The organism is Leifsonia sp. PARNA 1/14, from assembly GCF_055720965.1.
Genome location: NZ_JBVQSP010000001.1, coordinates 401,913 through 457,057 on the forward strand (window position 1 = coordinate 401,913; position 55,145 = coordinate 457,057).

General features: G+C 70.9%; 52 protein-coding genes, 1 tRNA gene and 1 riboswitch (1 of these 54 only partly in view). Of the genes, 28 read left to right on the plus strand and 25 right to left on the minus strand.

Going from position 1 to position 55,145, the window contains the following annotated elements:
- Window positions 1–673, minus strand: a 673-nt coding sequence (locus tag AC0HS0_RS02020; RefSeq protein ID WP_472961306.1) for a response regulator, incomplete at its 3' end; no start/stop codon positions are given.
- Between the two features lie 122 nt (window positions 674–795).
- Between AC0HS0_RS02020 and AC0HS0_RS02025 the strand changes: the two genes are divergently transcribed.
- Window positions 796–1,572: an SGNH/GDSL hydrolase family protein gene (locus AC0HS0_RS02025; protein ID WP_472961308.1), complete on the plus strand. Its 777-nt coding sequence runs from the start codon at window positions 796–798 to the stop codon at window positions 1,570–1,572.
- Between the two features lie 31 nt (window positions 1,573–1,603).
- Here AC0HS0_RS02025 and AC0HS0_RS02030 read toward each other — a convergent pair whose 3' ends face one another.
- On the minus strand, window positions 1,604–2,494 hold the full coding sequence (locus AC0HS0_RS02030; RefSeq protein WP_472961310.1) for an aminodeoxychorismate lyase: 891 nt from the start codon (window positions 2,492–2,494) through the stop codon (window positions 1,604–1,606).
- Window positions 2,495–2,564: 70 nt separating this feature from the next.
- The gene (locus AC0HS0_RS02035) at window positions 2,565–2,858 is read right to left on the minus strand and encodes an acylphosphatase (RefSeq protein ID WP_472961312.1); all 294 of its coding nucleotides are present in this window, start codon (window positions 2,856–2,858) and stop codon (window positions 2,565–2,567) included.
- A 32-nt stretch (window positions 2,859–2,890) separates the two neighbouring features.
- Between AC0HS0_RS02035 and AC0HS0_RS02040 the strand changes: the two genes are divergently transcribed.
- The gene (locus AC0HS0_RS02040) at window positions 2,891–4,402 is read left to right on the plus strand and encodes a DUF7059 domain-containing protein (protein ID WP_472961314.1); all 1,512 of its coding nucleotides are present in this window, start codon (window positions 2,891–2,893) and stop codon (window positions 4,400–4,402) included.
- An 11-nt stretch (window positions 4,403–4,413) separates the two neighbouring features.
- Here AC0HS0_RS02040 and AC0HS0_RS02045 read toward each other — a convergent pair whose 3' ends face one another.
- Window positions 4,414–4,914, minus strand: coding sequence for a metallophosphoesterase family protein (locus AC0HS0_RS02045; RefSeq protein WP_472961315.1), 501 nt, complete (start codon window positions 4,912–4,914; stop codon window positions 4,414–4,416).
- Between the two features lie 48 nt (window positions 4,915–4,962).
- Between AC0HS0_RS02045 and AC0HS0_RS02050 the strand changes: the two genes are divergently transcribed.
- On the plus strand, window positions 4,963–5,994 hold the full coding sequence (locus AC0HS0_RS02050) for an aldo/keto reductase (RefSeq protein WP_472961316.1): 1,032 nt from the start codon (window positions 4,963–4,965) through the stop codon (window positions 5,992–5,994).
- A gap of 18 nt (window positions 5,995–6,012) precedes the next feature.
- On the opposite strand, the gene AC0HS0_RS02055 is transcribed toward AC0HS0_RS02050, so the two are convergent.
- Both AC0HS0_RS02055 and AC0HS0_RS02060 read right to left on the minus strand, forming a co-directional pair.
- Window positions 6,013–6,474: a WapI family immunity protein gene (locus AC0HS0_RS02055; RefSeq protein WP_472961317.1), complete on the minus strand. Its 462-nt coding sequence runs from the start codon at window positions 6,472–6,474 to the stop codon at window positions 6,013–6,015.
- Window positions 6,471–7,064 carry an NADPH-dependent FMN reductase gene (locus AC0HS0_RS02060; protein ID WP_472961319.1) on the minus strand — a complete coding sequence of 198 codons (594 nt, stop codon included), beginning with the start codon at window positions 7,062–7,064 and terminating at the stop codon, window positions 6,471–6,473. Before AC0HS0_RS02060 ends, AC0HS0_RS02055 begins: the two co-directional genes overlap by 4 nt.
- A 188-nt stretch (window positions 7,065–7,252) precedes the next feature.
- On the opposite strand from AC0HS0_RS02060, the gene AC0HS0_RS02065 reads away from it, so the two are divergent.
- Together AC0HS0_RS02065 and AC0HS0_RS02070 are read left to right on the plus strand one after the other, a co-directional pair.
- Window positions 7,253–7,558, plus strand: coding sequence for a hypothetical protein (locus AC0HS0_RS02065; RefSeq protein WP_472961320.1), 306 nt, complete (start codon window positions 7,253–7,255; stop codon window positions 7,556–7,558).
- Window positions 7,559–7,631: 73 nt separating this feature from the next.
- Window positions 7,632–10,622, plus strand: a complete 2,991-nt coding sequence (locus AC0HS0_RS02070; RefSeq protein WP_472961321.1) for a helix-turn-helix transcriptional regulator — start codon at window positions 7,632–7,634, stop codon at window positions 10,620–10,622.
- A gap of 21 nt (window positions 10,623–10,643) precedes the next feature.
- Here the strand turns inward: AC0HS0_RS02070 and AC0HS0_RS02075 are convergent, their stop codons facing one another.
- Window positions 10,644–11,060: a TraR/DksA family transcriptional regulator gene (locus tag AC0HS0_RS02075; RefSeq protein WP_472961322.1), complete on the minus strand. Its 417-nt coding sequence runs from the start codon at window positions 11,058–11,060 to the stop codon at window positions 10,644–10,646.
- Between the two features lie 71 nt (window positions 11,061–11,131).
- Between AC0HS0_RS02075 and AC0HS0_RS02080 the strand changes: the two genes are divergently transcribed.
- Window positions 11,132–11,422, plus strand: coding sequence for a hypothetical protein (locus tag AC0HS0_RS02080; protein WP_472961323.1), 291 nt, complete (start codon window positions 11,132–11,134; stop codon window positions 11,420–11,422).
- Between the two features lie 25 nt (window positions 11,423–11,447).
- Here the strand turns inward: AC0HS0_RS02080 and AC0HS0_RS02085 are convergent, their stop codons facing one another.
- The 4 genes from AC0HS0_RS02085 to AC0HS0_RS02100 all read right to left on the minus strand — a co-directional run bounded on the left by AC0HS0_RS02085 (window position 11,448) and on the right by AC0HS0_RS02100 (window position 14,660).
- Window positions 11,448–11,936, minus strand: coding sequence for a glutathione peroxidase (locus AC0HS0_RS02085; protein ID WP_472961324.1), 489 nt, complete (start codon window positions 11,934–11,936; stop codon window positions 11,448–11,450).
- 91 nt (window positions 11,937–12,027) lie between these two features.
- Complete coding sequence (locus AC0HS0_RS02090; RefSeq protein ID WP_472961326.1) at window positions 12,028–12,948, minus strand: sulfurtransferase; 921 nt, start codon at window positions 12,946–12,948, stop codon at window positions 12,028–12,030.
- Between the two features lie 79 nt (window positions 12,949–13,027).
- Window positions 13,028–14,413, minus strand: coding sequence for an L-serine ammonia-lyase (locus tag AC0HS0_RS02095; RefSeq protein ID WP_472961328.1), 1,386 nt, complete (start codon window positions 14,411–14,413; stop codon window positions 13,028–13,030).
- Window positions 14,414–14,489: 76 nt separating this feature from the next.
- Window positions 14,490–14,660, minus strand: coding sequence for a hypothetical protein (locus AC0HS0_RS02100; protein ID WP_472961330.1), 171 nt, complete (start codon window positions 14,658–14,660; stop codon window positions 14,490–14,492).
- Between the two features lie 223 nt (window positions 14,661–14,883).
- On the opposite strand from AC0HS0_RS02100, the gene AC0HS0_RS02105 reads away from it, so the two are divergent.
- The 4 genes from AC0HS0_RS02105 (at window position 14,884) to AC0HS0_RS02120 (ending at window position 17,574) form a co-directional block, all read left to right on the plus strand.
- The gene (locus AC0HS0_RS02105; RefSeq protein ID WP_472961332.1) at window positions 14,884–15,129 is read left to right on the plus strand and encodes a helix-turn-helix domain-containing protein; all 246 of its coding nucleotides are present in this window, start codon (window positions 14,884–14,886) and stop codon (window positions 15,127–15,129) included.
- The gene (locus AC0HS0_RS02110) at window positions 15,122–15,619 is read left to right on the plus strand and encodes a Clp protease N-terminal domain-containing protein (protein WP_472961334.1); all 498 of its coding nucleotides are present in this window, start codon (window positions 15,122–15,124) and stop codon (window positions 15,617–15,619) included. The genes AC0HS0_RS02105 and AC0HS0_RS02110 overlap by 8 nt, the downstream gene beginning before the upstream one ends.
- 123 nt (window positions 15,620–15,742) lie before the next feature.
- Window positions 15,743–16,759: an ATP-binding cassette domain-containing protein gene (locus tag AC0HS0_RS02115; RefSeq protein ID WP_472961335.1), complete on the plus strand. Its 1,017-nt coding sequence runs from the start codon at window positions 15,743–15,745 to the stop codon at window positions 16,757–16,759.
- Window positions 16,756–17,574 carry an ABC transporter permease gene (locus AC0HS0_RS02120; RefSeq protein ID WP_472961337.1) on the plus strand — a complete coding sequence of 273 codons (819 nt, stop codon included), beginning with the start codon at window positions 16,756–16,758 and terminating at the stop codon, window positions 17,572–17,574. Before AC0HS0_RS02115 ends, AC0HS0_RS02120 begins: the two co-directional genes overlap by 4 nt.
- Before the next feature lie 69 nt (window positions 17,575–17,643).
- On the opposite strand, the gene AC0HS0_RS02125 is transcribed toward AC0HS0_RS02120, so the two are convergent.
- Window positions 17,644–20,910, minus strand: a complete 3,267-nt coding sequence (locus tag AC0HS0_RS02125) for an ATP-binding protein (protein ID WP_472961339.1) — start codon at window positions 20,908–20,910, stop codon at window positions 17,644–17,646.
- Window positions 20,911–20,967: 57 nt separating this feature from the next.
- Here AC0HS0_RS02125 and AC0HS0_RS02130 point away from each other — a divergent pair, with 57 nt between their 5' ends.
- From AC0HS0_RS02130 to AC0HS0_RS02140, 3 genes are all read left to right on the plus strand, one after another.
- On the plus strand, window positions 20,968–21,549 hold the full coding sequence (locus AC0HS0_RS02130) for a class I SAM-dependent methyltransferase (protein WP_472961340.1): 582 nt from the start codon (window positions 20,968–20,970) through the stop codon (window positions 21,547–21,549).
- Between the two features lie 208 nt (window positions 21,550–21,757).
- Window positions 21,758–21,991: a FitA-like ribbon-helix-helix domain-containing protein gene (locus tag AC0HS0_RS02135; RefSeq protein WP_472961341.1), complete on the plus strand. Its 234-nt coding sequence runs from the start codon at window positions 21,758–21,760 to the stop codon at window positions 21,989–21,991.
- Complete coding sequence (locus tag AC0HS0_RS02140; protein WP_472961343.1) at window positions 21,988–22,431, plus strand: type II toxin-antitoxin system VapC family toxin; 444 nt, start codon at window positions 21,988–21,990, stop codon at window positions 22,429–22,431. Before AC0HS0_RS02135 ends, AC0HS0_RS02140 begins: the two co-directional genes overlap by 4 nt.
- 64 nt (window positions 22,432–22,495) lie before the next feature.
- Here the strand turns inward: AC0HS0_RS02140 and AC0HS0_RS02145 are convergent, their stop codons facing one another.
- Window positions 22,496–22,987, minus strand: a complete 492-nt coding sequence (locus tag AC0HS0_RS02145) for a CoA-binding protein (RefSeq protein WP_472962095.1) — start codon at window positions 22,985–22,987, stop codon at window positions 22,496–22,498.
- 146 nt (window positions 22,988–23,133) lie between these two features.
- Complete coding sequence (locus AC0HS0_RS02150) at window positions 23,134–24,432, minus strand: O-acetylhomoserine aminocarboxypropyltransferase/cysteine synthase family protein (RefSeq protein WP_472961344.1); 1,299 nt, start codon at window positions 24,430–24,432, stop codon at window positions 23,134–23,136.
- A 151-nt stretch (window positions 24,433–24,583) separates the two neighbouring features.
- A riboswitch (guanidine-III (ykkC-III) riboswitch) is annotated at window positions 24,584–24,649 on the plus strand.
- Window positions 24,650–24,660: 11 nt separating this feature from the next.
- Here AC0HS0_RS02150 and AC0HS0_RS02155 point away from each other — a divergent pair.
- The gene (locus tag AC0HS0_RS02155) at window positions 24,661–24,975 is read left to right on the plus strand and encodes a DMT family transporter (protein ID WP_472961346.1); all 315 of its coding nucleotides are present in this window, start codon (window positions 24,661–24,663) and stop codon (window positions 24,973–24,975) included.
- A gap of 25 nt (window positions 24,976–25,000) precedes the next feature.
- Here the strand turns inward: AC0HS0_RS02155 and AC0HS0_RS02160 are convergent, their stop codons facing one another.
- Together AC0HS0_RS02160 and AC0HS0_RS02165 are read right to left on the minus strand one after the other, a co-directional pair.
- Window positions 25,001–26,590 (minus strand): S53 family peptidase, encoded by a 1,590-nt coding sequence (locus AC0HS0_RS02160; protein ID WP_472961347.1) that lies wholly within the window; start codon window positions 26,588–26,590, stop codon window positions 25,001–25,003.
- A 58-nt stretch (window positions 26,591–26,648) separates the two neighbouring features.
- Window positions 26,649–28,286 carry a dolichyl-phosphate-mannose--protein mannosyltransferase gene (locus tag AC0HS0_RS02165; RefSeq protein WP_472961348.1) on the minus strand — a complete coding sequence of 546 codons (1,638 nt, stop codon included), beginning with the start codon at window positions 28,284–28,286 and terminating at the stop codon, window positions 26,649–26,651.
- A gap of 25 nt (window positions 28,287–28,311) precedes the next feature.
- Between AC0HS0_RS02165 and rsmI the strand changes: the two genes are divergently transcribed.
- On the plus strand, window positions 28,312–29,133 hold the full coding sequence (gene rsmI / locus AC0HS0_RS02170) for a 16S rRNA (cytidine(1402)-2'-O)-methyltransferase (RefSeq protein ID WP_472961349.1): 822 nt from the start codon (window positions 28,312–28,314) through the stop codon (window positions 29,131–29,133).
- Here the strand turns inward: rsmI and AC0HS0_RS02175 are convergent.
- Window positions 29,130–29,537, minus strand: coding sequence for a type II toxin-antitoxin system VapC family toxin (locus tag AC0HS0_RS02175; protein ID WP_472961350.1), 408 nt, complete (start codon window positions 29,535–29,537; stop codon window positions 29,130–29,132). The genes rsmI and AC0HS0_RS02175 overlap by 4 nt on opposite strands.
- Window positions 29,534–29,827, minus strand: a complete 294-nt coding sequence (locus AC0HS0_RS02180) for a hypothetical protein (protein ID WP_472961351.1) — start codon at window positions 29,825–29,827, stop codon at window positions 29,534–29,536. The genes AC0HS0_RS02175 and AC0HS0_RS02180 overlap by 4 nt, the downstream gene beginning before the upstream one ends.
- A 121-nt stretch (window positions 29,828–29,948) precedes the next feature.
- Between AC0HS0_RS02180 and metG the strand changes: the two genes are divergently transcribed.
- The 4 genes from metG to AC0HS0_RS02200 are packed head-to-tail and all read left to right on the plus strand — an operon-like array spanning window position 29,949 to window position 34,295.
- Window positions 29,949–31,538 (plus strand): methionine--tRNA ligase, encoded by a 1,590-nt coding sequence (gene metG / locus AC0HS0_RS02185; RefSeq protein ID WP_472961353.1) that lies wholly within the window; start codon window positions 29,949–29,951, stop codon window positions 31,536–31,538.
- Entirely contained in the window at window positions 31,535–32,464 is a 930-nt protein-coding gene (locus tag AC0HS0_RS02190) for a TatD family hydrolase (RefSeq protein WP_472961355.1), read from the plus strand. The genes metG and AC0HS0_RS02190 overlap by 4 nt, the downstream gene beginning before the upstream one ends.
- Window positions 32,461–33,306 carry a 16S rRNA (adenine(1518)-N(6)/adenine(1519)-N(6))-dimethyltransferase RsmA gene (gene rsmA, locus AC0HS0_RS02195; RefSeq protein ID WP_472961356.1) on the plus strand — a complete coding sequence of 282 codons (846 nt, stop codon included), beginning with the start codon at window positions 32,461–32,463 and terminating at the stop codon, window positions 33,304–33,306. Before AC0HS0_RS02190 ends, rsmA begins: the two co-directional genes overlap by 4 nt.
- A gap of 44 nt (window positions 33,307–33,350) precedes the next feature.
- The gene (locus AC0HS0_RS02200) at window positions 33,351–34,295 is read left to right on the plus strand and encodes a 4-(cytidine 5'-diphospho)-2-C-methyl-D-erythritol kinase (RefSeq protein WP_472961358.1); all 945 of its coding nucleotides are present in this window, start codon (window positions 33,351–33,353) and stop codon (window positions 34,293–34,295) included.
- A gap of 174 nt (window positions 34,296–34,469) precedes the next feature.
- Here the strand turns inward: AC0HS0_RS02200 and AC0HS0_RS02205 are convergent, their stop codons facing one another.
- Window positions 34,470–37,310 carry a helix-turn-helix transcriptional regulator gene (locus AC0HS0_RS02205; RefSeq protein WP_472961360.1) on the minus strand — a complete coding sequence of 947 codons (2,841 nt, stop codon included), beginning with the start codon at window positions 37,308–37,310 and terminating at the stop codon, window positions 34,470–34,472.
- Window positions 37,311–37,460: 150 nt separating this feature from the next.
- On the opposite strand from AC0HS0_RS02205, the gene AC0HS0_RS02210 reads away from it, so the two are divergent.
- Together AC0HS0_RS02210 and AC0HS0_RS02215 are read left to right on the plus strand one after the other, a co-directional pair.
- Window positions 37,461–39,257: an ABC-F family ATP-binding cassette domain-containing protein gene (locus AC0HS0_RS02210; RefSeq protein ID WP_472961361.1), complete on the plus strand. Its 1,797-nt coding sequence runs from the start codon at window positions 37,461–37,463 to the stop codon at window positions 39,255–39,257.
- Window positions 39,258–39,427: 170 nt separating this feature from the next.
- Entirely contained in the window at window positions 39,428–41,029 is a 1,602-nt protein-coding gene (locus AC0HS0_RS02215) for an acyl-CoA dehydrogenase family protein (protein WP_472961362.1), read from the plus strand.
- A 46-nt stretch (window positions 41,030–41,075) separates the two neighbouring features.
- Here AC0HS0_RS02215 and AC0HS0_RS02220 read toward each other — a convergent pair whose 3' ends face one another.
- The gene (locus AC0HS0_RS02220; RefSeq protein WP_472961363.1) at window positions 41,076–43,655 is read right to left on the minus strand and encodes a CDP-glycerol glycerophosphotransferase family protein; all 2,580 of its coding nucleotides are present in this window, start codon (window positions 43,653–43,655) and stop codon (window positions 41,076–41,078) included.
- A 61-nt stretch (window positions 43,656–43,716) separates the two neighbouring features.
- The gene (locus tag AC0HS0_RS02225; RefSeq protein ID WP_472961364.1) at window positions 43,717–44,247 is read right to left on the minus strand and encodes a MarR family winged helix-turn-helix transcriptional regulator; all 531 of its coding nucleotides are present in this window, start codon (window positions 44,245–44,247) and stop codon (window positions 43,717–43,719) included.
- Between the two features lie 82 nt (window positions 44,248–44,329).
- Between AC0HS0_RS02225 and AC0HS0_RS02230 the strand changes: the two genes are divergently transcribed.
- The 3 genes from AC0HS0_RS02230 to AC0HS0_RS02240 all read left to right on the plus strand — a co-directional run bounded on the left by AC0HS0_RS02230 (window position 44,330) and on the right by AC0HS0_RS02240 (window position 46,889).
- Window positions 44,330–44,401: transfer RNA gene (locus AC0HS0_RS02230), tRNA-Gln, on the plus strand.
- Between the two features lie 67 nt (window positions 44,402–44,468).
- Complete coding sequence (glmU, locus tag AC0HS0_RS02235) at window positions 44,469–45,911, plus strand: bifunctional UDP-N-acetylglucosamine diphosphorylase/glucosamine-1-phosphate N-acetyltransferase GlmU (protein ID WP_472961365.1); 1,443 nt, start codon at window positions 44,469–44,471, stop codon at window positions 45,909–45,911.
- Window positions 45,912–46,889 (plus strand): ribose-phosphate diphosphokinase, encoded by a 978-nt coding sequence (locus tag AC0HS0_RS02240; RefSeq protein WP_472961366.1) that lies wholly within the window; start codon window positions 45,912–45,914, stop codon window positions 46,887–46,889.
- Window positions 46,890–46,971: 82 nt separating this feature from the next.
- Here AC0HS0_RS02240 and AC0HS0_RS02245 read toward each other — a convergent pair whose 3' ends face one another.
- From AC0HS0_RS02245 to AC0HS0_RS02260, 4 genes are all read right to left on the minus strand, one after another.
- Complete coding sequence (locus AC0HS0_RS02245; protein ID WP_472961367.1) at window positions 46,972–47,319, minus strand: hypothetical protein; 348 nt, start codon at window positions 47,317–47,319, stop codon at window positions 46,972–46,974.
- 133 nt (window positions 47,320–47,452) lie between these two features.
- Window positions 47,453–48,913: an NADP-dependent phosphogluconate dehydrogenase gene (gene gndA, locus AC0HS0_RS02250; RefSeq protein WP_472961368.1), complete on the minus strand. Its 1,461-nt coding sequence runs from the start codon at window positions 48,911–48,913 to the stop codon at window positions 47,453–47,455.
- Between the two features lie 104 nt (window positions 48,914–49,017).
- Window positions 49,018–50,433, minus strand: a complete 1,416-nt coding sequence (uxaC, locus tag AC0HS0_RS02255) for a glucuronate isomerase (protein ID WP_472961370.1) — start codon at window positions 50,431–50,433, stop codon at window positions 49,018–49,020.
- Window positions 50,430–51,509 carry a LacI family DNA-binding transcriptional regulator gene (locus AC0HS0_RS02260; RefSeq protein ID WP_472961371.1) on the minus strand — a complete coding sequence of 360 codons (1,080 nt, stop codon included), beginning with the start codon at window positions 51,507–51,509 and terminating at the stop codon, window positions 50,430–50,432. Before AC0HS0_RS02260 ends, uxaC begins: the two co-directional genes overlap by 4 nt.
- Window positions 51,510–51,657: 148 nt before the next feature.
- Between AC0HS0_RS02260 and AC0HS0_RS02265 the strand changes: the two genes are divergently transcribed.
- The 4 genes in view from AC0HS0_RS02265 to AC0HS0_RS02280 are tightly spaced (at most 16 nt apart) and all read left to right on the plus strand, a layout consistent with a single transcriptional unit that may run on beyond the window.
- Window positions 51,658–53,019, plus strand: a complete 1,362-nt coding sequence (locus AC0HS0_RS02265; RefSeq protein WP_472961372.1) for an extracellular solute-binding protein — start codon at window positions 51,658–51,660, stop codon at window positions 53,017–53,019.
- Window positions 53,020–53,032: 13 nt separating this feature from the next.
- The gene (locus AC0HS0_RS02270; protein ID WP_472961374.1) at window positions 53,033–54,013 is read left to right on the plus strand and encodes a carbohydrate ABC transporter permease; all 981 of its coding nucleotides are present in this window, start codon (window positions 53,033–53,035) and stop codon (window positions 54,011–54,013) included.
- Window positions 54,010–54,942 carry a carbohydrate ABC transporter permease gene (locus AC0HS0_RS02275; protein ID WP_472961376.1) on the plus strand — a complete coding sequence of 311 codons (933 nt, stop codon included), beginning with the start codon at window positions 54,010–54,012 and terminating at the stop codon, window positions 54,940–54,942. The genes AC0HS0_RS02270 and AC0HS0_RS02275 overlap by 4 nt, the downstream gene beginning before the upstream one ends.
- Window positions 54,943–54,958: 16 nt before the next feature.
- Window positions 54,959–55,145: the 5' portion of a sugar phosphate isomerase/epimerase family protein gene (locus AC0HS0_RS02280; protein ID WP_472961377.1), read on the plus strand. 680 nt of this gene lie beyond the right edge of the window; 187 of the gene's 867 nt are visible here — the first part of the coding sequence; its start codon is at window positions 54,959–54,961; the stop codon falls past the right edge of the window.

The window sequence follows — 55,145 nt, forward strand, 5'->3', positions numbered from 1 at the left end:
AGGACGTGCCGAACCGGTAACCGAATCCGCGAACCGTCTCGATGTATCTCGGCGCGCCGGGATCGTCCTCGACTTTGGCGCGCAGCCGTTGCACACAGTTGTCGACAAGACGCGAGTCGCCCAGGTACTCCTGCTCCCAGACCGAGGCGAGCAGTTGCTGACGGCTGAAGACGCGTCCAGGGGACGCGGAGAGCATCAGCAGCAGGCGGAGCTCGTTCGGCGTGAGCGAGAGAGGGGCGTCGTTCAGCGAGACCGTGAGCGATTCGGTGTCGATCCGCAGCCCTCGATGCTCGCGCACGCCGTCGTCGCCGGGGTCGATACGGCGCAGCACAGCCTGAATCCGAGCGTCCAGCACGACCGGCTGCACCGGTTTGACCACGTAATCGTCGGCGCCCGCGGCGAGGCCCTCCAGCACATCGAAATCGTCATCGCGCGCCGTCACCATGATGATCGGCACATCGCTGAGCAAGCGGAGGCGCCTGCACACCTCGAAGCCGCCGATACCCGGGAGCATCACGTCCAGCACGACGAGTTCGGGGAGACTTTCGCGTGCGAGCCTCAGTGCCGTCTTGCCATCTTCTGCGGTGCGCACCTGATGGCCGTGACGTTCGAGAGCGAGTTGCATGCCTCGGCGGAGCATTGGTTCGTCTTCGACGAGGAGAAGGGAGGACACCACGTCAGTATGCCCGCGTGTTTGCGGGGCTCCTCGCCCTCGCCGGGTCTCCCAGCCGATTGCGACACGGCCGCGACATGACGGAGGATCTCGGCGGACATGCGCTCGCCAGACTCGGTCGCATGACACTCAAACACACTCTCACCGTCGGTCTCTGCGGAATACTTCTCGCCACCTGCGTCGGCTGCGGCAGCATCCTGCCTCAGGCCTCTTCGACGCAGAAACCGTCGGAGACCGGCCCGTCCGCTCGTGTAGACGGCGTCGCCCGTGTGCTGTTCGTCGGCGACTCGATCGCGGATGGTCTGTCCGTGCCGCTCTCGTTCGCCATGGATGCGAGCGGTGTCGAATTCAGTTCGATCGCTGCGGCGGGAGGCGGAACCGTCGTCGGCGAACTGGGCGAAAGCACCCGGGCGGCGCTCGAGGAGCGGATCACCAGTGCGAAGCCGAGCGCGGTCATCTACCAGATCACCACGTACGATTGGGGAACCGCAGCTGAGCTCGAGTCGGCGTATGCACAGCTCGAGGCGCTGACGGCGAAGGCAGGTGCTGACCTGTTGATCGTCACCATGCCACCGATCCAGGCGGACGACTTCTACGCGCCTCACCTGGACGAACTCGCGCTCACATCGCCGGCGGCCAAGCGCGTGGTCGATGCGTCCGGCGGCCGCGCGCGCTTGCTCGACGCCGGCGCAGTCTGGGGAACGACCTTCGCCGCAGAGAGTGACGGTAAGCGATTCCGGAGCTCGGACGGTATCCACACCTGCCCGCAGGGCGCTGCCAGATTCACCAGCTGGCTCCTCGACGAGCTTGCCGGGATCTACCCGGGGTTCACCCCCGGATCACCTGCGAAGTGGGCGAATTCCGGGTGGACCGCGGACGAGCGCTTCGTGGGATGCTGACCGCTTGGCGCGAGACGGCCTGAGAGCGTCGTCAGTTCGTCCGCGACAGCAGGTACCGGTTGAGCTCGGCAGTCAGGTCGGGCTCAACCGCGTACTCGCGGCCGTCGAGGTGCGTGATCGGCGCCGCCTGGCGCACGCTGGACACCAGCCAGAGCGCGTCGGCGCCCGCCAGCTCGTCCACGCCGATGTGGCGGTACTCTGTCGCGTACCCGCGCTCCTCGAAGAACGCGAACACCGCCGCCTGGGTGGTGCCGGCGAGGATGCCCTGGTCGGTCTGCGGGGTGACGACGACACCGTCGGCGAGCAGGATGACGTTGGAGGTCGGGCCCTCCAGCGCGAACCCGTCGGAGCTGATGAAGATCACGTCGTCGGCGCCTCGGCGGGCGGCCTCCCGCTGGGCCGCGCGGTTGACGGCGTACGACAGGCTCTTCGCGCCCGCCAGCAGCCACGGGGAGGTCTCGGCGACGTCGTGTCGCAGCCCGCGGTCGAGCGTGACGACCGAGATGCCGAGGCGCTGCGTCGTGAAGTCCTCGCCCTCGTCGACGAAGATCCAGCCGCTCGGGGCGCCTGTGCCCTCGATTCCGCGGGTGTAGATCAGCTTGGCGAACAGCTCGCCGCCGTCGCCGTTGCGCGAGCGGTAGTCGGCGATGCCCGCCAGCACCGCCTCGTGCCAGACGTGCTCGGCGGGCTGAGGGAGGTCGAGCAGCTCTGCCGAGTGCGCAAGACGCATCAGGTGCGGCCCGAGCGCCTGCGGGTGGCCGTCGATGACGGCGATCGTCTCGAAGACGCCGTCGCCGCGCGTCACCGCGAGATCGGTGATGCGCACCTGCGGGGCGCCGAAGTCGGCGAGGGCGAACCCCTGGTCGCCGGGAGCGGGCTCGCCGGTGGGCACGGTGATGGTCAGCAGCGTCGCGCGGGTCATGGCCCTATTGTGCCCCTCGCCGGTGGCCCGTGTCAGGGCGTGGATGCGCGGCACACGCCGCCGCGTGCGTCTACTCGGTCTGGCGGATGCGGAAGGCATCGTCGCCGTCGGGGGCGGCCTCCGACACCCGCACGTTCTCGACTTCGCTGCCGGGAGGGCCGGAGCGCAGCCACGCGATCATCCGGTCGACGTGGGCGGCCTCGCCCTCGACCTCCACCTCGACGGTGCCGTCGGACCGGTTGCGGGCCCACCCGGTGACGCCGAGGCGGTGCGCCTCCTCGCGGGCGCTCCAGCGGAAACCGACGCCCTGCACCATCCCGGTCACCACGGCCCGCCTGCGTACGATGCTCTCTCGGGAAGTCACAGCGCCCATTGTGCTCCTGGTTGAATGGATCCGTGCGTTCCGCAGCCGTCTCCGCCCTCCGCTGCGACCTCCACGCCGCCGGCTTCACCGTCGACGGGCTCACCGCCCTGTGGGGGGAGTCGGCGTCGGCTGCGCTGTTCCGCGGTCGGCGAGTACCCGCTGAGCGGGCGCTCGCCGCAGCCGAGGTGACAGCGCAGGGCACTCTCGCCGCCCTCTTCGTGCTCGGAAGACCCGTGCCGCGCGCGGACGCCGCCGCTGCCCTTCCGGCGCTCGGCCTCGAAGGCGCGGTAGAGCTGGGCCTCGTGTCCGTCGGCGAGACGGTCTCGCCCGCCGTCGACCTCCGCCCGTACGCGTTCGTCGACGCGGTCGGACCAGCCGAGTGGTGGATCGTCTCGGACCTCGGCGAGCTGGCCCTCGGCGGTGCGCTGCCGGAGGACCACGTCCTCGGTGTCGGCGGTGCCTCCCTCACCCTCAGCGGCCTGATGCTGCAGCGGCCGGTGCGCTCCGCCCTCGACCTCGGCACGGGCTGCGGCATCCAGGCGCTGCACGCCGCCCGCCATGCGGAGCGTGTCGTCGCCACCGACATCTCCGAGCGCGCGCTGCGGCTCGCGGCGCTGAACGCCGAGCTCAACGAGGTGGAGGGGATCGAGTTCCGGCTCGGCAGCCTGTTCGATCCGGTGGACGGCGAGATGTTCGACCACATCGTCTCCAACCCGCCGTTCGTCATCACGCCGCGGGTGGAGGGCGTGCCCGCCTACGAGTACCGCGACGGCGGCATGGTCGGCGACGCGCTGGTCGCCGCGTTCGTCTCCGGCTGCGGCGAGCACCTGACCCCGGGAGGCGTCGCCCAGCTGCTCGGCAACTGGGAGTACCGCGGCACGGGCGACGCGCTCGACCGCGTGCGCGGGTGGGTCGACGAATCCGCGCGACCCCTCGACGCCTGGGTGATCGAGCGCGACACGGAGGACGCCGCCCAGTACGCCGAGACCTGGATCCGCGACGGCGGCACCCGGCAGGGTACGCCGGAGTTCGATCGGCTGGAGGGCGCCTGGCTCGACGACTTCGAGGCCAGGGACGTGCGGGAGGTCGGCTTCGGCTACGTGCTGCTGCGACGCGCCGAGGGCCTCCCGACCCTGCGCCGATTCGAGCGGAGGCACGGGTCGCTCGGCACGAACGAGGCGGGGCTGGGCGTGCACCTCGGCGATTGCCTGGCCGCGCACGACGCGCAGGCCGAGCTCGACGACGATGCCGTGGCCGGCCTCCGGCTCACGGTCGCGCCCGACGTGACCGAGGAGCGGCACCTGTGGCCGGGCGCCGACGCTCCGACCGCGATCCTCCTGCGCCAGGGCGGCGGCTTCGGCCGCGTCGTCTCGGCCGACACCGGTCTGGCCGCGCTCGTCGGAGCGTGCGACGGCGAGCTGCCCGTCGGCGCGATCGTGGCGGCGCTCGCGCAGCTCCTCGAGGTCGACGAGCCCGCGCTGCGCGCCGACCTCCTCCCCGCCGTCCGAGCCCTCTTCGTCGATGGCCTCCTCACCCTCCCGTAGCCGCGCCGCCCTCAGCGAAGCGGGAGGGGGACGAGGCGCACGTCGGTGAGCCGCGCGTCGGCGAGCTCGGCGGTCAGGTACGTGCAGAACGGCTGGCGGCGGCGGTCGGTGGGCGAGCCGGGGTTCAGGAGGCGCAGGCCGCCCGGCGCGACCGTGTCCCAGGGGATGTGCGAGTGTCCGAACACCAGCACGTCGGTGTCGGGATGGTCGCGCTCGCAGCGCAACTCGCGCCCGGTGGCCGGCCCGGTCTCGTGAACGACTGCGAACCGCAGCCCGCCGAGCTCGACGCGCGCGACCTCCGGAAGCCGCCGCCGCAGCGATGGGCCGTCGTTGTTGCCCCAGACACCGATCAGCCGTCGGGAGCGCTTCTCCAGCAGGTCGAGCGTCGCGTCGTCGACCCAGTCGCCGGCGTGGATCACCACGTCGGCGTCGTCGATCGCGGAGAGCACCTGCGCCGGCAGCGCCCGTGCCCGCTTCGGGACGTGCGTGTCGGACAGCATCAGCAGCTTCACGCTGGCAAACGGTAGGCGAAAACGGCGGGCGAGGCTAGCGTCGAGGCCATGGACCTCAGGACCCTCGGAAACAGCGGAACGATCGTGTCCGCCTTCGCACTCGGCACCATGACCTTCGGGGCGGAGGCCGACGAAGCCACCTCGCACGCCATCCTGGAACGCTATCTGGATGCCGGAGGCACGTTCGTCGACACGGCCGACGTCTACAGCGCCGGCGTCTCCGAGTCGATCATCGGGCGCTGGCTCGCCCGCAACCACGGCCGGCGCGACCAACTGGTCATCGCGACGAAGGGCCGGTTCCCGATGGGGGAGGGCTCGAACGACGTCGGCCTCTCGCGTACCCACCTGCGCAAGGCCCTCGACGACTCTCTGCGCCGGCTCGGCGTGGACCACATCGACCTCTACCAGCTGCACGCGTGGGACGCCCTGACCCCGCTCGACGAGACGCTGCGGTTCCTCGACGACGCCGTCTCGGCCGGCAAGATCAGCTACTACGGCTTCTCGAACTACCTCGCCTGGCAGCTGACGAAGGCCGTCGCCGTCGCGGACGGCTACGGTTTCGTGCCGCCGGTCACGCTGCAGCCGCAGTACAGCCTCCTGGTGCGCGGCATCGAGCACGAGATCGTGCCGGCCGCGATCGACGCCGGCGTCGGGCTGCTGCCGTGGTCGCCGCTCGCGGGCGGCTGGCTGAGCGGCAAGTACCGCCGCGACCAGGCGCCGACCGGGGCGACACGCCTGGGCGAGAACCCGAAGCGCGGCATGGAGGCCTTCGACGCCCGCAACGCCGACCCGCGCACCTGGGAGGTCATCGACGCCGTGCAGGCCGTGTCCGAGGAGACCGGGACGAGCATGTCGCAGGTCGCCCTGGCCTGGCTGGTCGACCGTCCGGCCGTGACGAGCGTCATCCTGGGCGCGCGAACCATCGAGCAGCTCGACGACAATCTCGCGGCCGCCGACCTCGTCCTGAGTGACGAGCAGCGCACCCGGCTCGACGACGTCAGCACGCCGCGCACCGAGGTCTACCCGTACGGGCCGCAGGCGGTGTCGCAGCGGCACCGCAAGCGCGAGGGCGGCCGCTAGGGCGAGTGTCGGCGACGGTCAGCCGCGCAGCGCCGCAGCCTCGGCGGTGAAGGCGACGGCGGCCCGTTCGACGTCCTCCGGCGGCAGGTGGAGGCCGAGCACCACGTCGGTCGTCCGGCGCTGCGCCCCCGGCTCCCCGGGAGGCGGCGGGCCGTCGTCGACGCTCGACATCCCGAGCACGGCGACGCGCAGCTCTACGCCCCCGCCCGGCACGCGTCGGCCGGCGAGCGACAGCGCGGGGGATCGGAAGGTGAGTGCCGTCCACTCGTCGGCGCCGAGCGTGAGATCGCCGGGCAGACCGGCGAGCCAGGCGCCCAGCCCCGTCGCCTCGTCGTGGCCGAGCAGCGGTGCGGTCAGGGTCCAGCGACGGTCGCCGTCGGCGGCGTCGACGCGCACGACGACCGCGTCGCCGTCGCGGTCGAGAGCGCTCACGGCGACACTGAGCGGGGCCTCGGCGTCCTCCAGGAGCACGCGCGTCACCGCGGCGCCGGCACGACGGTCAGCACGCGCTCGATGTACTCGAAGAACGACACCATGAACCCGCGGAGGAACGCCTCCGTCGACTCGTCGGTCACCGAGCCGTCGTCGTCGATCAGACCGGGACGCATCTGGATGTAGGCCTCCGGCGCGTTCATCTGCGGAGCCTGCAGGAAGCTGAGCACGCTGCGCAGCTGCTGCTGCGCGACCGCGGTGCCGATCGCTCCGGACGAGGCGCCGATCACGGCCGTCGCCTTGCGGGCGATCACGTTCTCGCCGTAGGGGCGGCTCGCCCAGTCGATCGCGTTCTTCAACGCGCCGGGGATGGAGCGATTGTATTCGGGCGTGACGAACAGCAGCGCATCCTGCGCGGCGATCGACGCTTTGTAGTCCCGCGCGACCTGGGGGAAGTCCCCGTCGAAGTCGCGGTTGTAGAGCGGGAGGCCGCCGATCTCGATCTCGGTGAACACGAGTTCGTCCGGGGCGAGGTGGAGCAGGGCCGTCGAGAGCCTCCGGTTGATGGAGACCGACGAGAGGCTGCCGACGAAATAGCCGACGCGATAGGGAGGCTGCAGCTCGTTGATCGTTGCCATGGTGTCAGCTTGCGCCGACGGCGGCATCGTGTCGACCCCCGCCGTGTGCGCGCCGCCTCGTGAGGTGGGGGCCGACCCGTTCTGAGGCGGCGGCCGGCCGGAATAGGGCATCTTCCCGATGTGGGAGGGGGTCCTTAGCGACGAGTCTGAGGGAGTCGAAGAAAGCAGTGCAACGAAGGGTGAGGATCATGATGCTGTCCGAGGAGTTCGTCGCCGGTCGCGTGTACGAGGGGGACGCCCGCCGGGCCGAGCAGGAGCGCGAGCTGGTGCGCCGCCGCCGTGAGCAGCGCGCGGAGCGTCGCGCCGAGCACGCCGCTCAGCACGCCGCCGAGCGTGCCGCCCGGAGCCTGCGGCGGCACCCGGCTCCTGCCGCGCCGGAGGGGCTCGCGATGTCGATCGCTCCCGCGGCGGATCCGGTGCGAGAGCCGGCCGGGCAGCCCGTCGCCGAGTCGGCGGCCGAGCCGCAGCGGGAGCTCGCTCACGCCGCCCGGTGACGGTCGTTCTGCCCTGCGCGAAGCCGGGCGCGGGAGGGGTGAGGATGTCGGTGGTGCGTGGCACGATGAGGCCATGCGATCACCGGCGTCCAGCCCCACGATGATCGGGCGCGAGTCCGACCTCGAGGCGCTGCGCGACGAGCTCCGCGCCGTCGACGACGGTGGCGGCCTGCGCGCCGTCGTCATCGGCGGGGAGGCCGGCATCGGCAAGTCCCGGCTGCTCGCCGAGTTCCTCGCCGAGGCCGAGGGCTCCGCGACGGTGCTCCTCGGTCGCTGCGTCGACCTCGGCAACGACGGAGCCCCGTACGCGCCGTTCGCGAGCATCCTGCGCCGGCTGATCGAGCTGCGCGGGCTCGACACGGTCCTCGCCGCCGCGGGGCACGGAGCGGGTGTACTGCCCGTGCTGCTGCCCGAACTGGCCGACGACTCGGCCGTCCCCGCACGCACCGGCGCCGAGCGCCTCTACGAGCTGGTCACGGTGCTGCTCGAGACGCTGTCGGCCGACCGGCCGCTCGTGCTCGCGGTAGAGGACATCCACTGGGCCGACTCCGCCACGCTCGAACTGCTGCGGTTCATCGTGCGGATGGCCGAGCGCGGGCGCATCCTCGTGCTGCTCAGCTACCGCAGCGACGAAGTCGGGCGCGGCCACCCGCTGCGGTCCTACCTCGCCGAGCTCGAGCGCACGCGCCGTCTCACGCGGTGGGAGCTCGCCCGGCTCGGCCGAGACCAGGTGGAGGCCCTGATCGCCCGTCTGCTCGGCTGCGAGCCCGACGCCGCGACGGTCGACCGCGTCTACGAGATGAGCGAGGGCGTCCCGTTCTTCGTCGAGGAGCTGATCGGAATCGACGGTCTCGCGACGGGTGAAGACCTCCCCGAGACGCTGCGCGAACTCCTCCTCGCGCGCTTCGAGAAGCTCAGCGATCCGACTCAGCAGCTGCTGCGCCTGGTCTCGGCCGGCGGAGTCTGCGTCGATCACGAACTGCTCACCGCCGTCTTCGACGGAACAGCCGACGAGCTCGACGCCGCAGCACGGGAGGCCGTGGTCGCCAACGTGCTCGCGGCCGACACGACCGAGTACACGTTCCGTCACGCGCTGGTGCGCGAGGCCATCCACGCCGACCTGCTGCCGGGTGAGCGCAGCCGTTTCCACCGTCGGTTCGCCGAGGCGCTCGAGGCCGGTCCGCAGCGCTCCGCCACGCAGCTCTCCACCCACTGGCTCGCGGCGCACGATCTGAGGCGGGCGTTCATCGCGTCGCTCGAGGCGATGGAGGAGGCGCGGCGCTCCTATGCGTACGCGACGGCCGCTGCGATGGGCGACCGCGCGCTGGAGCTCTGGGACAGCGTCCCCGACGCGCAGGAGCTCAGTGCCGGCGCGCTCGGCATCACGAGCCGCACCGACCTGCTGTCGCGCACGGCCTCGGCGCTCCGCAACGCGGGAGACAACGAGCGCGCCCTCGCGATGGTGAACGCCGCCCTCGAATCGGAGGACGACCTCCCGCCCGCCCGGTGCGCGCGCCTGCTGCGCGACAAGGCGCAATACCTGATGAACCTCAACCGGCCGGGGGTCATCGAGCTGTTGCAGCAGGCGCTGGAGGCCGTGCCTCCCGGTTCGCTCCCCGCCGGCGACGGCCTGCGGCCTCAGCTACTCACCGAGCTCGCCGCCCGCTACATGCTCGCCGCCCGCTTCGACGAGGCGGTCGCACTCACGTCGCAGGCGGTCGACGAAGCGGGGAGCGGCGCCGAGGCGCTGCTCTCGGTCGCCCACAACATCCGCGGCAGCTCACTGGTCGCCGCGGGATCGATCGAACGCGGTCTCGCCGAGCTCGACGAGGCCGGCCGGCTGGCCGAGCACGACCCGGGTGCCGCGCTGCGTTACGCCGTCAACGCGTCCGACGCGATGAACACCCTCGGACGGTACGAGGAGGCCGTGCGCCTCGCCGAGCGCGGCGCCCGTGAGGCGCGTGCCCGCGGAGTCGAGCGCACCTCCGGCGTCATCCTCTCGTCGAACACGGTCGAGCCGCTGCTCGCGCTCGGCGAGCTCGACCGCGCGGAGGCCATGCTCGATCCGGCGCTCGCCCTCGACCCGCCGCCGAGTTTCCGGGCTCATCTGCAGCGCATGAAGCTCTGGATCACGCTGTGGCGCGGCGATCTCGACACGGCCGAGGCGCTGCTGCGCCGCTGGCACGGCGGCCTGCGCACGCTGGGTGAGCTGGAAGTGCAGTCCGAGCTGGGCGTCGCGCGGCTGGCCGCTGAGCTGGCGATCGCGCGTGGTGACCACCTGGGCGCCTGGGAGGCGACCGCGCCCGTGCGCGCGGTCACGCATCACCGGCTCCCGGCCTCCGACCTCCCGGTGCTCGCGGCGGCCGCGCGCGCTCTCGCCGACGGCGCGTTCCGTGCGGCCCGGGAGGCTGGTGCGTCCGGTGGCGTCGACGCCCTCGACGGCCTCGACGTGGCGGGGGAGGCCGCCCGGCTGGACGCGGTGCTCGCGGCGATAGAGACCTGGCCGACCGCCGCCGCGTGGGGTCCGGTGATCCGCGCCGAGCTCGCCACGGCGCTTGCGGCTGTAGGGAGTCGAGACGGATCGGACAGCGAGTCGGCTCCCGATCGCTACGCCGCCGCCCGCGCTGCCTGGCAGGCCGCGATCGAGGCGACGGGCTCGTCGCTGGCACCCGCGCACCTCCATCCCTACGCGCTGGTGCGCGCCGCCCGGGTCGCCCGGGCCGCCGGAGACGGCGGCGCGGTCGAGCAGCTCGCCGCTGCAGCCCGCGGTGAGGCCGGGCGCTCGGGGTTCGGCCTCCTCACGGAGGCCGCCACCGCACTGGCGTCGTCGCGCAGCAACCGGGCGGGGCACGGAGAGGCCGCCGTCGGCCCCGGGGCGCCGTTGACCGAGCGCGAGGAGCAGGTGCTCGCGCTCATCGAGCAGGGCCTCAGCAACAAGCAGATCGGCGAGGCGTTGTTCATCTCCGCCAAGACCGCGAGCGTGCACGTCTCGAGCATCCTGCGCAAGGTCGGCGCCTCCAGTCGCACCGAGGCGGTCTACCGCGCGTCGCGCGCCGGCCGGTAGCGACCGACGGCCCAGCCGCGCTCAGCGCTCGGCGGCGACGGCGCAGACGATGCAGAGCTCGGTCGTCGGACGCGCCTCCAGCCGCTGCACGCCGATCGCCCGGCCGCACGACGCGCAGGTGCCGTAGCGACCGGCCCGGATGCGCTCGCGGGCCGCGTCGACCGCCGCGATGTCAGCGGCCGTCTCCGACCGGAGCGCCTGCAGCCGGCTCCATTCGGCGCTGAGCGTCGGCCCTTCCGGGTCGTGCTCGTCGTCGGCGGTCGACTCCGACCGCGACGACAGCAGGCTGCCCAACGCCTCGGCATGGCGCTGCGCCTCGGCGACGTCCCCCCGACGTCGCTCATCCAGCATCCTGTCGAAGGTCTCCAGTTCCTCAGTCGTCAGGTTGACGTCCTGGATGATGTAGAGCTCTCGTGTGTCCGGTGATTCGGTGTGCATTCGCGCACCCCCTTCCGATCCCGCCGTGTCAGCGTACGTCATGGTAGGCCTCCGCGCCGTAGGCTCGGCGCGTGCCTTCGTTTCGTGTGATCATCCCCGTCGGGCGGCTGCGCGCCGACGTGCCTGCGGCCTCCATCGAACCCGCCGCCGCCGCAGCGACGGCCGAACTCGCGACAGTGGAGGCCTCGAGCGTCGACATCGTCAGCCGCGAGGCTCGGCTGACGGTGCGGTTCACCGCCGACCGATCGGCCGAGGCTCTGCGCGTCGCCGAGCACACCGTCGCCGCCGTGCAGTTGCTCGCTGAGACGGGGTCGTGGCGGCTCACCGAACGGGTGGGAGGCCGCTGGTTCCGGCGCGCCTGAGCCTGGGCGCCGAGCCAGTAGGCGATCAGGCGACCGCCGGAAGCGCCGCCTCGATCAGGCCGACGATGCGCGGGTCATCCGGCTCGGTCTGCGGACGGAAGCGGTGCACCGCACCGTCGGGCGTGATGACGAACTTCTCGAAGTTCCACTTGACCTTGCCGGCCTTGCCCTCGACGTCCGGGTGCGTCGTCAGCTCGGCGTAGAGCGGGTGCGCACTGCGTCCGTTCAGCCGCACCTTCTCCATCATCGGGAACGTGACGCCCCACGTCGTGGAGCAGTACTCCTTGATCGCGTCCGTGGAGCTCAGCTCCTGGAGGAACTGGTTGCTCGGGAAGCCGATCACGGTGAAGCCGCGGTCGCCGTACGTCTCCTGCAGCTTCTCGAGCTTCTCGTACTGCGGTGCGAGTCCGCAGCGCGATGCGACGTTGACGACCAGGATGACCTTGCCCGCGTAGTCGGACAGGCTGCTCGGCGCCCCGTCGATGGTGTGGAACGGAATCTCCATCAGGGTCATGCTCCGAGCCTACGTCGCGCCTTGACACCGAGTGCCCGATTGCGGCGAAGACCCAGGATCGCCATTGCCGGTCCCGGAGACCCGCGACGGATCACAGCCTCGCGAGCGGCGCCTCCGGGTCGGACGCCCACTCGCTGAGCGAACCGTCGTAGACCGTCACGTCGTCGCGGCCGAGCAGGGCGAGGGCGAGGGCGTCCGCCGCGGCCGCTATCCCGCCTCCGCAGTAGGCGACGATCGGGTCGGCGGACGACAGCACGTCGGCGAAGAGCGCGCTGAGCTCGGCGCGAGGAAGGAACGCGTTCGTCGTGCGGTCCACGAGCCGCACGGCCGGCGCGCTCACGCTGCCCGGGAGGTGCCGCGCGGCGAAGTCCCGCGGCGGAGTTCCGCAGACCAGCGTTCCGACGCGGTCGCCGGCCAGCACAGCCGCGACGTCGTTCCGGTCGCTCCAGAACCCGGGGAGTTCTGCGACGGGCAGGAGGCCGGCGGGGTGCGGCTCGATGTCGCCGGTCTCGAGCGGGCGGTCCTCTCCGCTCCATTTGGTGACGCCGCCGTCGAGAACCGCGACGCGGTCGTGCCCGAACGAGCGGAACAGCCACCACAACCGGGAGGCCCACTGCCCGACCGCCGCGTCGTAGATCACGACGGTCGTGCCGGCCTCCACACCGAGGGCCGCCGCAGCGCTCGCGAACGCCTCGGCGCCCGGACGCGTGAACGGGAACCGTGCGGTCGGATCGCTGAACGGGTCGAGGAGGTCGGCGAAGACTGCGCCGGGCAGGTGGCCCTCGCGGTACCGGTTCAGGCCGCTCGTGTAGCCGACGCGTCCATCGGCGTCCGTTGCGGCCACGACCGTGGCGTCGACGACGACCAGGCCGTCCGATCCCAAGTGGTCGCACAGCCACTGGGTCGACACCAGCGGCCCGGCGAGCGCGGCGCCGAGCGCGGCACCGTGGAGGTCGGGAGCGGGGAGGGTCTCGGGGCTGGCCTGGCCGGAGCGATCGGTCGTGATGGTCATGCCGACCACGCTAACCGGGGCCTCCGACGTCGCCTACGGACGTCGCAACCGGGCGTAACGCGTGATCAGCGCCCCCGGCTCAGCACTCGATGACGTTGACCGCCAGTCCGCCCTCGCTGGTCTCCTTGTACTTCGTCGACATGTCGAGGCCGGTCTGCCGCATCGTCTCGATCACCGTGTCGAGAGAGACCAGGTGCGAGCCGTCGCCGTGCAGCGCGAGCCGGGCCGCCGAGATCGCCGTGGAGGAGGCGATCGCGTTGCGCTCGATGCACGGGATCTGCACGAGGCCGCCGACCGGGTCGCAGGTCAGGCCGAGGTGGTGCTCCATCGCGATCTCGGCCGCGTTCTCCACCTGCTTGGGCGTGCCGCCGAGCACGGCGCAGAGCGCGCCGGCCGCCATCGCGCAGGCCGATCCGACCTCCGCTTGGCATCCGCCCTCCGCGCCGGAGATCGAGGCGTTCGCCTTGAAGAGCGACCCGATGGCCGTCGCGGTGAGCAGGTACTTGCGGATGCCGTCGAGTGTCGCGCCCGGGACGAAGCGGAGATAGTAGTGGGCCACCGCAGGAACGATGCCGGCGGCGCCGTTCGTCGGCGCGGTGACGACGCGGCCGCCGGACGCGTTCTCTTCGTTGACCGCCAGGGCGAAGGCGTGCAGCCATTCCAGCGACGTGGCGCGGCCCGGGTCGTCCTGCACCCTCTCGAGGTGCTCGCGCATCGCGGCGGCGCGGCGCTTCACGCCGAGGCCGCCGGGGAGGGTGCCGTCGCCGGCCAGACCGCGTGCGACGCACTCGGCCATGGCCTCCCAGATCAAGTCGAGGCGTGCGTCGGTGGCCTCAGCCCCGTGGAGGGCGACCTCGTTGCGGCGCGCGACCTCGCAGATCGGGATGTCGAGCCGCTCGCAGATCGCGAGGAGCTCTTCCGCCGAGTCGTAGGGCAGGGGATGGGCGGCGCGGGCCGCGAGGTCGGCCTCCTCGCCGTCGCGGCGGATGAAGCCGCCGCCGATCGAGTAGTACGTCTCCTCCAGCAACGGCAGCGGCTCGCGCGTGCCGTCGGCCGAGCGTCCCCAGGCCCGGAGGGTGAGCGCGTTGGGGTGGCCGGGGAGGCGCGTGCGCGGCTCGAAGTCGATGTCGTCCTTCGACAGCGGGATCTCGCGCAGGCCGGCCAGCAGCAGCGTCGTGCCCGGCTCGATCGCCGACCAGGCTCCGCGCACGTCCTCGGGGCGGCAGTTCTCCGGCTCGTTGCCGCGCAGACCCGCGACGACGGCGTCCGGGGTGCCGTGGCCGATCCCGGTGGAGCCGAGGGATCCGTAGAGCGTGCAGGTGACCTGGTCGACCCGGTCGAGGAGGCCGTCGGCGGCGATCCGGTCGGCGAACGCCTTCGCCGCCCGCAAGGGGCCGACGGTGTGCGAACTCGAGGGGCCGATGCCGATCGAGAACAGGTCGAAGGCGGAGACGTACGCTGTCACTTCATCAGTGTACGTCGCTCTGCGCGCGGGATTTCCGCGCACGGGTGCGCATCCGCGCGGATATCGTGCGCGTCGGTCAGGTTCGACGCGGCTGCACGCGAGCGTCGCCCGGCGGGCACCACGTGCTCTCCAGCCCGCCCTCGAGGGCCGAGTACTCCACGAGGAACTGGCCGCCCTCGTCCGGTCCCTCCACCACGACTCCGGGGCGATCCCCGAGCCATACGGTCGTGCCGACGCCGATGTCCATGCCGGTCAGGATACGCGCAGTCGACCGGTCCGCGGCCGACGGAGGGGTTCTGGGGCCGCAGGCGACCAATGCGCGTGAGTGGAGGAGATTCTGCCCGATAAATGCTGCGTCCCCTCCGTTGTCCGCGCGGAGGCAGCGCAGCGACGCGCATCTCCTCCGCAAGAAGCAAGGTGGAGTAGCAACTTAAGTTGACAAACTCGAATAAGCAACTAAAGTTGCTCCTATGAACCCTCCATCCACACCCGCGCCCGACCCGCTCGGCGGGGTCGCCGACGGCCTCGCCGCCGTCGTCGCCCTCCGAGAGCTCGCCGACCGGCTCGAAGACGCGGAGGTCGAGCACGCCCTCCGCGACGGCTGGAGCTGGACCCAGATCGCCGACGCCCTCGGCGTCACCCGCCAAGCCGTGCACAAGAAGCACCTGCGCCGCGTCGCCGCGGCCGGCATCGCCCTCAGGAGACGAAATGTCTGAAACCGCCAACAACGCCCCCGGGCAGCCGCTCTCCAAGGCCGTGCGCGCGGTCGTCATCGCCTCGGTCGCCGAGGCGCAGCGCCGCAACTCGACCCTTGTCGAGGCCGAGCATCTGCTGCTCGCGCTGTCCCGCGACGGCAGCAGCCCGATCCGCGACGTGCTCGCCGACGCCGGCCTCGACCCGACCGGGCTGGAGGCCGCCCTGCTCGCCGAGCGCGAGGCCAGTCTCCGCGTGGCCGGCGTCGAACCGCAGGGGGAGGAGCGCCTCGTCTCCTCACCGCGCGTCGCCCGCCCGCGCTGGGGCGCCTCCGCGAAGGAGGCGCTGTCGCGTGCGCACCGTGTGGCGTCGGCGAACCGCCGTCAGCGCTCCGGCGAGGCCGACCTCGCGACCGCGATCCTCGGCCTCGAACTCGGCACCGTCCCGCGTGCGCTCCTGCTCGCCGGCGTCGATCGTCCGGCGGTCGTCGCCGCGGTCCGCACCGTCGGTTAGCGGCATCCGCCGCCTCTCTCACCGCCGCTTACACCCGTGCGGCGGCTCTGTAAGCACGCCGTAAGCGCCGTGTAAGCGCGCCCGGCGAGCATCGACTCATCCACCTCATCAGGAAGGACCACCATGACTCGCAGCACCGAGTGGGCCGTCGAGGCCCACGGGCTCGTCAAGGTCTTCGGCGACAACCGGGCGGTCGACGGCGTCGACCTGAACGTCCGAGCCGGCACCGTCTACGGTGTCCTCGGCCCGAACGGCGCCGGGAAGACCACCACCATCTCCATGCTCGCCACCCTGCTCCGGCCAGACGGCGGAGACGCATTCATCTTCGGGCACGACATCCGCAAGGAGCAGCAGGTCGTCCGCCAGCTGCTGGGCGTGACCGCCCAGTTCGCCTCGGTCGACGAGACGCTCTCGGCCAACGAGAACCTCATGATCTTCGCCCGCCTGCTCGGACTGAGCGGCCGGGAGGCGAAGGCCAAGACCGCCGAGCTGCTCGAGGAGTTCGGGCTGACGGACGCCGCCAAGCGTCCGCTGAAGAAGTTTTCTGGCGGTATGCGCCGCCGGCTCGACCTCGCGGCCAGCCTCATCGCGCAGCCGCCGCTGATCTTCCTCGACGAGCCGACCACCGGCCTCGACCCGCGCACCCGCGCACAGATGTGGGACACGATCCGTCGCCTGGTCTCCACGGGCTCGACGGTTCTGCTCACCACGCAGTACCTCGACGAGGCCGACCAGCTGGCCGACCGCATCGCGGTCATCGACCGCGGCCGCGTCGTCGCAGAGGGCACCGCCGACGAGCTCAAGGCCTCGGTCGGCGAGTCCTCGCTGCAGCTGCGCCTGACCGACCCGGCCGACATCGAGGACGCCCGCCGCGCCATCGCCACCGTGCTCGGCGTGGAGGCTGTCGTCTCGCCCGAGGGATCGCGGCTCACCGCGCCCATGCGCGACGCCGACGCCGTCACCGACCTGTTCGTGACCTTCCGTGAGGCGGGCATCCACCTTCAGGAGATGTCCGTGCAGAAGCCGACCCTCGACGAGGTGTTCCTGACGCTGACCGGCCACGGCGTCGAAGACGAGAAGACCGCGGACGAGTCCGCCGAGACCGAGAAGGCCACCACCTCAGAAGGAGTCCGGGCATGAGCGCCATCGCCACCATCACTCCGCCCTCCGAGCGGAACCTGAAGAACCACGTCAGCCTCAGCCAGACGGTGTCCAACACGATCACGATGGCCCACCGCGGCCTCCTGAAGATCAAGCGGACGCCCGAGCAGCTGTTCGACGTGACGCTTCAGCCGATCATCTTCACGATCATGTTCGCGTACCTCTTCGGAGGTGCGATCGCCGGCGACGTGCAGGCGTATCTTCCGACGCTGATCCCGGGTGTGCTGGTACAGACGGTCATCACGACCTCCGTCGTCACGGGCGTCCAGCTGCGGGAGGACATGGACAAGGGCGTGTTCGACCGGTTCAAGTCGATGCCGATCGCTCGCATCGCGCCGCTGTCCGGAGCGCTGCTGGCCGATACGTTGCGCTACACGATCGCGACGACGATCACCTTCGTGGTCGGTTTCGCGATCGGCTACCGCCCGGCGGCCGGGCTGGGGTTCGTCATCCTCGCGGGTCTGCTGGTCATCTTCTGCTCCTGGGCGATCAGCTGGATCTTCGCCTTCTTCGGCGTGATCGCCCGCACTGCGGGCTCGGTCCAAGGCATCTCGTTCCTGGTGCTCTTCCCGCTGACGTTCTTCTCGAACGCGTTCGTGGGAGTCCAGACGCTCCCGAGCTGGCTGCAGGGCTTCGTCAACGTGAATCCCGTCTCCCACCTCGTGACGGCCGTCCGCGACCTGACCGCCCACGGCACGTTCGGCGTCGACGGGTGGCTCGCACTGCTGGGCGCGGCGGTCATCGTCGCGGTCTTCGCACCCCTCACGGTGCGCGCCTACATGCGGAAGGCCTAGCCTCCCGCCCACGGTCAGCGGCCGTCGTCTCCTGCGGAGGGAGGCGGCGGCCGCTTTGCGTTCCCTGCCTCAGGGACGCACGTCGCGGAGGAGGGCCAGCCCACGCACCGCGGCCCCATCGCGAGTGAGCGGGGAGACCGCCGCCTCCGCCGCTCCCAGTCGTTCGTCGCCCCATATGCGGCGTACCCGCGCGGCGAGCGGCGCCCGCCTCAGACTTTCGATGTCCTGGCGCGAGTTGGACCGCTCGGCCAGCGCGAACAGCTCCAGTCCGGTGTCGACCCACGCGTCTCCGCGCGCGGCGCCGACCTCCGCGTCGAGCATCCAGATCGCGAAGCCGAGCAGGCCGGTGCCGATCACCGGCTTGTCGAGGTACGGCGGGTTCAGGCGCCCGCTCACCAGTACGCGCGTGCGGAGCCTCCAGGCCGCCGCTTCGGTGTCGCCGCGGTCGAGGAGGTCGGGGGCGGTTTCGTGCGCCCGCAGCCGGGCGGCGACCAGCGCCGCTCCGAGGATGATCAGCCAGGGGTTGGCGACCGCGTCGCGCTCCACGGCCGAGTCGTCCAGGTAGACGCCGATCGCCTCGTCGTACAGCCGGACGCCTTCGGTGAAGTCGCCCTCGGCCAGGGCGATCTCGGCCATGCCCGCGAAGCCGATCCCGTAATAGTCGACGTAGTCGAAACCGGTGCGGTCGACCTCCTCGTACAGGTAGTTCTCGAGGAGCTCCCTCCCGCGTGCGATGTCTCCGGCCGAGATCGAGTTGACGGCGATCAGCCAGTCCAGCTGGCGCAGGTCGCCGGTGGCTTGGAGGAGCGCGAGGCCGGCGTGCGCGCGCTCGGCCCACTCGAGCGCCTCGCGCGGGTGGGCGAGCTGGCTGTGCAGCTGGGCGAGCGCCTGCGCTGCCGACGCGATCGACCAGGCGTCGTCGGCCTCCAGCGCTTTGGCGTGGGCGTGGGCGGCGGTGGCGAGGGCCTGATCGAGTTCGCCCGCGTTCTCCTGCAGCTGGGCGGTGAGGAGGCTGCCCATCGCCGCCAGCTCGGGGTCCGCCGAGCGGCTGAACTCCGCGAGCAACCGCATCCCGGGGGCGACATGGCCGGCCGAGAGCACCAGCCCGGCGATGGCGTCGAGGCGGGGATCGCCGAAGGGCTTCTCGCGACGCAGCTTGCGCAACCGCGAGATCGCCCGCACAGCGGTACGCAGCCCTGCATAGAGGAACGTCCCGCCCACGAGCGCGTAGCAGGCGGCTGCGGCCTCGCGGTCGTCGCCCTCCGGCTCCCATCCCGAGAGCGCGTCCATCACTGCCGGGCCGAAGCCGAGGACCTCCGTGTGGGTGCTCCGCAGCGACCAATAATAGGCCAGCACCGCGAAGACGGCCGCGGCTGTCGCTTGGCGCCGGCCGTCGATCGCCGAGCGCAGCACCGCGACCAGATTGTCCTGTTCGGCCGTCACCAGGACGAACGTCGGCACCTGCTCCGGCCCGTGCATGTGGGCGAGCGCGTGACGTGCGAAGCCCACCGCCCAGGCATCCATGCCGGCGCGCACCTCGTCGGTCTCGCCCGCGGAGGTCAGCTCCAGGTCGCCGAACTCGCGCACGGTCTCCAGCATCCGGTAGCGGAGGATCCCGGTCTCCGCGTCCTCCGTCACGGTCACGAGCGACTGCGCCACGAGCGCGTCCAGGTCATCGAGCACCGACGCGGCGCCGGGCCCGGCCACTGCCTCGGCCGCCGCGGCGCTGAAGCCGTCGGGGAACGCCGAGAGCCGGCGCATCAGCGACTGCTCGGACGCGCCGAGCAGGTTCCAGCTCCAGTCGATGACGGCGAACAGCGTGCGGTGGCGCTCGGGAGCGGTGCGGTCGCCGCCCGTCAGCAGCACGAACCTGTTGCTCAGCCGCCGCTCGATCTCCTCCACCGACAGCGAACGCGTCCGGGCCGCGGCGAGCTCGATGGCGAGGGGCAGGCCGTCGAGCCGTGCGCACAGCCGGGCCACGGCCTCCGCCGGCAGCACGACGCCGGGGCGCGCCGCTCGCGCCCGCTCGGCGAAGAGTCGGCCCGCCGGCCCGTCGTCGTCGGCGGCCAACGGACCGAGGGCGTAGACACGCTCGGCCCCGATCGCGAGCGGCGCCCGGCTGGTGGCGAGCACCCGAACGGTCGGCGTCGACGACAGGATGTCCTCGATGTAGGCGGCGGCGGCGTCCACGATGTGCTCGCAATTGTCGACGATCAGCAGCGTCTCCCGCTCCGAGAGCAGCCCCAAGATCCGCGAGCGCAGATCGAGCTGCGCGCCCGGGTCTGTGAACCGGGTCGCCCTGGCTTCGCGGATCCCCAGGGTGGAGGCGAACGCGAGCTCCACGTCGTCGCCCGTCCGCACGCTGGCCAGCTCGACCAGGATCACGGCGGGCATGTGGATGGCGCGCTGGCCGATCTCGTTCGCGAGGCGCGTCTTGCCGAGGCCGCCAGCACCCAGAATCGTCGTCAGCCGGGAGGTGGCCACCAGGTCCTCGACGGCATCGAGGTCGTACTCGCGCCCGACGAGCGAGTTCGGGGCCGTGCGGAGCCCGATGCGCACCCGGCGCGGCGCGAGCGGCTCCCGCGCGTCGTCCTCGGCGAGCAGCTGTGCGTTGAGGGCGACCAGCTCGGGACCGGGACGCGTGCCGAGACGGTCGAGCAGGGCCTCCTTGAGGTCGGCGAACGCCAGCAGGGCGTCGCTGCGCCGGCCGGCTTCGGCCAAAGTGCGCATCCGTTCGGCGTGGAGGGCCTCGTCGTAGGGGCGCTCCGCGAGCAGCTGCCGGAGGTCGGCGAGAGCGGTCGCGGAGTCGCCCCTGTCGCGTGCAGCGCCCGCGCGGACCGCGAGCAGGTCGGAGCGCAGCTCGCGCGCCGCGGTGGCGAGCTCGTCGGCGAGGCGGGTGCCGCTCAGCTCGAGGCCGGGCTCGCCCCTCCAGAGTGCCAGGCCGGCGCTCGCGGCGCGCGCGGCCTCGACGGGGTCGCCCGCCTCCCGGGCGGCGTTCGCCCGCTCGAGCAGGACGCGTGCGAGCCCGAGGTCGGTGTCGCCGGGCTCCACCGCCAGCGCGTACCCGGACGGGGTCGACTCCAACAGGCCGTCGGCAGTGGTCGTCCGCACCCGCGAGACCAGGGTCTGCAGGGCCGCGCGCTCCTGCCGCGGGGGCGCGTCGTCCCAGAGGTCCTCGACCAGCGCGGCCACCGATGCCGCACCGCGTGCCAGCACCAACGCCACCACGAGGCTCTTGCCCCGCATGCCCGACGGCTCGGAGAGAACGCCCGTCCGGTCCTCGACGAGCACCGGGCCGAGCACGGCGACACGGAGGCTGGAGGGTGCGGATTCCACTCGCCGATCTTAGCCAGGGCGGGGGCTCGCGCGCGGCACCGCGCGTAGGCTCAGCCCATGGCGTTCGACTGGTCGCAGTTCTACGAGAAGCAGGGCGGCCGCGGAGTGCGCCCCACGTTCGAGGCGGCGCTGGACGCGTGGACCTCCGAACCGGGGCTCGCCATCGATCTCGGGTGCGGCGACGGCGTCGAGACGCGCGAGCTCGCGGAGCGCGGGTGGCGGGTGCTGGCGGTCGACTCCGACCCCGGGATCGACGACCGCGTCAGGGAGGGGCTCGCCGAAGAGGCGTCTGCCCGCGTCGAGACCCGGCGCGCTACCTTCGAGGCGCTGGGCGAGCTGCCGCACGCCGACCTGGTGTACGCCGGCTTCGCACTCCCGTTCTGCGACCCGACCCGCTTTCCCTATCTCTGGGCGGATATCCGCGATGCCATCGAGCCGGGCGGCCTGTTCGCGGGAGAGCTGTTCGGGCCCGACGACGAGTGGTTCGGGCGACCGGGCATGAATTTCCACGACCGCAGCGGTGTGGAGGCCATGCTCACCGGGCTGGAGGTGCTGCGGCTCGTGGAGGACGACCGTCGCGGGATGTCGTTCGAGGGGCCCAAGCACTGGCACGTGTTCCACATCGTGGCGCGGGCCTGAGCAGGCCGCCCCCGCGACCCGATTCTTCACCCGGGATTCCTCCACACGGCGCGACCTGAACGGCTTCTCCACGGGTCCTGCGCGCGCCGGTCGCGCGGCATTCCCGCTCGATCACGATGGAGGCACGGCGCGCTCGAGAACGCGATCATCGCCCGTCGTCAAAGAAGGAGAACCTGCACAATGCATCTACTGCTGCTGAACTGCATGCATGCCCATTTCGATCACGATCCGTTCGGTTCCCGACGAGGTCCGCGACGAGCTCGCCGCTCGCGCGGCGCGTTCGGGGCGATCACTTCAGGAGTACCTCGTGCATGAACTCACCCACCTCGCCGGCAAACGCCCGATCGACGACGTTCTCGACAGCGTCCGCCGCCGCGCCGAGCATTTTCCTCCGATCGACCGCGAGATCGTTCTCGACATCATCGCCGGAGGTCGTGAATGATCAAGGTTGCGGAGGGGCTGCCCGAAACCGTCGTCGTCGACACCTGCGCGTTCATCGATCTGCTCATCGATCCGTCCGCGGCAGGCCAGGCGGTTGCCGAGAGGCTCCGGGGTCGAGACCTCGTGGCGCCTGATCTCATGTTCGCCGAGGCCGCGAACGTCCTGCGCAAGCTCCGGCTGCGTGGCCTCCTCAGCGACGGGGAAGCCTCCATGGCCTACGCGGCGCTCCTCGAGCTGCCTATCGAAGCGTGGCCGTTCGAGGCGGTCGAGCACCGCGTCTGGGAGCTCCGGGCGGGCATGAGTGCCTCCGACGCGGCGTTCGTCGCGCTCGCCGAACTGCTCACCGCCCCGCTCGTGACGAGCGACGGCCGGCTCGCGCGAGCGGTCGAGACGCTGCCGGCGTCGCGGGTGCGACGAGTGGAGGTGGTCGACGCTCGCTGAGCGGCCGGGGTGCTGGTCAGCGGACAGCCTTCAGCGGATGGTGGCGGTCAGCGGATGGTGGCGGTCAGCGGATGGTCTTGCGCGCTGTGATCTGACCGGTGTCGAAGCCGAGAAGGTGCAGGCCGCCGTGGAAACGGGCGTGCTCGATCTTGATGCAGCGGTCCATCACAACCGTGAGGCCGAGCGACTCTCCGTACTCCGCAGCCTCCTGGTTCCAGATGCCGAGTTGCACCCACACGGTCGGAACACCGAGCGCGGAAGCCTCGTCGATCACGCTCGGGATGTCGCTGGGGCGGCGGAACACATCCACGACGTCCGGCACTTCTGGCAGCGAGGCGAGGTCGGGATAGGCCTGGTGACCCAGAATCGTGTCGGCGTTCGGGTTGACGAAGTAGACGCGAAAATCGGTCGACTGCAGAAGGTACGTTCCGACGAAGTAGCTCGAGCGGGTCGGGTTGGAGGACGCTCCGACGATGGCGACAGACCTCGCATTACGGAGGATGCGCAGACGTTCCTTGGCGTCGGGACCGGTCCAGGTGCGCTGCGACTTGAGCAGCTTCGCGAGGGGGGAGTCCGCCGGAACGGAACAGCTGAGCCCGTTCACGAGCTGGACGTCGGTCGTCTGTGCGTCGGTCGTATGCGGGTCTGTCGTCTGTGCGCCCGTCGTCTGTGCGTCGGTCAGCCGGGTGCCGCTGTCCGTCGTCATGCTGCCGTCTCCTTCAGCGCTGCGGTGAGCGCTTGGTCCAGATCGTAGATGATGTCGTCGACGTCTTCGATGCCGACGCTGATGCGCACGACACCGGGCAGCACACCGGCGTCGAGGAGCTGCTGCTCCGTCAGCTGCGCGTGGGTCGTCGACGCGGGGTGGATCACGAGCGTCTTCGCGTCGCCGATGTTCGCCAGGTGGCTGGCGAGGTTGAGCGACTCGATCAGACGCTGGCCGACCTCCCGGCCGCCGGCGACGACGAACGAGAACACGGCGCCGGGGCCCTGGGGGAGGTACTTCTGCGCGCGCTCGTGGTGCGGATGCTCCGGCAGGCCGGCCCAGAAGACCTTCTCGATGCGCGGGTCCGCGTCGAGCCACTCGGCGACGGCGCGGGCGTTGTCCACGTGGGCCTGGATGCGGTACGGCAGGGTCTCGACGCCCTGGGCGAGAAGAAACGCCGAGTGCGGGGCGAGCGACGGACCGATGTCGCGCAGCTGCTCGGCGCGCAGGCGGGTCAAGAAGGCGTACTCGCCGAAGTTGCCCGACCACTGCAGGCCGCCGTACGAGGGGACCGGCTCGCCGAACAGCGGGAACTTCTCGGTGTGCCAGTCGAAGCGGCCGCTCTCGACGACGACGCCGCCGAGCGTCGTGCCATGGCCGCCCAGGAATTTGGTGGCCGAGTGGATGACGATGTCGGCACCCCACTCGATGGGGCGGTTCAGATACGGCGTGGCGATCGTGGAGTCGATGATGAGCGGGAGCCCCGCGGCGTGCGCCACCTGGGCGAGCCCCTCGATGTCGGCGATCTCGCCGGACGGGTTGGCGATCGTCTCGGCGAAGACGAGCTTCGTGCGGTCGTTGATGGCCGCGGCGTAATCCGCCGGGTCCGAGCTCTGCACGAAGGTCGTGTCGACGCCGAACCGACGGAGGGTGACGTCCAGCTGGGTGATCGATCCGCCGTACAGGTTGGCGGAGGCCACGATGTGGTCGCCGGCGCCTGCGAGGGAGGCGAAGGTGATGTACTGCGCGCTCAGGCCGCTCGCGGTCGCGACCGCGCCGAGCCCGCCTTCGAGGCTCGCGATGCGCTCCTCGAAGGAGGCGACGGTCGGGTTCGCGAGGCGCGAGTAGATGTTGCCGTACTTCTGCAGCGCGAAACGTGCCGCGGCGTCAGCGGTGTCGTCGAAGACGAAGGCGCTCGTCTGGTAGATCGGGAGGGCGCGAGCACCGGTCACGGGGTCGGGGATGTTGCCCGCGTGGATCGCACGCGTCCGGAAGCCATATTCGCGATCAGCCATGCGGCCACGCTACCGGAGGGCGTACGCGCCCCGGGGCGGCCGATCGTAATACGCGGACATCGTTCGCGTGGGAGCCGACGACGAGGCCAAGTGCGCATCGCGACGCGCTCGGCCTGCACTGCTCGTGCCCAGCCCCACGCTGTAGCGTGGACGGGATCGCACCGACTGCGATCCCGGACGACGGTTCAGTACCCGGCACGCGACAAGACTGGCCAAGGAGTCGTCCTCGTGTCCTGGATCGTCCTCATCCTCTCCGGCGTGCTCGAAGCCGTGTGGGCAACCGCCCTCGGAATGTCCGCCGGCTTCACCCGGCTCTGGCCGAGCGTCGTCTTCGGTGTCGCTCTCCTGGCCTCCATGGGCGGCCTCGCCTATGCGATGCGCGAGATCTCGACCGGGACCGCCTACGCCGTCTGGGTCGGTATCGGCGCCGCGCTCACCGTGCTCTACGCGATGATCTTCGGCGGCGACGGGTTCTCCGTGGCGAAGCTCCTGCTCATCCTCGGCCTGGTGGCCTGCGTCATCGGTCTCAAGCTGGTGCACTGACGCGGGGTCGCCGCTGCCGCCGCCGTCACAATGCCGCGAGCAGACTCGCCCCCTCCGGCACGCCGAGTCCCGTGCACGCGTCCCAGCCCGTGCCGGCCGTGTAAGCCCCGTTGTTCCCCGACGTGATGTCGCGGAAGCCCGCGACGACCTGGCCGGCGCGGACGGAGTCGTACAGGGCGGGCTGCACCAGCCCGAACCGCTTGCCCGTCGACTGGGCGAGGCGCGCGATCAGCGCCGCCCAGAGCGGCGCGACGGCGCTGGTGCCGCCGATGACCAGGTCTTTGCCGTCGACCCGCACCTGATAACCGGTCTGCGGGTCGGCGACCGCCGACACGTCGGGAACGCCGCGGCCGCCGGGGCCGTTCGCGCTGCCGCCGGCGTCCGTCCCTCCCGGACCGGCCGGCACGCCGACGCCGCCCTGCCATGTCGGAAGTGCGAAGACCGCGCTGACGCCGCCTCCGGTCGCGCCGTTGCCGGTGCCGTTGTTCCACACCGTCTCCGAGCGGACCTTTCCGGTGGAGGTGTCGGCGTCGAGCCGGGTGCCGCCGCACGCGAGGGCGTGCGGCGACGACGCCGGGAAGTCCACGTGCGCCTTGCCGTCGCCGACCCGGTCGCTGCTGCCGTCGTCGCCCGCGGCGACCGTGGTGGTCACGCCGAGCGCCGCGGCGTCCTGCAGCGCCTGGTCGAAGGCCGTGCGCGCCTGGGCCGTCCACTGGTCCTCCGACTGACCCCAGCTGATGCTGATGGTCGCCGGGGTGGGGGTCGCGTGCGCCGCCGTGCTGACGGCGTCCAGGAATCCCGCGTCGGTGTTGGGTGCGAAGTAGACGAGGATCGACGCCCCGGGCGCGAGGGCTCCGACGACCTCGATGTCGAGCATGACCTCCCCGTCGGCGCCGTTCGGGTCTTGGCCCGGCACGTTCTCTCCGCCGTCTACGCCCACCGCCGTGACCGACGGCGTCGGGATGCCGAGTGCGGCGAAGTAGGTGTCGAGGTCGGTCTGCTCGTAGCCTCCGCCGAGCTCGATGATCGCGATCGTCTGTCCGCTGCCATCGGTTCCCTCGGGGAAGTCGTAGACCGTGCCGAGCTGCGGCGGCGTGTAGCTCGTCGTCACCGCTGCCGGCCGTGCGACGCGGAACTGCGCGCGCGCCTGCGGCCGGTCGTCGAGGCCGAGGACCGCCGTGACCACCCCGTCGAGCTCGGCGGGGATGCTGAGGCCGCCGGAGCGCTGGCGGTACCGGGGGGCTTCGGCGCCCGCGTCGGCGGGCCGGGACTCCGCCAGATCGGTGCCGAAGACACGCGCCAGCACCGAGGCCGGCCCGGACACCCGCACGCGCCGCTCGGCGGCATTCTGCTCGTCGATGGTCACGCCGAGCTTCGCGAGTGTGGAGACCACGAGGTGAAGGTCCTCGGGCGACGCACCGTAGCGATCGCCGAGTTCCTGCGCGGTCAGCGGCGACGCGAAGGCGTCCTCCGGCAGCGGCGCCCGGCGGCGCAGGATCAGCGTGGCCTCCACCGGGGCCTCGGGCGCGAGGGCGCCGTGCGCCTCGTAGCCGGTGCGCTCCGGCCGTTCGCTGCCGGGAAGGGGGACGAGGTTCAGGGACTCTTCGGCATCCATACCCAACGGTCTACCACCGGGCGCCGACAGCCGGAACGGCCGACGTCTGAGAAGGGCGTCAGACCCAGCTGGGCAGCCACATGTGGATCCGCCAGTACCAGAACGGCACCTGCTGCCCCGTCCAGATCGGCCAGAAGAACACGCTGACCACCGTCACCACGGCCAGGAACACCGCCACCCAGGCGATCCCCCGCCGACGGCGATGCTCCGGGTCGGTGCGTCTGCCGAGCACGATGCCGATCACCGCCGTCAGGCCGAGGATGAGGTAGGGCTCGAACGCGATCGAGTAGAACTGGAAGATCGTGCGGTTGATGTACAGCATCCACGGCAGGTAGCCCGCGGCGAGGCCCGTGAGGATGAGGCCGACCTGCCACTCCCGGTACCGCGCCAGCCGGTACACGAGGTAGAAGGCCGCGGCGGCGGCGGCCCACCAGATGATCGGATTGCCGAGCGAGGTGATCGCGGCGGAGCAGCCTCCCTGGTCGGTGCAGCCGGCCTGCCCGTACGCGTTGCCGGTGTAGTACATGCTCGTCGGCCGGATCATGAAGAGCCAGGTGAGCGGGTTGGACTGGTACGGGTGCGGCACGTGGAGGTTGATGCTGTAGTTGTACATCTCGGTCTGGTAGTGCCAGAGGTTCTGGAACCACGACGGCACCCACGTCAGCGCGCCCGTCCACTGCGCGTGCACCGACTCCGCCCAGTTGCGGTAGTAGCCTCCGCTGGTCACGAGCCAGCCGGTCCAGGTCGCGATGTAGGAGGCGACGGCGATCGGAACCATCAGCACGAAGGTCGCGGGCGCCTGCTTGAGCACCGAACCGGTGATGTAGAAGGCGATGCCCTCCCGGCGGCGGGCCATCACGTCGACGACGACGGTGTACACCGCGAAGAACGCCAGGAAGTAGAACCCCGTCCACTTCACCCCGGCGCAGAGCCCGGTGAGGATGCCCGCCGAGATCAGCCACGGCCGCCACCAGATCACCGGCCCCCAGGCGGGGTCGCGACCGGCCGACCGCTCCGCGGCGACGCGCGCCGCGAGCCGCGTCGCGTGCCAGCGCCGGTCGAGCAGGATGCAGCCGAACGCGAGCAGTGCGAAGAACATCACGATGTTGTCGAGGAGGGCCACCCGGCTCATCACGATCGCGTGCCCGTCGATCGCCAGCAGGAAGCCGGCGATGGTCGCCACGATCGTGGACCTGAAGATCATCCGCGCGATCAGGAACACCACGAGCACGGCGAGGGTGCCGACGACAGCCGTCGACAGGCGCCAGCCGAACGAGTTGCCGGCGCCGGTCGCGGCCATCCCGAGCGCGATGATCCACTTGCCGAGCGGGGGATGGGCGACGAACGACGGCGACGCGGAGAAGATGTCGGTGTTCCCGGCATTGAACGACTGGTCGGCCTTGTCGGGCCAGCTGCCCTCGTAGCCGAGGTGGAACAGGCTCCAGGCGTCCTTGACGTAGAAGGTCTCGTCGAATACCAGCACGTGCGGCGAGCCGAGGTCCCACAGGCGCAGGATCGCGGCCAGCAGCGTCACTCCGAGGGGCGCTCCCCAGTACCAGAGCTTCAGTCGCAGCGGAGTGCGCAGTGTGCGCGCCCACCAGTCGTCCAGCCGGCTGCCTGTGCGCTCGGGGGCCACGTGTGCGGCGGGCGCAGCGGCGTACGCGGTGTCGCCCGCGAGAGGGGAAGGGGAGCTCACCAGGACATCCTGACAGACTGGACCTATGATCATCCTCGCCGCGACGCCGATCGGGAACCTGGGCGACGCCTCCGCCCGCCTTGTCGAGACGCTCGCCTCGGCGACGGTCGTCGCAGCCGAGGACACGAGGGTCACACAACGCCTCCTCGCCGGTCTCGGGATCGACAACCGGCCGCGACTGATCGCCCTCCACGAGCACAACGAACGCGAGCGCGCGGCCGAGCTCGTCGAGCTGGCCCGCGACCAGGATGTCGTCGTGCTCTCCGACGCCGGCATGCCGACGGTCTCCGACCCGGGGTTCCCGCTGGTGGAGGCCGCCGCAGCGGCCGGCGTCGACGTGACGGTGATCCCGGGGCCGAGCGCCGTGCTCACGGCGCTCGCCGTGTCCGGCCTCCCGACCGACCGGTTCACCTTCGAGGGCTTCCTGCCGCGCAAACAGGGCGAACGGCTGTCGGCGCTGCGCGCGCTCGCGGGAGAGAAACGCACCATGGTTTTCTTCGAGTCTCCCAACCGGCTCGCGGCCTCCCTCGCCGATTTCGCCCGCGAATTCGGCGATGACCGCCGCGCCGTCGTCTGCCGCGAACTGACCAAGCTTCACGAGGAGGTGCGGCGCGGCCCGCTCGCCGAGCTCGCGGACTGGGCGGCCGAGGGCGTGCGCGGCGAGATCGTCGTCGTCGTCGCGGGTGCCCCGGCCCGGGAGGCCGACCCGGCCACCGCGCTCGAGCAGGTGCTCGCCCTGGTGGGCGACGGCGTGCGCCTCAAAGACGCGGCCGCCGAGGTCGCGGAGGCCACCGGCCTGTCCAAGCGCGACCTGTACCAGGCGGCACTGGAGGCCCGGAAGCCTTAGCGCTCGCTGGCCGCCGCGAGAACGATCACTTCGACGTCAGGAAACCTGCTGAACCCCGTGTCCTCTGTCAGGAGCGGCACGCCGACGGCGAACGCGTGCGCCGCGATGAGCGCGTCCTTCTGACGGATCGCGGTTCGCGGACGTGCCGTCAGGGCGCCGTAACCGTCGGACGCCGCTCGGTCGAAATCCATCCAGAACGCCGGTAGGTCGTCCAACGTCGCGATCAATTCCTGTCGTTGATTCGCGGCGGCTTTGCGTCGCGGGTCGGCTTGGAAGGAGACCAGCCCCTGCATGAGTTCGCCGCGACAGAGGGTGGACGAGCGGTAGGAGCCGAGGTCGTCGATGACGTCGTCGGGGATACCGCTGATGAGCAGGCTCGTGTCGAGCATCCCCCGGATCGTCACCGGGCTTCTCCTACCGTGTCGGCTTCGCGGGAGGCGCTCAGTCGTTCGAGTTCCTCGGCCACGAGCTCCGCGTCGGCGAGGCGTGTGAGCAGGCGGAGTCGAGCTTTTGCCGCCTCGAGTGCTGACCCGGGTCGCGCGTCGTTGTCGTCGATGACGGGGATGAACGCCGCGCTGACACGTCCGTGCGTCGTCACTGCCGCACCTGAGGTCAGGTAGTGCGCCGGATTGGATTTGAACGTGGTGATCGGCACATGCGGGAGCCGCTCGATCTCGGCTGAGGTGAGAGTCATTTCTGCCCCGTTCAATGAGTTTCAGCTCTGATTTTATCTCGTTCAGCTCCGAAGTTGCTGAGCGTCGCCGATGGAAGTAACATCGCCGGCCCACCTCTCCCGCGCCCGTAGGATAGTCAGCATGTCCGACGGCTCCGCGTTCTACATCACCACGCCGATTTTCTACGTCAACGACGTCCCGCACATCGGGCACGCGTACACGGAGGTCGCCGCGGACGTGCTCGCGCGCTGGCACCGTCAGGCCGGCGACGACACCTGGCTGCTCACCGGCACCGACGAGCACGGTCAGAAGATCCTGCGCACCGCGACCGCCAACGGCACCACCCCGAAGGAGTGGGCCGACCGGCTGGTGACCAACGAGTGGCTCCCGCTGCTGAAGACCATCGACATCGCCAACGACGACTTCATCCGCACCACCGACGAGCGGCACGAGAAGAACGTCCAGAAGTTCCTGCAGAAGCTCTACGACGACGGCTTCATCTATGCGGGCGAGTACGAGGCGCTCTACTGCGTGGGCTGCGAGGAGTTCAAGCCGCAGAGCGAGATCGTCGACGGCACGGGGGAGTACGCCGGACAGAAGGTCTGCGCCATCCACTCCAAGCCGCTGGAGCTGCTTCAGGAGAAGAACTACTTCTTCCGCATGAGCGACTTCGCCGACCGGCTGCTGGCCCTCTACGAGGAGCGGCCGGACTTCGTGCAGCCGGAGTCGGCGCGCAACGAAGTCGTGTCGTTCGTGCGTCAGGGCCTCAGTGATCTCTCGATATCGCGCTCCAGCTTCGACTGGGGCATCAAGGTGCCGTGGGACGAGTCGCACGTCGTCTACGTGTGGTTCGACGCCCTCCTCAACTACGTGACCGCGGTCGGCTACGGGCAGGACGACGAGAACTTCGAGCGTCGCTGGCCCGCCACCCACCTGGTCGGCAAAGACATCCTGCGGTTCCACGCCGTGATCTGGCCGGCCATGCTGATGGCTGCGGGCCTGGAGGTGCCGCACCAGGTGTTCGGCCACGGCTGGCTCCTCGTCGGCGGCGAGAAGATGTCCAAGTCGAAGCTCACCGGTATCGCGCCGACGCAGATCACCGACACGTTCGGCTCCGACGCGTTCCGCTACTACTTCCTGCGCGCCATCAACTTCGGCCAGGACGGCTCGTTCAGCTGGGAGGACCTGGCGGCGCGCTACCAGGCCGAGCTCGCGAACGGCTTCGGCAACCTCGCCTCGCGCGTGGTCGCCATGGTGACCCGTTACTTCGAGGGCATCGTGCCGCCGGCGGCCGCCTACGAGGAGGCCGACCTCCACGTGCAGCAGGTCGTCGCGAAGGCGACGGCCGACGCCGACGCCGCCATGAGCAAGCTGGCGATCCACGACGCCCTCGCGGCGGTCTGGACGGTGGTCGACGAGCTCAACGGCTACATCACCATCCAGGAGCCGTGGAGCCTCGCGAAGGACGACGCGAAGCGCGAGCGTCTGCAGACCGTGCTGTACACGGCGGCGGAGGGTCTGCGCGCCCTCGCTGTGCTGCTCTCACCGGTCATCCCGCAGGCCACCGCCAAGCTGTGGACCGCGCTCGGCGCGACCGCCGAGCTCGGGCCGCTGGAGGCGCAGAGGCTGCGCCGCGCGGGCGACTGGGGCCAGCTGCCGGCCGGCACCGAGGTCAACGGCCTCGAGGCGCTGTTCCCGAGGATCGACGCGGACGCGGTGCCCGCGGCATGACCGACCCGGCGTTCATCCGCCAGCGGCACGTCACCGACGGCCGCGACCTCGCGTACCCTCCACTGCCGGAGGCGCTGGTCGTGCCCGTCTACGACAACCACACCCACCTGGAGATCGCCGACGGCCACGAGCCCCTCGACTACCGCGAGCAGCTCGACCGCGCCTCCAGCGTCGGTGTGCGCGGGGTCGTCCAGGTCGGCAACGACGTCGAGACGTCGCGGTGGTCGGCCGAGACGGCCGCCGTCGAGCCGCGGATGCTCGCCGCGGTCGCCCTCCACCCCAACGACGCACCAGACTACGCCGAGCGCGGCGAGCTCGAGGACGCGCTCGCGATCATCTCCGAACTGGCCGGCCGCCCACGCGTGCGGGCCGTGGGCGAGACGGGCCTCGACTTCTTCCGCACCGAAGAGGGACCGCGCCGCGACGCGCAGTTCGCGTCGTTCGAGGCGCACATCGAGATCGCCAAGCAGAACGACCTCGCGCTCCAGATCCACGACAGGGATGCGCACGCGGCCGTCGTCGCCACCCTGAAACGGGTCGGCGCCCCGGAGCGGACGGTCTTCCACTGCTTCTCGGGTGACGTCGAGCTGGCCGAGATCTGCGCGGAGAACGGCTGGTTCATGTCGTTCGCCGGCAATGTGACCTTCAAGAACGCGCCGGGCCTTCGGGAGGCGCTGCGCGTCGCACCGCGGCACCTGATCCTGGTCGAGACCGACGCGCCGTTCCTCACGCCCACGCCGTTCCGCGGCCGGCCGAACGCGCCATACCTCATCCCGCACACGGTGCGGGCGATGGCCGAGACCATCGGCACCGACCCCTCCACCCTCGCGGCACAGCTCAACTCCAACACGGAGCTCGTGTACGGCCGCTGGGACAGCGAGCCGGTCGGCGCCCCGCCGACGGCGCCGATCGGAACCATCGCATGAGCGAGCCGCGACTGCTCGGTCCCGCCGAGATCCGCGACCTCGCGGAGCTCCTGAACGTCACGCCCACCAAGAAGCTCGGCCAGAACTTCGTCATCGACGCCAACACCGTGCGCCGTATCGTGCGGGTCGCGGAGGTCGCCGAGGGTGACATCGTGGTCGAAGTCGGGCCCGGTCTCGGTTCGCTCACGCTGGGGCTGCTGGAGGCCGGCGCGCGGGTCGTCGCCGTCGAGATCGACGGCAGGCTGGCCGCACAGCTACCGGTCACAGTCGGCCAGCTCGCGCCCTCCGTCGCCGACCGGCTGGCCGTCGTGCACCAGGACGCGCTGGCGGTGACCGACCTCCCCGAGAGCCCGGTGCGGCTGGTCGCCAACCTCCCGTACAACGTGTCGGTGCCGGTGCTGCTGCACTTCCTCGAGACGTTTCCGACCCTGCTCTCCGGGGTCGTGATGGTGCAGGCGGAGGTCGGCCACCGGATCGCCGCAGGACCTGGCTCTAAGATCTACGGGGCGCCGAGCGTGAAGGCCGCGTGGTACGGAACCTGGCGCACGGCCGGCAACGTCAGCAGGCAGATCTTCTGGCCGGTGCCGAACGTCGACTCGGTGCTGGTCGCCTTCGACCGCCGGGCCGAGCCGCGCGGCGACGAGACCCTTCGCAAGCGCACGTTCGCCCTCGTGGACGCGGCGTTCCAGCAGCGCAGGAAGACGCTCCGCCAGTCGCTCTCGGTCGTGTTCGGCGACCCGACAGCGGCCGCGACGGCGCTGGAGGCGGCCGGCATCAGCCCGTCGCTGCGCGGCGAGCAGCTCCAGCTCGACGACTTCGTGGGACTCGCCGCCGCGACCTGATCGGGTGGTCCGCGGAGCACCCGTGCGGTGTGTAGGTTTGAGGCATGGTCGAGGCGGGCACGGGGTGGGACGTGGATGCCGTGCATGTGCGCGCTCCGGGCAAGGTCAACGTGTTCATGCGCGTCGGCGCCGTCCGTGAAGACGGCTATCACGACGTCGCGACGGCGTACCAGGCGGTGTCGCTCTACGAGGACGTACGCGCGCACCACGCCGATGACTTCTCGGTGAGCTTCGCGGGCAGCGTCGACACGAGCTCTCTGGCGACCGACGGGAGCAACCTCGCGATCAAGGCCGCACGGTTGCTGGCCAAGAAGACCGGGTACGCGGGAGGTGTGCGGCTCGAGATCGACAAGCACGTGCCGATCGCCGGCGGCATGGGCGGCGGGTCCGCCGATGCGGCGGCCACCCTCGTGGCGTGCGACGCGCTCTGGGGCACCGAGCTCGGCCGCGACGAGCTGATGGCGCTGGCCGCGCGACTCGGCGCCGACGTGCCGTTCGCGCTGATCGGCGGAACCGCGATCGGAACCGGCCGCGGCGACCGGCTGAGCCCCGCGCTGGCGACAGGCCAGTTCCACTGGGTGCTCGCCCTCCCCGAAGGCGAGCTCAGCACGCCGGCCGTCTACAGCGAGCTCGACCGTCACCGTCAGCGCCACGTGGGCGAGATCGCGCCCGCCGAGCGCAGCCCGAGCGTCGACGCGCCCGTGCTGCACGCGCTGCGCGCGGGCGATCCGGCGATGCTGGCGGAGGCGCTCGGCAACGACCTCCAGGCGCCCGCCATCCACCTCGCGCCGAGCATCGCCGAGGTGCTGGAGCTCGGCGAGCTGAACGGCGCGCTGGCCGGGATCGTGTCGGGCTCCGGACCGACCGTCGCGTTCCTCACGGCCGACCTCGACAACGCGCTCGACCTGCAGATCGCGCTCAGCGCCTCCCGCATCCACGCGGTGCGCGCGACCGGCCCCGTCCACGGCGCCCGCATCATCGGTGACTGACCGCGTCGCCGCGAGTCGTGGAAGCAGTGCCCGAGGATGCCCGAGCCGTACGCATGTCGGGTTGAGACGATTCGTCGAATGGAGTCGTTTCCATGCGATGCGGTCGGGCATCCCAGGTGCTGACAACGTTAGCGAGGGCGGCGCGTGTCCTCCTAGTGGGGGACGTGAAAACCGTCAACTCTTGACGGGTCGGTCGCTTCTGACGGGCCGACGGCGTGGCAGCGCGAGCGCGCGGAGCTCCCGGCGCGAGCGCATTCCGAGCTTGGCGAGGATGTTGCGCACGTGGAAGTTGACGGTCGTCACCGACACGTAGAGACGCTCCGCGATCTCCTTGTTCGTCATGCCGGCGGCCAGGGCGTGAGCGACCTGGCGCTCGCGTGTGGTCAGCGACGCGAGCGGGTCCGCGGCGGAGGACCGCTCGCGGTCCGCGGCGGCGTCCCCGGCCGTGGGCACCGCGTCGAGGAGCTGCACCGCGCGGGCGAGGTAGCTGCTGGCGCCGAGCCGGCGGAAGATCTCGGCAGCGCGTTCGAGCAGCGCGACCGCGTCGGCCCTCTCGGCCGTCGCCGACGCGGCGAGGAGTCGCCCCGCGTCCAGTGCCGCGACCGCGTCAGGGAACGGGAAGAGCGACCCGGCGGCCGCCTCCCGGTACGCCTCGAGCGCGTCCGCCGACCGGCCCTCCGCCTCGAGCACGCGGCCCTCCGACCAGCGCAGCGAGCCGTAGTACGGTCGCCAGAGTCCGGGGGCGGTGCACCGTTCGTAGGCGGCGCGCGCTTCGGCCGCCCGCCCCAGCGTTGCGAGCGCGTCCACGCGATAGGTCAGCCAGCCCAGCGTGGAGGCGCGTGTCGCCGCCGCCTCGGCGTCGAGCGTCGCCCGGTACTGCTCGTCCGGGCGCCCGAGGGCGCGCGCGAGCTCGGCGCGGGCCAGGAACGGCAGGTCGCCGTCGTACGACCCCGTGATGCGCGGGTCGGCTTTCGCGGCGGAGCGCAGGCGCTCCGTCACCGGCTCCGTCTCGCCGCGTCCGGCTCGCACCAGCGTCGACGTCCAGAGCGCGATCGGCCAGCACGACAGGTCGGTCTCGTCCAGGGCGAGCGCGACGGCGGTGTCGGCCAGCGTCACCGCTTCCTCCCACTCGCCGACGAGAAAGAGGATGTGCGCGTAGATGGTGCGCACGAAGCCCGCGGTCCAGCTGCTGGGGAACCGGCGCACGAGCTGGTTCGCCCGGGCCAGGTCGGCGCGCGCCCGCTCGATGTCGCCGCCGAGGATGAACACACGCGAGCGCGCGACCAGCGCGTCGACGGCCGCAGGGGACTCGTGGTGCGCGAGCAGCTCGTCGAGCTCGGCCGTGAGCGGTGCGAACAGGTCGGGGCGCCGCGCGTGCGCGGCGGAGTTGAGCGCCCAGCCGAGCAGCCGCACCAGGTGCTCGTCGGGTTCGGCGAGCCAGCGCAGCGCCGGGTCGGCGACATCCTCGGGGTCCGGGCACGCCGCGATGTGCTCGCGGGCGATGTCGAGGTGGTCGAGCACTGCGGCGAAGTCGCCCATCGCCATCAGCACCTTGGGAAGCGCCTCGGCGACGTGCGTGCGGATCGCGCGCTCGTCCGCGGTGACGGCCGGGGCGGCCTCCAGCTGGAGGGCGAGCTCGAGGGCGCCCGGCACGTCACGCGACAGCGTCCGCAGCTCGAGCAGCACGGCGTCGCGGGCCGGCGACGGCGGCAGCGTCTCGATCGCGGGCCGGAGGTCGAGGATCTGCTCGTGCAGCCGGAACCGCATCGCGAGGAGGCCCAGTTCGATGAGCGAGCGCTCGAGCTCGCCGTCGGTGGCGAGGTGGATGGCCGAGCGTGCGTAGCTCATCGCCTGTTCGGCCCTGCCCTGGTCGGCCGCGGCCAGCGCAGCGGTGAGCAGTTCGTCGACCAGGCGGGGGTCGGCGGTGTCCGCGGCCTCCACCCGGTGCCGCAGCGCGCGGTGACCGTCGAGCACGTCGGCGGCGACCCGGTGGATCTGCACCCGCCGCTCGACGGTGAGCTCGGCGGCGAGGGCGTCGGCGAGGAGGGCGTGCGCGGGCTCCACCCACAGCACGCCGTCGCGGGGAGTGCCGAGCACGAGCCCGCGCGTGACGGCTCCCGGCACGTCGAGTCGCTCGCTCAGTTGCGCGGCGATGGAGCCGACCACCGGTGCGGGGAGGGGGTCTCGCAGCACGGCCACGAACTCGGCCGCGGTGCGCACCGATGGGTCGGCGCCCTCCAGCGCCGCGGAGATCGCGGAGGCGAGCGGCATGATCGCGGTGTCGGGGAGATCCCAGCCCGCGGGATGCAGCGCCTGGGCGAAGGTGTCGTGCAGCTGACCGAGCAGAACGCTCAGCAGCAGCGGCGAGCCCTGAGTCGCCTCCGTCAGCCGGGTGGCGGTGCGCCGCGAGACGGCGTGCCCCAGGATGTGCTCCGAGAGCTCCTGGGTGTCCGACACGGTGAGCGGAGTCAGCTCGATGCGCGCGTGGTTGACCGATGACGACGCCAGATCCTCGAACAGCGCGGTCACGCTGTTCTGCTGCGGGCGCGTCGCCGCGGTGAAGAGGAAGCCGCGGTCGGAGAGCCGGCGCACCACGAACCGCAGCGCGCGCGCGGACGGCTCGTCCACCCATTGCGCGTCGTCCACGATGAGGCACACGGGACCGGAGAGCGCGTCGATGGCGTCGAGCAGCAGCCTCCCGACGGTGAGGGCGTCGTCGTCGGGCGCGGGAGGCCGGATCGCCTTCGCGCCGAGCACGCCGAGTCCGCGCACGAGCGTCTCGACGGTCGCGTAGGCCAGGTCGGATTCGAAGGAGTCGGCGCTCACCCGCAGCACCGACCAGCCGTCGAGCCGCTGCGCCACATCGGCGAGCAGCGACGTCTTGCCGAGGCCGGGCTCTCCGGTGACGAGTACGGCTCCGCCCTGGTCGAGGGCGCGATGGGCGACGAGGAGGATGGTCTCGCGGGCGCGATCCCGGCCGATGAGCGGTTGCGCCGTCGAGTCCACGTCGCTCACGGTCGCCCCCATCCGCCCGCGCGGGTCGGGAACGCGCGGTCCGGTCCGTCGATCATCGCACAACGGGCCAGCGGCCGGTTTCCCCCAAGGAGGGGGAGCGGTCGGCCGCGGCCTCCGCCCGCGCGCCGCGACGGTAGGCTGGAGGACCGTATGGCTCATCTCCTCGGCGCCGAGTCGCTGCATCTCGAATACCCCACGCGGGTCGTCTTCGACTCGGTGACCCTGGGCGTCTCCGAAGGCGACCGCATCGGTGTCGTCGGCCGCAACGGCGACGGCAAGTCGACCCTCCTGTCGCTGCTCGCCGGTCGCATCGAGCCCGACTCGGGCCGTGTCACGCGCCGGCGCGACGCGACCGTCGGCATGCTCGACCAGCGCGACGACCTGCCCGACGCGCTGACCGTCGGCCGCGCCATCGTCGGCGACCGCGAGGAGCACGTCTGGGCCGGTGACCCGCGGGTGCGCGACGTGCTCGCGGGGCTCGTCGCAGACATCCCCTGGGACGCCACGATCGGCGAGCTCTCCGGAGGCCAGCGCCGCCGCGTCGCGCTGGCCGCGCTCCTGGTGCACGACCACGATCTGCTCTTCCTCGACGAGCCCACCAACCACCTCGACATCGAGGGCGTCGCCTGGCTCGCCTCGCACCTCAAGCAGCGCTGGTCCGCCGGGTCGGGCGCGCTCGTGGTGGTCACCCACGATCGCTGGTTCCTCGACGAGGTGTCGACCTCCACCTGGGAGGTGCACGACGGCATCGTCGAGCCCTTCGAGGGCGGGTACGCCGCCTACGTGCTCCAGCGCGTCGAGCGCGACCGCATGGCGGCGGTCGCCGAGACCAAGCGGCAGAACCTCATGCGCAAAGAGCTGGCCTGGCTGCGCCGCGGCGCCCCCGCACGCACCTCGAAGCCCAAGTTCCGGATGGACGCGGCGGCCGCGCTGATCGCGGACGAACCGGCGCCACGCGACGCGGTCGAGCTGACGAAGCTCGCCACCGCCCGACTGGGCAAGGACGTCGTCGACCTCCTCGACGTGACGGTCGAGTTCCCGCCGAAGACTGTGCTACGCGACGTCGAGTGGCGCATCGCGCCGGGCGAGCGCACCGGCATCCTCGGCATCAACGGCGCGGGCAAGTCCACGCTGCTCGGCCTCGTGGCCGGGACCCTCGAGCCGACGGCCGGACGGGTCAAGCGCGGCAAGACGGTCAAGATCGCGACCCTCACGCAGCAGCTCGACGAGCTCGACTCCGTGAGCGACCAGCGCGTCAGCGCCGTTGTGGCCGACAAGCGCACGACCTATCTCGCCGGCGGCAAGGAGGTCACGCCCGGCCAGATGCTCGAGCGCCTCGGCTTCACGAACGCGCAGCTCTCCACCCCGGTGAAGGACCTCTCCGGAGGCCAGAAGCGCCGCCTCCAACTGCTGCTGATCCTGCTCGACGAGCCGAACGTGCTCATCCTCGACGAGCCGACCAACGACCTCGACACCGACATGCTCGCCGCGATGGAGGACCTCCTCGACGGGTGGCCCGGAACGCTGCTCGTCGTCTCGCACGACCGCTACCTCGTCGAGCGCGTCACCGACCAGCAGTACGCGGTGATCGACGGGGCGTTCCGGCACCTTCCGGGTGGGATCGACGAGTACCTGCGGCTGCGCCGGGAACGGAGTGCGGCACCGGTGGCGGCCGGTGCGTCCGTGTCCGCGGCCGCTTCGGCTGCCGCTGCGCCTGCACTGTCGGGTGCGGCCCTGCGCGCGGCCGAGAAGGAGTTGGCCTCCATCGACCGTCGCCTCGCCAAGCTGGCGGGGCAGGTCGCCGAGCACCACGAGTCGATCGCCCGCCACGACCAGTCCGACTACGTCGGCCTCGGCCGCCTCACCGAGGAGCTGCGCGCCCTGGAGGGCGAGATCGCCGACCACGAGACCCGCTGGCTGGAGCTGTCGGAGCAGCTGGAGGGCTGAGCCCGGAACGGGTGTCGGCACCGGAGGACATCCCCGCACCAAGGCCCCGTTCTCCTCCGTCGACTGCCCCGGTGCGGAGTGTCGCGGCGGAAGTCCTCCGTCGACCGCACCGCGTCGAGGAGCGCCCCGCCCCTCCTAGCCCCGCCGGACCGCCGCACTAGACTCGCCGCATGCCCACTCACACCGTCGTGAATCAGGCCCCGCCGCGCGTCGACCTCGACGAGTTCGCCGCGAACCTCCCATTGCGGGAGGCGGTCGAGCGACACGATGCCGACTGGGCCGTCGCCGACCTCGGGGCGGTCGGTCGGTTGGTCGGGTCCGCCGGCTTCCAGGCCGACGCCGAGCGCGCGAACGTGCGCGAGCCGCAGCTGCGCGCCTTCGACCGCTGGGGCGACCGCATCGACGAGGTCGACTACGACGAGAGCTACCACCGGGTGATCTGGGAGGCCGTCGCCGCCGGCGCGCACACCGCCGCGTGGGCAGCTCCCCGCCCTGGCGCGAACGTCGCCCGGGCCGCCGCGTTCATGCTCTTCGCGCAGGTGGAGCCGGGGCACGCCTGCCCCGTCTCGATGTCGCACGCGGCCGTCCCGGCGCTCGCCGCCTCCCCGGACCTCGCGGCCAGGTGGATACCGCGGCTGCTGTCGCGGGACTACGACGGGCGCCTCGGTGCGAACAAGTCCTCGGCCCTGTTCGGCATGGCGATGACCGAGAAGCAGGGCGGCTCCGATGTCCGAGCCAACACCACCCGGGCGCTCGCCGACGGCGACGGCCGCTGGCTGCTGACCGGCCACAAGTGGTTCTGCTCCGCGCCGATGTCCGACGCCTTCCTCGTGCTCGCCCAGACCGCTGGCGGCCTGAGCTGCTTCGTGGTGCCGCGCGTGCTGGAGGACGGGACGCGGAACGTCTTCCTCATCCAGCGGCTCAAGGACAAGCTCGGCAATCGCTCCAACGCCTCCAGCGAGGTCGAGTTCGACGGCACGGTCGGCCACCTGCTCGGCGAGGAGGGGCGCGGCGTGCGCACCATCCTGGAGATGGTCAACCGCACCCGGCTGGACTGCGTTCTCGGCACCGCCGCCGGCATGCGGCAGGGAGTCGCGGAGGCCGCGTGGCACGTCCGCCACCGCTCGGCCTTCGGCAAGCGCCTCGTCGACGAGCCGGCGATGACCGCAGTGCTCGCCGACCTGGCGCTCGAGTCGGAGGCCGCCACCGCTGTGGCGCTGCGGTTGGCCCGCGCGCATGACGACGACGCCCCGGAGGCCGACGTCGCCTTCCGCCGCCTCGCCACGGCGGTCAGCAAGTACTGGGTGTGCAAGCGCGGACCCGGCCACGCGTACGAGGCGATGGAGTGTCTGGGCGGCAACGGCTACACGGAGGCGTTCCCGCTGGCCCGGCGCTATCGCGAGCAGCCGGTGATGGCCATCTGGGAGGGCTCGGGCAACGTGATCGCCCTCGACGTCCTGCGCGCGGTGCAGCGCGAGCCGGCGAGCGTGGAGGCCTTCGACGCCGAGCTCGCCGCGGCCCGCGGCGTGCACGCCGCCTACGACACGCACCACGACCGGCTGCGGAGCACGATCGCCGCGGCGGACGAGTCCTCGGCCCGCAGCCTGGTCGCCGCGCTCGCAGTCGCCCTCCAGGCGTCGCTGCTCATCCGTCATGCGCCGGCCGCCGTCGCCGACGCGTTCGTCGCCTCCCGCCTCGGCCCCGACCGCGGAGCCCTCTACGGCGAGCTGCCATCCGGGGCGGACGTCACCGCGATCGCCGGTCGCGCCTGAGCGGGCGCCCGCCGAGTCCGTCGATCATCCGCGCACTCGGCGGACTTCAGCGGATCTTCTGTGTACTCGACGGTTCGTCGGTGGAGGTGGGCGCGGCGGGCGCGTCCAGGGAGGCCGGGGCGGCAGGGTCGGGCTGGGCGCCGATCGCGCGGTAGAACTCGGCGACCGCCTTGCGGTTGTAGCCGGCCCAGTCGAATCCGCCGTCGGGGACGTCTCCGCGCAGGAACGCGCGCAGCCCGTCGGCGACCCCGTCGACCGACTGGGGCACGACCAGGCCGCTGCCCTTCGGCAGGGCGTTCTTCGCGGAGGCGAACTCGACGGTGACGATGGGCAGCTGCAGCACGAGAGCCTCCAGGATGACCATCGGCTGACCCTCGTAGTCGCTCGACAGCACGAAGCAGTCGGCCTTCGCCATGATGGCGTGCGGATTGGGCTGCATGCCGGTGAGGAACACCGAACCCTCCAGCCCGAGGTCGGCGACCACGGCCTCCAAGTGCCCGGCGAGCGGGCCGGAGCCCACGATCAGCAGGCGCGTCTTCGGGTTCTCGGCGTGCACCTGCGCGAAGGCGCGGATGAGGCGCTCCTGGTTCTTCTCCGGCGACAGCCGGCCCACGTTCACGAAGGTGGTCGTGCCCTCGCTCGGCGCCAGCAATTGCTCCGCCCAATCGGGGATGCTGCCGGTCTCGTCGTCGAAGGTGAGCTCGTGGAGGTCGGCCGCGGCGTTCTCGAGGATGTGCTCGGCGTCGACGGTGTTGAGCGCCGAGCGGAACCTCGCCGGCTCCGCGTACTCCGCCAGCGAGGCGCGGTTCACCTCGGACAGCGTCGGCGAGACCGACACCAGGTGGTCGTACTGCGCGTAGAGCGTGAATAGCTGCGTGAGCGAGTGCAGCATCCGCTTCTCGCCGTTGACTTCGCGGTGGGCGTCGGCGGCGAGGTCGTTGTGCATCCAGATCGAGCGCTGGGCCTCGGGGGAGTGGAGGAGCAGGATCGCCCAGAACGGGCCGTAACCGGAGAAGTCGACCACGTAGTCGAAACGGCTGTCGCCGAAGCAGCGGTACCACTCGTCGTCCCACAGCTGGTTCTGCGCGTCGGTCTCGGCGTGCTGGGCCGTGCGGCCGCGGCGGAAATCGAGGTGACGTGCCAGATGGAGCAGCTTGGCGCCGTTCATGCCGCCGACGCGCGGGAACTGGCGGACGGCCGGGTGGATCTGGCGCTGCTTTGCGATGATCGTCTGCGAGCCGCTCTGGGCGAAGAACGCGGAGACGTCGTAGCGCTCGTGGTCGAGGTTGTTGAGCAGGTTGAGGGCCGAGGTGGTGATCCCGTTCGGGCGCATGCCGCCGAGGTAGAGCAGGATCTTCTCGCGGCCGTCGTCGTCGAGGGAGGTGCGCAGACGGTAGCCCTCGCGCGCGCCGCGGAACACGATGTCGATGACGCGCTCGGAGGCCGAGCCGTCGTCGTAGGGGGTGAACCGGCGCTGCATGTCGAGGTAGCGCTCGCGCGACTCCGCCGGCACGCGGTCGTCGTCGGCCGCGATGGCCGCGAGCGCGTCGCCCAGCTCCCGGGCCGACATGAGCGTCGGGCCCGGCCATTCGTCGGGCTCGAAGTAGAGGCCGCGCGTTCCGGCGTACTCGGCCAGGTCGGGCGTGAAGAACAGGATCGGCCGGCCGGTGCGCAGATAGTCGAAGAAGATGCTCGAGTAGTCGCCGACCAGGATGTCGGTGGCGCCGAGCACGAGGTTCGTGGGGATCTCGTTGGGCACGAGCATCCGCGCCAGCTCCGGTCGGTCTGCGGCCAGCGCGTGCACGGTCTGATGCGTCTTGACGAGCACGGCGTAGCGGCTCGTGTCGATGCGCTGCTCGACTTCGTGGAGGTGCGCGAGCAGGGCGTCGAGGTCGTCCTCCGGCCGCCCGAACGTCTGACCCTTCCAGGTGGGCGCGTACAGGATGATCTTGCGGTCGCCGAGCGGGATGCCGGAGGCCACGAGCCGGCGCCGGACGTCGTCGCGCTGTGCATCGTCGAGGAACTGCCGGTCGACGCGTGGGTAGCCCTCCTCGATGATCGTGCCGCGGTAGATGCCGTCGAGCTTGTAGGCGCTCTGGTACATCTGGTCGGCCATGAACGGGTTGGCCGCCAGCAGGTAGTCGGCCTGCACGAAGTTGCGCACGATGTTGGCGGTCGCGAGCGCGCCGTCTTCGATGTCGTAACCCATGCGCTTGAGCGGGGTGCCGTGCCAGGTGTTCAGGTAGACCTGCCCGAGACGCTTGGAGAAGTCGAAGGGGAAGGTCGCGTTGTTGACGAGGTACTGGCTCGTGGCGATGGCGCGGTAGTACGCGGCCGACCCGTAGCGGACGAAGGTCACGCGGGGGTCGTCGGCGAACTCCTCGACCGCCGCCCGATACCGGTGGAGGTCGGAGAGCGCCCAGATGTGGGTGAGGTGTTTCAGATCGGGTGCGGCGAGCAGCTGCCGGAACAGCGCCTCCGGGTTGTCGAGCATTCCGTTGCCGGAGAAGGACTCGTAGAACACCGAGCCGAGGACGAGCGGCTGCCGGCGCCAGTGCGCGTGGATCTCGAAACGAGCGGCGCGCTTCACTCGGGACGGCAGGCGCTTCAGGCGGGAGAGTCTCATCGCGGTCGAGTTTATGAGAGCGGGATAACAGTCTCCTGGGAAGCGCTCATGGAGAAGCTGGTCACGCCTCCGCGTCGAACCCGAGGCTGAGCTTGCGCAGCAGGCCGGCCAGACGTTCCTGATCGCCGAGGGAGAGCGACTCGAGGAGGTCGGCCTCCGCGTCCACCAGGCGGGTGATCGCGGCGTCGACCCTCGCGAGCCCTTGGGCGGTCATCTGCACCAGGATCCCGCGGCCGTCGTTGGGGTCCGTCCGTCGCTCGACGAGGCCGCGCGCCACCAGCCGGTCGATCCGGTTCGTCATCGTGCCCGAGGACACCAGGGTCTGCTGGAGGAGCGACTTGGGGCTCAACTGGAAGGGCGAGCCGGCGCGACGCAGCGCGGACAGCACGTCGAACTCCCACGAGTCGAGGTCGGAGCGCTCGAATGCGCTTCGGCGTGCCCGGTCGAGGTGACGGGAGAGGCGGTCGACGCGCGAGAGCACCTGCAAGGGCGAGAAGTCGAGGTCGGGACGCTCACGGAGCCAGGCGCCGACGATGCGGTCCACCTCGTCGCGCGCCGCACTGCGCGCCGTCCCGTCGTGTGCGTCGGCCATCCCTCCATGCTATTCGCCAGGCCCGGCGCCCGCGGCGGCACGCGCGGCCGAGTCTGGCAGACTGTGTGTGCGCGTTGCGCGGTCCGCCTTGGTGTAATGGCAGCACGACAGCCTTTGGAGCTGTGAGGTCTAGGTTCGAGTCCTGGAGGCGGAGCGACGTCTGCAGCCGAACCGACCCAGCTCGAACCGACCCGACCCGTCACCACCGCACCGGGAGCATCATGACCGACCAGAATCTCGCCATCGTCGTTCTCGCGGCCGGGCAGGGCACCCGCATGAAGTCCGCGACGCCCAAGCTGCTGCACCCCCTGGGCGGCCTCCCCGTCGTCGGACACGTGCTGGCGACCGCCCGCGAGCTCGACGCCGCCCGCGTCGTCGCCGTCGTGCGGCACGAGCGCGACCGGCTCGCCGAGGTGATCACGGCCGACCTGCCGGACGCCGTCATCGTCGACCAGGACGAGGTCCCGGGCACCGGCCGCGCGGTGGAGCAGGCCGTCGCCGCCCTCCCGGCCGACTTCGCAGGCGACGTCCTCGTGGTCAACGGCGACGTTCCGCTGCTCGACGCCGAGACACTGCGCGAGCTCGTGGCGGCCCACCGGGCCGGCGGGGCGGCAGCGACCATCCTGTCGTCGTTCCCGGCCGACGCCACCGGCTACGGCCGCATCGTGCGCACCTCCGAGGGGCACCTCGACCGCATCGTCGAGCACAAGGACGCCAGCGACGCCGAGCGCGCCATCGGCGAGATCAACGCTGGCATCTACGTCTTCGGCGCCGCCGCCCTCCGCGACATGCTCGCGAACGTGACCACCGACAACGCTCAGGGCGAGAAGTACCTGACCGACGTCATCGGCTTGCTGCGGGAGGCCGGCTTCGACGTCGACGCCCTGCCGGTCTCCGAGTCGTGGCTGGTCGAGGGCATCAACGACCGCGCGCAGCTCAGCGAGGCCGCGGCCCGGCTCAACGCCCTGGTCGTGCGCACCTGGCAGCTCGCCGGTGTCACGGTGCAGGACCCGGCGACCACGTGGATCGACGTCACCGTCACCCTGCAGCCCGACGTCACCATCCTCCCGGGGACTCAGCTGCGCGGGGCGACGGCCGTCCGCACCGGCGCCACCATCGGCCCGGACACCACCCTCCTCGACACCGAGGTGGGGGAGGGCGCGACCGTGACGCGCACCGACGCCACCCTCGCCGTCATCGGCGACGGCGCCACCGTCGGGCCGTTCGCCTACCTCCGGCCGGGCACGATCCTCGGCGCCAACGGCAAGATCGGAACCTTCACCGAGACCAAGAACGCCGTCATCGGGGCCGGCACCAAGCTGGCCCACTTCAACTACGTGGGCGACGCGGAGGTCGGCGAGTGGGGCAACCTCGGCGCCGGCGTCATCACCGCCAACTACGACGGTGTGAACAAGCACCGCACGGTCATCGGATCGCACGTGCGGATCAGCACGAACACGGTGCTCGTCGCTCCCGTTAGGATGGGTGACGGAGCGTACACCGGGGCGGGAACGGTCGTCCGCAAGGACGTTCCACCAGGCGCGCTCGCCATCACGGTCGCGCCGCAGCGCAACATCGAAGGCTGGGTCGCCGAGAAGCGGCCGGGCACCGAGGCCGCACGTGCCGCTGAGCAGAGCACGGCTGCGGAAGAGAGCGGAGAGTAAGTGTCAGGGATCACTGCCACCGGCCAGAAACGACTCGTTCTGATCTCGGGGCGTGCGCATCCCGAGCTGGCCGAGCAGATCGCCGAGTGCCTCGGCTCCGAGCTGGTTCCGACCGACTCCCGCACCTTCGCCAACGGCGAGATCTACGCGCGTTTCGACGAGAGCGTCCGCGGTTCGGACGCCTTCGTCATCCAGTCGCACACCTCGCCGATCAACGAGTGGCTCATGGAGCAGCTGATCATGGTCGACGCGCTCAAGCGCGCCTCAGCCAAGCGCATCACCGTGGTCGCCCCGTTCTATCCGTACGCGCGCCAGGACAAGAAGGGCCGCGGCCGCGAGCCGATCTCCGCCCGACTGGTCGCCGATCTCTTCAAGGCGGCCGGCGCCGACCGCATCATGTCGGTCGACCTCCACGCTGCCCAGATCCAGGGCTTCTTCGACGGCCCGGTCGATCACCTCTTCGCCATGCCGGTGCTGCTGGAGCACATGCAGCGCGAACTCGACCCTTCGACGCTGACCGTCGTCTCGCCCGACATGGGCCGCGTGCGCGTCGCCGACATCTGGAGCGACAAGCTCGGTGTGCCGCTGGCCATCATCCACAAGCGCCGCGACCCGCTGGTGCCCAACCAGGTCTCGGTCCACGAGATCGTCGGCGACGTCAACGGTCGCGTCTGCCTGCTGGTCGACGACCTCATCGACACCGGGCGCACCATCGTCAAGGCGGCGGAGGCGCTCAAGGCCAGCGGCGCGATCGGCGTCGTCGTCGCGGCGACGCACGCGGTGTTCAGCGACCCGGCTGTGGAGCTCCTGCAGTCCGACGCCATCGACTCTGTCGTCGTCACCGACACCCTCCCGCTTCCCGCGCACAAGCGCTGGGACGGTCTCACCGTCCTGCCGATCGCGCCGCTGCTGGCCAACGCGATCCGCGAGGTGTTCACCGACGGCTCGGTGACCTCCATGTTCGACGGCGCCGCCTAGGTTTCCTCCTCGAAGGGCACGTAAACGCCTCCAAGACTCGGTTTTGAGGGCGTTTACGTGCCCTTCGGCGTTGTTCGCGCGATCAGGGCAGGGCGTGCGGGGTCGACGGGATGAGGCCCAGTGGCGCGACAAAGGTGGCGTCGCCCTCCGTGTTGAGGGCGTAGCACTGCCATCCGGGTCCGGCCGGCGCGAACAGCTCGAAACGCGCGGAGGAGCTCACCGAGTCGGGCGCATAGTGCTGGGCGTAGACCGCGCAGGTGCCGGTCGCCGTGTCGGTCTGGATGCTGACCGTCAACATGATGCCGGGCAGCACCAGGGCGGTGAGGGCGACGACGACGAAGACGCGCGTCGCGATCGTGCGACGGCGCCCGCGCAGCGGTCGGTCCGACGGATCGTACTCCGTCAGCTCCGGGTGGTCCTCGAACGTCACGCTTACGAGTCTGAGCCGCGCGCCCCGCGATTGCAACCGAGGGCGCAGCAGACGACGAAGGGCACGTCGTTGTCGTTTCCGAGCGGGGAAAGCGACAACGACGTGCCCTTCGGCAGGCCGGAACGGCGCGAGGCTAGTGCGAGGAGCCTTCGGTTTCGATCTCGGTGCGGTCGCCCGACCACAGCGTGTGGAAGATGCCATCCTTGTCGACGCGCTTGTAGGTGTGCGCGCCGAAGAAGTCGCGCTGCCCCTGCACGAGCGCGGCCGGAAGACGGGTGGAGGCGAGCGAGTCGTAGTACGACAGTGCCGACCCGAAGCCGGGCACCGGTACCCCGTTGAGTGCGGCGGTGGCGACGATGCGGCGCCAGGCGGCCTCGCCCTCGCGGACGGCGTCGGCGAAGTACGGCGCCTCCAGCAGGGTGGCGATGTCCGGGTTCTCGTCGTAGGCGTCGGCGATGCGGTTCAGGAACTGGGCGCGGATGATGCAGCCACCACGCCAGATCTTGGCGATCTTGTCCTTGTTGATGTGCCAGCCGTACTTCTCAGCGCCGGCGATGATCGCATCGAAGCCCTGCGCGTAGGCGACGACCTTGGAGGCGTAGAGCGCCTTGGAGACGTCGTCGGCGAACGCTTGCACGTCCTCCGCTTTCTGCACCTCGGGGCGGGAGGTGATGGTGGCCTGCACGGCCGCGCGCTGGGCGGGCTTGGAGGACACGGCGCGAGCGAACACAGCCTCTGCGATCCCGCCGACCGGGATGCCCAGATCCAGTGCGTTCTGCACCGTCCAGACACCGGTGCCCTTGGACCCGGCCTGGTCGAGGACGATGTCCACGAACGGCTTGCCGGTCTCGGCGTCCACCTGGCGCAGCACCTCGGCGGTGATCTCGATCAGGTACGACTCGAGGTAGCCGTTGTTCCACTCGGCGAACACGTCGGCGATCTCGGCAGGCTCCAGGCCGCCGATCGTGCGCAGCAGGTCGTACGCTTCGGCGATCAGCTGCATGTCGGCGTACTCGATGCCGTTGTGGATCATCTTCACGAAGTGCCCGGCGCCGTCGGTGCCGACATGGGTCACACACGGCTCGCCCTCGGCGACCGCGGCGATGGAGGCCAGGATCGGACCGAGGGTCTCGTACGACTCGGCCGATCCGCCGGGCATGATCGAGGGGCCGTTCAGGGCGCCCTCCTCACCGCCGGAGATCCCGGCGCCGACGAAGTGGATACCGGTCGGGGCGATCCGCTTCTCCCGCTCGATCGTGTCCTGGAAGTTCGCGTTGCCGCCGTCGACGATGATGTCGCCCGGCTCGAACCGCTCCACCAACTGGTCGATCACGGCGTCGGTGCCGCGTCCGGCCTGCACCATGATGATCGCCGTGCGCGGCTTGGACAACGACGCCACGAACTCGTCGATCTGCTCGGAGGAGACGAACCCGGCCTCCGGATGCGCGTCCACCAGTTCCTCCGTGCGCGCGTACGTGCGGTTGAAGACGGCAACAGTGTTCCCCTCGCGCGACGCGAGGTTACGGGCCAGATTCGACCCCATCACCGCCAGACCGACGACTCCGATATTGGCCGTTGCGTGGTTCTCAGGCACGGAGGACTCCTTCGTTGAGATGGTTTGCGTCCAGCGTAGCCGCACCGCCACGCGTGGATTCGTTGTATGACGATTCGGTTGTTCGACCCACTTGGCGCGGGCCGCTACCCCAGCCGGAACGTCCCCCTCGGGATGTCGTCGACGAGCCTCCGCGCGATCGCGAAGGCGTCCTCCTCGTCGAGCTGGTGGGTGACTACCAGGGAGGCCAGGAAGGACGCGTCCACCCGGCGCGACATGTCGTGGCGGGCGGGGATGGAGCAGAACGCGCGGGTGTCGTCGATGAAGCCGCTGGTCTTGGTGAAGCCCGCGCTGTCGGTGATCGCGCGCCGGTAGCGCAGGATCGCGGCGGGGGTGTCGAGGAACCACCAGGGGGCCCCGGCGTACACCGAGGGGTAGAAGCCGGCGAGTGGCGCGATCTCGCGCGCGAACGTGGTCTCGTCGACGGTGAAGAGCACGAGCCGGAAGGTCGGGTTCGTACCGAAGTCGCGCAGGATGGGCGTGAGCGGCTCGGTGAACGCCCCGACCGCGGGCAGATCGTGCCCGGTGTCCGGCCCGTAGGCCTCGAAAGTCGGGCGGTGGTGGTTGCGGTGCACGCCGGGGTGCAGTTGCATCACGAGCCCGTCCTCGGCGGCCATCTCGGCGAGCCGGTAGAGCATGTTGCGACGGTAGGCGACGGCCTCCGCCGCGGTGAGCGAGCCGTCGAGCGCTGCACGGTGGATGCGGGAGGCCTCCGCCGCGCCGAGCGGTTCGCTCCCGGCGTCGAGAACGCCGGTGTCGGTCGCCGTTCCGCCCGCGGCCGCGAACGCCCAACGCCGCGCGCGCAGGGCCTCCAGCAGTCCCTCGTAGCTGGAGGTGTCGACGTCGGCGCGCGCGGCCAGCGTCTGGAGCCGCCCGGCCCAGCCAGGCTCGTCCGGGTGCATGTAGCGGTCGGCGCGGAAGGTCGGGATCACCCGGCCGGTGAACGTCGGGTCGGCGGCCAGGCGCGCGTGTGCCTCCAGATCGTCCGCAGGGTCGTCGGTCGTCGCGAGTACCGCGATGCGGAAGCGGTCGAACAGGGCGCGCGGCCGGAATTCCGGTGAGGCGAGGGTGGCCTCCAACTGGTCGTAGAGCGCGTCGGCGTTCGCGGCGGAGGGCTGCTCGGTGAGGCCGAAGACCTCGCTGAACTCCGATTCGAACCAGAACCGCACGGGGGTTCCGAGGAACGCGTCCCAGTGCTCGCAGAGTGTCCGCCAGATCTCGCGGCCCGAGGCGGGGGAGGCGGCGCCGTTGCGCGCGAGGCCGAGCGCGTCGAGCGGGACGCCGACCGCGTGCAGCATCCGAGTGACGTAGTGGTCGGGGGTGATGAGCAGCGCGGCGGGGTCGGGGAAGGGCTGGTCGTCGGCCAGCATCGCCGCAGGCACGTGGCCGTGCGGCGAGTAGATCGGCGCGTCGACGACCGCCGCGTGCAGACGCCGTGCGAGGTCGCGCTCAGCGGGATCGGCGGGGAACAGTCGGTCCGGATGCGGGGCGAGCGCGGTCATCCGCGTCCTTTCGTCGATGCGGGCGATGTGGTCGGCGAGGCGGCGGGCCCGGTGGAGGCGCGCACCGTCAGATGGGTGGGGAGCGTGGCCGCCTGGCGCGCGACCGGCGCGGCCCCGTCGTCCAGGCGCGCGAGCAGCATCGCGACGGCGGTACGGCCGGCCTGCTCGATCGGGGCGGTGAGCGTGGTCAGCGGCGGGTTGCAGAAGTCGGCACCGAAGATGTCGTCGCAGCCGACGAGCGAGACGTCGCCCGGTACGTCGACGCGGCGCTCGCGGAACCGGGCCAGCATCCCGATCGCGAGGAGGTCGTTGAACGCGATGCAGGCGGTCGAGCCGGCGTGCAGAACAGCGTCGGCGGCCGCGGCGCCGGCGTATTGCCGCGGCGCGAACGGGCCGACGCGGAGGGCCTTCACGCCGTAGCCTTCGGCGGCTCGGGTCAGCGCACGCCAGCGGCGCTCGTTCGACCAGGAGGTCTCCGGCCCCGATGCGTAGACGATCTCGCGGTGCCCGAGTGACACCAGGTGGCCGACGGCCTGCTCGACGCCGTTGGGCGTGTCGATGAACACGTTCGCGACGCCGCGGGTCTGGCGGTTGATCGCGACGAGCGGCACCTCGTCGGCCAGCGCGGTCAATCGGCGGTCGGTGAGACGGGAGGCCGCCAGGATCGCGCCGTCGAACGACGGGCGCAGCTTGTGCAGCATCCCGTCCTCCAGCTCGTCGGACTCCTCGGTGTCGACCAGGATCTGCGTGTACCCGGCCGCCTTCAGCTGCTGCTGCGTCCCGCGGATGATCCCGAAGTAGAACGGGTTCGTGACGTCGGAGACGAGCACCGCGATCGCCCTGGTGCGGCCGCTGGTGAGGGCACGGGCCTGCGAGTTGGGGATGTAGTTGAGCTCCCGGGCGGCACGTTCGATGCGCTCGCGGGTCACGACGTTGACACGGCCGGGGTTCGAGAGAGCGCGTGACACGGTGGAGGTGGCGACGCCGCTCGCCGCGGCGACGTCCGCCAGCGTGGCCGGACGGTCTTGGGCGGCTGACCTGTGCTCCCGATGTCCGGCGCGAAGCTGAGGGCTCATGCGCCCATCACAGCACACGATGGCAATATTTGGCAAACGGTTGCAGTCGCTTTGCCATCGTCCCTAGGCTCGGCCGCAGCCCTCCCGCCTGCACCACATCCGGGGGGCATGATCTGCACGATCACCGTCCTCAAAGGAGAGTCACACGATGAGATCACGTTTCGCGCTGGCAGCGGTCGCCGGCATCGCCGCGGCAGGCCTGGTCCTGACCGGGTGTTCCGGCACCAGCGGCAGCAGCAGCACCGCGAGCAGCGGCAAGGTCGACGGCGCGGGCAAGACCCTCGACGTCATGATCGCCGCCAACACGCTCTACCCGACCGAGCAGCAGCAGTGGTTCAAGGACGTCTCCGCGCAGTTCCAGAAGGAGACCGGCGCCACCGTCAAGTTCGAGACCTTCGCCTCGGCCAACGATGAGCTGACCAAGATCCAGACCTCGGTACTGAGCGGCCAGGGGCCCGACATCTACGACCTCGGCACGACCTTCACGCCGACCGCGTACTCCACCGGCGCTTTCGTCAAGCTGACCGACGCCGACTGGACGAAGATCGGAGGGCGCGATCGCTTCGTCCCCGCCACGCTCGGCATCTCCGGCCCGGACCAGAAGAACGAGGTGGGCATCCCGTTCCTCAGCCGCCCGTTCGTGATGGCGTACAACAAAGACCTCCTGGCCGCGGCTGGAATCGACAAGCCGGCGACCACCTGGGACGGTCTCGCCGACCAGGCCAAGAAGCTCACCTCGGGCGACGTGCACGGCATGGCGATCGCCTACGCCGACAGCTTCGACCCGTGGAAGTTCGCCTGGGCGATGGCGATGCAGCAGGGCAACACCATCCTCGACGTGAAGAACAAGAAGGCGACGATCGACGACGCCGCCGTCAAGAAGGCCTACGAGACCTACTTCGGCTGGCTGACCGACGACAAGGTCGTCGACCCGGCCGCGATCGGCTGGAAGAACGCGCAGGCGGTCGCCGCCTTCGCGAACGGCAAGGCCGCGTTCCTGCCGATGGTCTCCTCGTCGTCGCAGGTGTCGCTCGACAAGTCGCCGGTCGCCGGCAAGTACGCGTACGCCGTGATGCCGACCGTTCCTCCGGGGGCGACCAAGCTGCCGAGCGACGGCAAAGCCGCCGCCACGATCATCTCGGGCGACAACATGGTGGTCGCCAAGTACTCGAAGAACCAGGACCTGGCGTTCGCGCTGGTGAAGATGCTCACGAGCACCGAGAACCAGGTGAAGTACACCAAGACCTTCGGCGACCTGCCGACGAACTCCGACGCGGCCAAGCAGATCGAGCAGGGCAACGACCTCATCGCGCCGATCCTCGACGCGGGCACCAAGGCCTACGGCACGCCGTTCACCGGAGCCTGGGGCGACACCCAGCTGGCCCTCGTGAACGTGGTCGTGCAGTCGATCCCTGCGCTGTCGTCCGGCAAGGTGTCCTCCTCCGACCTGGAGGCCAAGCTCAAGGCCGCGCAGACCACCGCGCAGAACTCGCTCAACAAGGCGAAGTGACGCGGAGCCCCTCATGTCGAACTCCACGCTGACCCCGCCTCCGGGCTCGGTCGTGACGGGCGGGTCGCCCGCGGGGACCACCCCCGCGGGCGGCCGCCCGGCCAAGCGCCGCGACGGCGAGCGCAACCGGCCGCTCTGGATGCTGCTGCCCGGCGGCATCCTCATGCTCCTCATCATCGTGGTGCCGCTGATCGTCGCCGTGGTGATGTCGACCCTCGACCTCGACCAGTACACGCTGCAGAGCTGGCTGCAGGCCCCGTTCATCGGCCTGGGCAACTATGTGGAGGCCGTCACGGCCTCCCCGCTGCTGCGCTCGATCGGGATCAGCGTCTCATTCGCCGTGATCGCAGCCGTGGTGACCATGCCGATCGGCCTGGCCGCCGCGCTCGCCACGCAGAACCGCTTCCGGGGGCGGGCCCTGGTGCGTTCGCTCTTCCTCATCCCGTACGTGCTGCCCGCGTTCGTGGTCGGCACGCTCTGGCGCACGATGCTGCAGCCGGGAGGCGTCGTCGACTCGATGCTCGGCGCCGTCGGCATCCACACAGGGCTCTGGCTCAACGGCCCGCTCAGCTACTGGTCGCTCATCATCGTGCAGATCTGGACGTCGTGGCCGTTCTTCTACCTGCTCGTGCTCGCCGGCCTCCAGTCGGTCGACCACGAAGTGCACGAGGCGGCCGCCATCGACGGCGCGACCTGGTGGATCAAGCTCCGCGACGTCGTGCTGCCCTACCTGCGCGGACCGATCTTCCTCGCGCTGATCATCGCGTTCCTGCACAACATCAACGCGTTCACGCTGCCGTTCGTGCTGTTCGGGGTGCCCGCCCCGCAGGACGTGGACGTGCTCCCGGTGCTCACCTACGTGACCAGTTTCCAGAGCTTCCGCTTCGGGCTGAGCGCCGCCATGGCGATCTGCTCTCTGATCCTGATCGCGATCCCCCTGTTCGTCTATCTGCGAGCCGTGAAGCTCGATTCCGGAGAGGAGGAGCAGCGATGACCACCGCCACCCGTTCGCTCCATGCCGTCTCGCCCCGCGACGCGCGTCGTGCCGGGCGTCCCGGCCGCGGCCCGTCCGCCGACGTCACCCGCCTGCTCCCGCGGCCGCTGCTCGTGGCGATCATCACCGTGCTGCTGATCATCGTCCTCGGGCCCGTGCTGTACATGCTGTTCGCGTCGGTCAACTCCGACGTGGCGGTGGCCTCCGGGGCGTTCTTCCCGACCGAACTGCACCTCGACAACTACATCAAGGTCTGGAGCACGGTCGATCTCGGCACCGGGCTGGCGAACAGCGTCATCATCTGCGGCGCCGTCGCGATCGTCTGCGCGTTCCTCGCGGTCGCCACCGCGTACGTGCTCGTGCGGTACGAGTTCCGCGGCCGGCTGACCTTCCTGCGGGGACTGCTCGGTCTGCAGTCGATCCCCGGAACGCTGATGCTGCTTCCCGTGTTCGTGCTGTTCTCGTCGACCGCGTCACTGCTCGGCATCCAGATCATCGGGACGCGCTGGGCGGTGTTCATCACCTACCTGACGTTCGCGCTGCCGTTCTCGACCTGGGTGATGGTCACCTATCTGCGCGGCCTGCCCAAGGCGCTGGAGGAGGCCGCCCGCATCGACGGCGCCTCATCGTGGCGCATCCTCACGCAGATCGTCATGCCGTTGAGCTGGCCGGGCATCGTCGTCTCGGGCATCTTCGCGTTCCTGCTCGGCTGGAACGATGTGCTGTTCGCGTCGGTGCTGACCAACCCGGAATCGCGCACGGCGGCCGTGGCCCTGCAAGTCTTCGGAGCCACTCAGGAGGGTGGAGCGATCCCCCTGTACGGGCAGATGATGGCGGCGTCGCTGATCTGCGCCGTGCCCGTCGTCGTGCTGTACCTCGTCTTCCAGCGCTACCTGATCGGTGGGCTGACCAGCGGAGCAACCAAATGACCAGCGGAGCAATCGAATGACCAGCGGAGGAGTGAAGTCAGTGAGTACCGTTTCGTGGGCCCTGTCCGGGTTCGGTGACGAGATCGACCCCGACCCGGCCGTCCAGGTCGCGGTGCTGCAGGCGCTCGGCGCCGACCACATCGAGGTGCGTAGCGCCTGGGGCGTCAACATCGTCGACCTCGACGACGACCAGCTCGACCGCT

Bases quoted from the DNA above. Each gene is read 5' to 3' on its own strand.
- AC0HS0_RS02025 (WP_472961308.1), top strand. From the start codon at position 796: ATGACACTCAAACACACTCTCACCGTCGGTCTCTGCGGAATACTTCTC.
- AC0HS0_RS02030 (WP_472961310.1), bottom strand. From the start codon at position 2,494: ATGACCCGCGCGACGCTGCTGACCATCACCGTGCCCACCGGCGAGCCC.
- AC0HS0_RS02050 (WP_472961316.1), top strand. From the start codon at position 4,963: ATGGACCTCAGGACCCTCGGAAACAGCGGAACGATCGTGTCCGCCTTC.
- AC0HS0_RS02060 (WP_472961319.1), bottom strand. From the start codon at position 7,064: ATGGCAACGATCAACGAGCTGCAGCCTCCCTATCGCGTCGGCTATTTC.
- AC0HS0_RS02065 (WP_472961320.1), top strand. From the start codon at position 7,253: ATGATGCTGTCCGAGGAGTTCGTCGCCGGTCGCGTGTACGAGGGGGAC.
- AC0HS0_RS02070 (WP_472961321.1), top strand. From the start codon at position 7,632: ATGCGATCACCGGCGTCCAGCCCCACGATGATCGGGCGCGAGTCCGAC.
- AC0HS0_RS02075 (WP_472961322.1), bottom strand. From the start codon at position 11,060: ATGCACACCGAATCACCGGACACACGAGAGCTCTACATCATCCAGGAC.
- AC0HS0_RS02085 (WP_472961324.1), bottom strand. From the start codon at position 11,936: ATGACCCTGATGGAGATTCCGTTCCACACCATCGACGGGGCGCCGAGC.
- AC0HS0_RS02090 (WP_472961326.1), bottom strand. From the start codon at position 12,948: ATGACCATCACGACCGATCGCTCCGGCCAGGCCAGCCCCGAGACCCTC.
- AC0HS0_RS02100 (WP_472961330.1), bottom strand. From the start codon at position 14,660: ATGGACATCGGCGTCGGCACGACCGTATGGCTCGGGGATCGCCCCGGA.
- AC0HS0_RS02105 (WP_472961332.1), top strand. From the start codon at position 14,884: ATGAACCCTCCATCCACACCCGCGCCCGACCCGCTCGGCGGGGTCGCC.
- AC0HS0_RS02110 (WP_472961334.1), top strand. From the start codon at position 15,122: ATGTCTGAAACCGCCAACAACGCCCCCGGGCAGCCGCTCTCCAAGGCC.
- AC0HS0_RS02115 (WP_472961335.1), top strand. From the start codon at position 15,743: ATGACTCGCAGCACCGAGTGGGCCGTCGAGGCCCACGGGCTCGTCAAG.
- AC0HS0_RS02120 (WP_472961337.1), top strand. From the start codon at position 16,756: ATGAGCGCCATCGCCACCATCACTCCGCCCTCCGAGCGGAACCTGAAG.
- AC0HS0_RS02130 (WP_472961340.1), top strand. From the start codon at position 20,968: ATGGCGTTCGACTGGTCGCAGTTCTACGAGAAGCAGGGCGGCCGCGGA.
- AC0HS0_RS02135 (WP_472961341.1), top strand. From the start codon at position 21,758: ATGCCCATTTCGATCACGATCCGTTCGGTTCCCGACGAGGTCCGCGAC.
- AC0HS0_RS02140 (WP_472961343.1), top strand. From the start codon at position 21,988: ATGATCAAGGTTGCGGAGGGGCTGCCCGAAACCGTCGTCGTCGACACC.
- AC0HS0_RS02150 (WP_472961344.1), bottom strand. From the start codon at position 24,432: ATGGCTGATCGCGAATATGGCTTCCGGACGCGTGCGATCCACGCGGGC.
- AC0HS0_RS02160 (WP_472961347.1), bottom strand. From the start codon at position 26,590: ATGGATGCCGAAGAGTCCCTGAACCTCGTCCCCCTTCCCGGCAGCGAA.
- rsmI (WP_472961349.1), top strand. From the start codon at position 28,312: ATGATCATCCTCGCCGCGACGCCGATCGGGAACCTGGGCGACGCCTCC.
- AC0HS0_RS02180 (WP_472961351.1), bottom strand. From the start codon at position 29,827: ATGACTCTCACCTCAGCCGAGATCGAGCGGCTCCCGCATGTGCCGATC.
- metG (WP_472961353.1), top strand. From the start codon at position 29,949: ATGTCCGACGGCTCCGCGTTCTACATCACCACGCCGATTTTCTACGTC.
- AC0HS0_RS02190 (WP_472961355.1), top strand. From the start codon at position 31,535: ATGACCGACCCGGCGTTCATCCGCCAGCGGCACGTCACCGACGGCCGC.
- rsmA (WP_472961356.1), top strand. From the start codon at position 32,461: ATGAGCGAGCCGCGACTGCTCGGTCCCGCCGAGATCCGCGACCTCGCG.
- AC0HS0_RS02200 (WP_472961358.1), top strand. From the start codon at position 33,351: ATGGTCGAGGCGGGCACGGGGTGGGACGTGGATGCCGTGCATGTGCGC.
- AC0HS0_RS02210 (WP_472961361.1), top strand. From the start codon at position 37,461: ATGGCTCATCTCCTCGGCGCCGAGTCGCTGCATCTCGAATACCCCACG.
- AC0HS0_RS02215 (WP_472961362.1), top strand. From the start codon at position 39,428: ATGCCCACTCACACCGTCGTGAATCAGGCCCCGCCGCGCGTCGACCTC.
- AC0HS0_RS02220 (WP_472961363.1), bottom strand. From the start codon at position 43,655: ATGAGACTCTCCCGCCTGAAGCGCCTGCCGTCCCGAGTGAAGCGCGCC.
- AC0HS0_RS02225 (WP_472961364.1), bottom strand. From the start codon at position 44,247: ATGGCCGACGCACACGACGGGACGGCGCGCAGTGCGGCGCGCGACGAG.
- glmU (WP_472961365.1), top strand. From the start codon at position 44,469: ATGACCGACCAGAATCTCGCCATCGTCGTTCTCGCGGCCGGGCAGGGC.
- uxaC (WP_472961370.1), bottom strand. From the start codon at position 50,433: ATGACCGCGCTCGCCCCGCATCCGGACCGACTGTTCCCCGCCGATCCC.
- AC0HS0_RS02260 (WP_472961371.1), bottom strand. From the start codon at position 51,509: ATGAGCCCTCAGCTTCGCGCCGGACATCGGGAGCACAGGTCAGCCGCC.
- AC0HS0_RS02265 (WP_472961372.1), top strand. From the start codon at position 51,658: ATGAGATCACGTTTCGCGCTGGCAGCGGTCGCCGGCATCGCCGCGGCA.
- AC0HS0_RS02270 (WP_472961374.1), top strand. From the start codon at position 53,033: ATGTCGAACTCCACGCTGACCCCGCCTCCGGGCTCGGTCGTGACGGGC.
- AC0HS0_RS02275 (WP_472961376.1), top strand. From the start codon at position 54,010: ATGACCACCGCCACCCGTTCGCTCCATGCCGTCTCGCCCCGCGACGCG.